The organism is Amycolatopsis sp. cmx-11-51 (genome assembly GCF_047608665.1).
Lineage (GTDB): Bacteria > Actinomycetota > Actinomycetes > Mycobacteriales > Pseudonocardiaceae > Amycolatopsis.
The window spans coordinates 57672-114460 of sequence record NZ_JADNQO010000001.1; the positions used below are offsets into that span (position 1 = coordinate 57672).

Sequence of the window (56789 nt, forward strand, 5' to 3'; positions counted from 1 at the left end):
CATTACGCGGCCCACCGCCCGGGTACACGAAGATCGGCTCGTAGTCGCGATCGATCCGCGGGTCGACGGTGATGCCGTTGCCCGCGGCCCACGGGCCCCACGAGTGAATGAAGGTCGGCTTGACCTTGTCGAACACGTAGTCGCGCAGCCCCGGCATGTCGCCGTTCTTGACGAAGTCCGCGACGTCCGCCTCGACCAGCCCGGCCATGTCGACCAGGTGCAGGCGGCTGGTCATCGACGAGCCACCGAGGTCGGGCAGCAGCAAGGACGCCTGCTGCAGGCCGAGGATGTCGGCGATGGTGTTGAAACCGCGGCCGAAGCGGTCGGCGATGAGGCACGCGGGCACTGTCGGAACCTCTTGGAACTTCTCCGACGACGACGCGAAGCCCATCCCGGACGGGATCGCGGCCGCGACCAGCACGAGCACCACGACGGCCCGCAGGACCGCGCGCGAACGGCGCAGCAGTTCGCCCGCGGCCAGCGTTCCCGCCAGCGCGGCGAGGATCCAGATCGGGGTGGCGAAGCGGTGCTGGCCCATCCAGTCCGGGACCATCACGCCGTAAGCGATGATCCCCAGCGCCAGCGGCGTGAGCAACGCGACCAGCGCACGCCGCCATTCCGCGCGGACGAGCGCGTAACCGACGGTCAGCGCCAACAGGATCGTCCCGGCGACACCGGCGTAGCCGACCAGCTCGAACGGCTGCTTCAGCGCCGAAAGGCCGGGAAGTCCCTGCCCCTTCGCGATGGACGGGTTCGCCAGCAGCCTGCCGAACTCCGCGATCCGCCAGGCGAGGTACGCGCCGAACGGGATCGCGAACGCGACCACGGAGACCACGATGAACTTGACGCTCTGCCCCAGCAGCGGCTTCCGCAGCTGGAACAGGACGACGAGCGGGTACGCGCCGCCGTAGATCAGGCCTTCGGGCCGGGTCAGCGCGGCGAACGCGACGAGCACCCCGGACCAGATGGCGATCTTCGCGGTGAGCACGGTGTTCTTGCGCACGGCCACGAACAGCAGCACCGCGAGCCAGGCGACGGCCATCCCGAACAGGGAGTTCTCCAGACCGGAGATGGTCCAGATGACGAACGACGGGATCGCGGCGAGAGTCAGCCCGACGACCAGCGTCGCCAGCCAGGCGAAGCGCGTGAAGACCTGCTTCGCGGCGACGTGGCAGGCAGCCAGCGTCCCGGCGGTGAACAAGAGCCCGAGCAGCTTCGGGAACAGGACGTAGTCGGGGAGGCCGAACAGCATGCCGCTGTCGAAGATCCCGACGAGCTTGCCGAGCGCCAGCAGCACCAGCCAGGTCGAGTTCGACCACCCCTCGACCGACGGCTGCCCCGGCTGCAGCACCGGGCCGAGTCCGTCGGCGAAGCTGCGCGCGTAGGAGAAGGTGATGGCCGCGTCGTCGACGATCCAGTGGCCGTAGAGGGTGGCGTGCCAGGCCAGCGCCGCGACACCGGCGAGCACCGCCAGGTACGGCGCGATCCGGGCGGCCGGGCCACGACGGGCCGACGTCTCCGCCGGGTCGGGCACGTCTTTTTCGGAAGCTTCGCTGAGTGCGCTCGCCGTCATGTCCCTGTCTTTGCCTTCTCGCTCACATGCCCGTCGCCGAAACTGTAGCCAATACCCCATCGGCCGTCCGCGACACGTCATATCCAGGCGTGATCCGCGACACATCCCCCGCGTCAGGACAGATGCGAGATGTCGTTCACCAAGCGGACCGAAGCGTTGCCGTCCGGGTAGAACTCGACGATCGACAGCGAGGCCAGGTCCAGGTGCAGGCGGAACAGCAGCGACGGCCCGGCGTCCAGGCCCATCCGCAGCAGCGCCTTGATCGGCGTGACGTGGCTGACCAGCACGAGTGTCCGCCCGCCGTACTTCGCGATCAGTTCGTCGCGGGCCTTGCGGACACGGCGGTGGACGCCGTCGAAGCTCTCGCCGCCCGGCGCCGCGATGGAGGTGTCCGAGAGCCAGCCGGTCTGGAATTCGGGGTCGCGGTCCATGGCCTCTTTGAAGGTGAGGCCTTCCCAGTCGCCGAAGTCGGTCTCGATCAGCCCGGGGTGCGTCTCGACCCGGCCGCCGAGCGCGTCCGCGATCGCCTGGGCGGTCTGCTGGGTGCGGATCAGCGGCGAAGCGATGATCGGTGCGGCCTCGCCGTCGACGACCAGGCCCTCCATCGAGCCGAGGCGTTTCGCGGCGGCGGCCGCCTGCTGCTTGCCGTGTTCGGTGAGCGGCACGTCGCCGCGACCGGAGTAACGCTTGTCGACCGACATCGCCGTCTGGCCGTGCCGCACGAGGAGCAGTTTGGTCGGTGTGCCGGTCGCGCCGGTCCAGCCGACCGGGCTGATCCTGTCCTGCTTCACGGTCTTCGGCGCTTCTGGCTTCTTCGCGGCCTGAGCGCCGTCCATCGCCTCGTTCGCGAGCCCGTCCGCGTGCGAGTTCTCCGCGCGCGGGATCCACTCGTAACGCACGCGGGAAAAGCGCGCCGCGAGTTCCTTGGCCTCGGCGTTCAGCGGCCGCATCGACGGGTGCTTGACCTTCCAGCGCCCGGACATCTGCTCCACCACGAGCTTCGAGTCCATCCGGACGTCCACTGTGGACGCTCCGAGCTCGGCGGCCGCGGTGAGCCCGGCGATCAGACCGGAATACTCGGCGACGTTGTTGGTCGCGATGCCGACGTAGGCCTTGCGCTCGGCGAGCACCTCACCGGTGACCGCGTCCTTGACGACCGCGCCGTAGCCGGCGGGCCCGGGGTTGCCCCGCGAGCCGCCGTCGGCCTCGATCAGCACGTGGTCGGTCACAGGCCGGACTCCAGCGTGCGCACCAGGATGGCGCCGCAGTTCTCGCACTGGATGACGTTGTTCTCGGGTGCGGCCTTGATCTCGGCGATCTCGCGGCGGTCGATGTCGAGCTGGCAGGCGCCGCAGCGGCGGGCCCGCAACAACGCCGCGCCGATGCCCTTGTGCGCGCGGATCCGCTCGTAGAGCTTCAGCAGGTCGTCCGGGAAACGCGGAAGGAGCTTGGCGCGGTCTTCGTCGCGGCGTGCCTTCGTGGTGTCGAAGTCGGTGAAGTTCTCGTCGCGGCGGCGGACGGCTTCGGCGACCTCGTTTTCGGCCTTCGCGACTTCGGCGCTGGTGCGCTGGGCGTCGAGGTCGAGCGCCTCGCGGCGTTCCATCAGTTCGAGCAGGTCGTCCTCTAGCGCGGACTGACGCCGGTTGAGGCTGTTCAGCTCGTGCTCGATGTCGGTCATCTGCTTCGCCGCGACGGAACCGGATTCGAGGAGCTTGCGGTCGCGGTCGCCGCGGGCGCGCACCGACTCGATCTCCTTTTCCTGGCGGGCGATCTCGCGATCGAGGTCGGACGCCGCGGTCTGGACCGAGACCAGCGCGTCACGTCGATCGCGCACCGTCTTCTCGCCCGCGTCGATCTCGGCGATTTCCGGCAGGGTGCGGCGGCGGTGGGCGGTACGCGAAAGCTCCGCGTCCACCTTCGCGAGTTCGAGCAGCTGGCGCTGGACGGCGGGGTCGGCCTTCACGGTGCTCCTTGTAGTTTTAGTGCTCGGTTCGGGTGGCCCGTAGCGTCCACGGGTCGGTGCACCGCGTGGAGATGTGAACGTCGACGTTACCCGCAAACGCGGCGCGGACGACGGCCGAGGCTTGCTCGCACCACGGCCACTCGCTCGCCCAGTGTGTGACGCCGACCAGCGCGGGGACTTCGGCGATCTCGGCGAGGTGTTCGCCGGCGGGATGATGCCGGAGATCGGCGGTGACATACGCGTCGACCCCGGCGGCGGTGGCACGCTCGAGATAACTGTCGCCGGAGCCTCCCGACACGGCGACACGGCGGATCAGGCGGGCCGGATCACCCGCGCCGTAGACGCCGGGTTCCGTGCGGGGCAAGGCATTCGCGACCCGTTCGACGAAGACGGAGAACGGTTCGGGCGCGGGCAGTTCGCCGATGCGGCCGATACCGGTGACGCCGTCCCCGCGGGGGTCGAGCGGGCCGAGGACGGTCATGCCGATGGCGTCGGCGAGTGCGTCGGAGACGCCGGGTGACGCGGAATCGGCGTTGGTGTGCGCGCAGTAGAGGGCGACGCCCGCGCGGATCATGCGGTGCACGAGGCGGCCCTTGGTGCTGTCGGCGGGGACGCCGTGGACGCCGCGCAGCAACAGCGGATGGTGCGCGACGATCAGCCCCGCGCCGTCGGCGATCGCCTCGCCGACGGTCTCGTCGACCGGATCGACGCAGAACAGCACCTTGTCCACGTTCTCGGCCGGGTCGCCGCAGACGAGTCCGACGGCGTCCCACGATTCGGCGAGTTCGGGCGGGTACGCCTGCTCGAGGGCGGCGATGACTTCGGCTAGCGCGGGCACCCGGCGATTTTCGCACGTAGCGTTTCCGGGCACGCGACTTCGGGTGTCGATCTTCGCCGTGGTCCTGCTCCTCGTGGGCCTGCCCGCGCCCGCTTCGGCGTCTTCGGGTTCCTGGACGCTGACCGAGCCGGCCGCCCAGCGCGTGCGGATCGCCGACAAGGTCGCGGCCGCGAAGTTCGGCACGCCGTCGCCGATCGACGACCCGGTGCGCGAACAGCAGATCCTCGACTCGGTGGCGGCGAAGGCGCCCGGTCTCGGCCTCGACTCCGGCGGCGTGGTGCGGTTCTTCCGCGACCAGATCGAGGCGAACAAGGTGTGCAGCGGGGCCTGTACGGGCGGTGGACCGCGCCCCCCGGTTCGCGGCCGCCCGGACGACCCGATCTGGCGACCAAGGTCCGGCCGGTGATCGACCGGCTCAACGCGGTCCTGCTCGCCGAACTCGCGGCGACCCGGGACGCGCGGGCGCGGCGATCCTGCGACGCGCGGCTCGCGGTCACGGTGCGGCTGGTCGACGCGCGGCGCGACCTGGGCCGGTTGCACTCGGTCGCGCTCGGGGAGGCCGTCGGGTCCGCTTGCTCCCGCCCCTGACCTCGAGGCGGAAGCAAGGGACCTTTGCTGTCACTCGGGGCGCTGACCTGCGAAAAGAGAGCAAGGGACCTTTGCTGTCGCCGGTGGCCGAGGGGGTGCCACGGCCGCGGAAGCAAGGGACCTTTGCTATCGCGCCCGGCTCACTCCAGCGCCTTCGCGTCCTTGTTGACCGCCCAGCGGCCGGCCGCGCGCATGACGCGGCCCGTCCACAACATGGCCCGATACGCCTTCGTCGAGTGATCGGGGAGGTCGGAGTAGTCGACCTGATAGGGCGCGACGGACGCGCTCGACCGGAGGTGCAACGGCATCCTGGTCATCGCCTCTTTCGGCGATCTCGCCTGGACGAAGTGGTGCTCGGAGAGGATCCGCCCGACCTCGTAGGGGTGCGGATGTTTGACGGTGATGCGGTACCAGCGGAGCCCGGTTGCCGGGGATTCCACGGTGGGTGTTGGGGCGCTCATACGCGACCTTCCTGCGTGTTTCTCTCCAGGAGGTCTACTCCCGCTTCGTCCCGGCTTTCCAGCTTCGCGCGCCCGGAAGCCGTTCGGAGCCGGTGAGCGGTCGATCTCCCCTGCCTTCACACTGATCGGGTGCTGCACATCGTCTTCGTCTGTTCCGGCAACATCTGCCGCTCGCCGATGGCCGAACTCGTCTTCCGCGCGAAGGTCGAGGAGGCCGGTCTCGATCACCTCGTGCAGGTGTCGAGCGCGGGCACCGGCGGCTGGCACGTCGGCGAGGCCGCCGACAAGCGGGCCCGCGCGAAGCTGGCCGAACACGGTTACCCGACCGGTCACGTCGCGGCCGAGGTCGATCGAGGTCATCTCGCCGCCGACCTGCTGCTCGCCGCGGACGACAGCCACTTCTCGTTCCTCCGGCGCAAGGTTTCGGATCCTTCGAAGGTCCGCCTGCTGCGCGAGTTCGACCCGTCCGCGCCCGAAGGCGCCGAGGTCCCCGACCCGTACTACGGTGAAGACGACGGTTTCGAGGACGTCCTCGGCATGATCGAGCGGTCCGTTCCCGGCCTGCTCGACTGGGTGCGCGCACACGCTTGAGGCGGACCGCTTACCGTGGTGGGGTGCGGTTGAAGTTCCTGCTGAAGCCCGGGTGGCTGGCGTTGACGTTGGTGGTGTTCACCTTCGCCGCCTGCTGCTTCACCCTGCTGGCACCGTGGCAGTTCTCCCGCGACACCGAACGCGAACACCAGAACGCGGCGTTGCGGGAGTCGTTCACCGGGCAGCCGAGGTCGCTGGACCAGCTGCTTCCCGGCGGAGCCGCCCCTGACCAGCGCACCGAATGGCATCTGGTCGCGATGAAGGGAACGTACCTTCCCGAAGGTGAGGTCGTGGCCCGTCTGCGCTCCGTACAGGGCGAAGCGGCCTACGAGGTACTGACGCCGTTCCGGACCGTCGAAGGCACGGTCGTGCTGGTGGACCGCGGTTACGTCCGGCTCGACGACAAATCGCGCGCGCTCCCTTTCGAACCGCCGCCCGCTGGGACCGTCGACATCATCACGCGGGCACGTCACGACGAGCGGGACGGGAAGAGCCGCGACGCTTTCGCCGACGAGTCGACCGGCGGGAAGCTGCAGAGCTACGTCGTCGATTCGCAGGTCGTCGCGCGGGCCGCGAAACTCGACATCCGGCCCGGCTATTTTCAGCTCGACGTTGAACAGCCCGGCGTGCTGGGTGCGCTGCCGCTGCCACAGACCGACTCGGGTCCGTTCTTCTCCTACGCGCTCCAGTGGATCGCGTTCGGGGCCATGGCGTTGATGGGCTGGCTGTACTTCACCGTCCGCGAGCTCAAACCGGGCGGCGTGCTGACCACCGAACGGCCGCAGCGGCGCAAGAGTGTCGCGGAGATGCTGGCCGAGGACGAACGCTCCGAAGTGGCCACCTGATCCGACGCGAAACTGGACCTTTTATAGGTCCACTCCGCGTGCTCATACTCGGACATGCTGATTCACCCGTGGGACGCCGCCCACGACGACGCGGACTGGAAGGCCTGGCTCTCCGGGCACGACTTCGGCCAGCTGATCGCCGGTGGTACGGGCCGTGACCTGCCGGTTGTCAATCCGGTGCACTTCGTCCACGACGGCGACCGAACGGTCCTGCTGCACCTCGCGCGCCCCAACCCGGTATGGCCACTGCTGGAGGAACACCCGCGGGCGCTGCTCGCGGTGACCGACGACCACACCTACATCCGATCCGGCTGGAACACCCCCGCCGACCCACCGCACGGCGTCCCGACGTCGTACTACGCGTCGGTGCAGCTCGAATGCGACGTCCGGCTGGTCGATGACGTCGAGGAGAAGGCGGCGCTCCTGGACCGGCAGCTCGCGCATTTCGAGCCCGGTTCGGGCCGGTTGGGAGTGAGCGCCACCGAGGTGCCGGACAAGCGGCTGCTGCCGGGGATCCGCGGCGTCGAGCTGACCGTGACGGGGGTGCGGGCGAAGTTCAAGTTCGGCGGGAACAAGCAGCCGGCCGACCGGTCGCGGATCGACGCCGAGCTGGAGCGGCGCGGCGGCCCGATGGACTCGCGGGCACGGGCGCAGCTGGCCCGGCGAGAGCGATAGCAAAGGTCCCTTGCTCTCTTCCCGCAGGTCAGCGGTGCGGGTGGTCGATCGGGGATGTCGCAGCCCAGGCCGAGACGGGCAGGCGCGGTCCGGGTGATAGCAAAGGTCCCTTGCTCCCCTGAAGGTCCGTGAAGGACTCCTTGAGGGACCCAGAGTCCCTTAAGGGGGCCTTCACGGACTTGCCACGCGGTTCAGCGCCGCCGCCGAAGCCCCACCAAGACCGCCAGCACCACCGAGCTGAGCGCGCCCAGCCACCCGACCACTCGCGACAGCTCCACGGCCCGCGTCACGTGCCCGGCGTCCGGGTTGCGGCCGATGCCGAGCACCGGCAGCTCCTCGACCCCGTGCGGGTACACCGTCCGCCCGCCGACCCGGATCTCCAGCGCCCCGGCGAACGCGGCTTCGACGCGGCCCGCGTTCGGGCTGGGGTGAGCGGTCGTGTCACGGCGCCAAGCGCGCCAAGCGCCGCCCGCCGAGCCGCCGACGACCGGTGCGGCGAGGACGGTCAGCCCGGCCGCGACCCGCGTGGGCACGAGATGGACGATTTCGTCCAGCCGGGCGACGAACCAGCGGTACCGCTCGGGACGGCCCCGGCCGAGACCACGCAGCAGGCTGATCGCGCGCGAGCCGAGCAGACCGGGTGCGCCGGCCAGCGCTCCCCACACCAGCGGGGCGATGACGACGTCCGCGGTGTTCTCGGCGAGCGTCTCCACCGAAGCACGCGAAAGGCCGATGACGCCGAGGTCGTCGGCGACCCGGGGGTCCAGTGTGGACAGTGTGCCGCGGGCGGTTTCGAGGTCGCCTTCCTCGAGATCGCGGGCGAGGGAGGTGCCGTGCGCGGCGAGGCCGGCGGCGCCGAGGACGGCCCAGGCGGTCACCGCGGTCGTGGTCGCCTGCAGGACAGGGCTACGCCGCCCGGCGCGTTCGACGAGCACGCCCGCCAGCACGGCGGAGCCCGCGAGACCGCCGGTCCACAGCACTCCGGCCACCGGATGTTCCGAGCGGACCTTCGCGTCCACCGCCGAGGCCGCCTTGGCGAACGCCGTCACCGGACGGCGCGATCGAGGGTTGCCGATCGCCCCGTCCGCGGCCACCCCCAACACCAAGCCGATCGCGCGTGCCGCGCTCACCGTCGCCCCCTGCGTGCAGTTCCCTCGAAAGACCTGCAGAGATTACTCGAAGAACATCCGTCCAACGCGACGGCCATCTCGTCCCGCGCCTGGATGACGATGTCCCGCATCGCGCGTTCGGCCCGGTCAGGGTCACCGGCGTCGATGGCGGCCGCGACTTCGACGTGCAGCGCGACGGCCTCGGGCTGCGGCTCCTCCGGCATCAGGCCATGCTCGGTCCGCCCGGCGAGCACTTCGGCGACGACCGCCGAAAGCTGCGCGAACATCGGATTCCGCGACGCGGTCAGGAGCAGCTCATGGAAAGCGACGTCGTGGCCGAGGAACGTCACGAGGTCCCGGCGGTGCGCCGTCTCCTCCAGCCGCTTCGCCAAAGCCCGGAGACGGCCGCCCTCTTCCGGCGTCGCCCGCAGCGCGGCGAACCGGGCCGCGCACGGTTCGACGCCGGAACGCAGTTCGGTCAGCGTGCGCAGCGCGGTCTTCCGCTCGGAGCCGTCGAGCTGCCAGCGAAGCAGCCTCGGGTCGTAGTGGTTCCACTCGCCCGGCTCGCGCACGATCATTCCGACCCGGCGTTTGCTGCTGGTCAGGCACATCGTCTCCAGTACGCGCACGACCTCGCGCGCCACCGTGCGGGACGCGCCGAACCGCTCCTGGAGCTCGTCGGACCGCAGCACCGAACCTGGCGGGATCTCCCCGTTCGCGATCGCGGAACCGAGCGCGTCGAGCATTTCGGCATGCCTGTCGTTGCCCACCTGGCGACCTTAACGTTCTGACTCGATTAAATAGTACTTCATGTTGCTTAAGTAGTACTTTTGAGCTGTACTCGTCCCGGCTACAACGACGTGGGAGGTACGGATGACCGTCATCGTGGTGATGGGTGTTTCCGGCTCGGGCAAGACGACCGTCGGCACCGAACTGGCCACCCGGCTCGGCGTCGGCTACGCCGAGGCGGACACGTTCCATCCGCGGGCGAACATCGACAAGATGAGTTCCGGCCACCCGCTCAACGACGAGGACCGGCAGCCGTGGCTCGAAGCCATCGCCGGCTGGATCCGGGACCACCAGGAGTCGGGTGGCGTCGTCACGTCCTCCGCCCTCAAGTACCGGTACCGCGACATTCTGCGCGGCGGCGGCGACGTCTGGTTCCTGCACCTGCACGGCGACCGCGCCCTGCTCGCGGACCGGATGAAGACGCGCTCCGGGCACTTCATGCCAGTGTCCCTGCTGGACTCGCAACTCGCTGACCTCGAACCGTTGCTGCCGGACGAGTTCGGCTACGTCGCCGACATCGCGAAATCGCCGGAACAGATCGTCGAAACCACCCTTTCCGCCTTCGAGGACCGTTGATGACCACTACTCTCGCCGCCTCTTGGACCGGGCACGACACCCGCCTCATCGGCGCGACGGTGCTCGCCATCGCCGTGATCGTCGCCGGAATCACCAAGGCGAAACTGCATCCGTTCCTGGCCCTCATCCTCGGTTCCGGCGTGCTCGGGCTCGTCGGCGGAATGCCGGTGGACAAGCTGATCAAGAGCTTCAGCTCCGGCGTCGGCTCCACCGTCGCCTCGGTCGGCGTGCTGATCGCGCTCGGCGCGATGCTCGGCAAACTGCTCGCCGACTCCGGTGGCGCGGACCAGATCGTCGACACGATCCTGCGCAAGGCGAGCGACCGGACGCTGCCTTGGGCGATGGCACTGGTCGCCGTCCTCATCGGACTGCCGATGTTCTTCGAGATCGGCCTGGTCATGCTGATCCCGGTGATCCTGCTGGTCGCCAAGCGCACCGGGAAACCGTTGCTGCTGCTGGGCATTCCGGCGCTCGCCGGGCTTTCGGTGCTGCACGGCCTCGTCCCGCCGCACCCCGGCCCGCTCGCCGCCGCCGGCGCACTGAACGCGAACGTCGGCCTCACCCTCGCCTTCGGCCTGCTCGTCGCGATCCCGACGGTGATCATCGCCGGACCGCTGTTCGGCAGGCTGGCCGTCAAGATGGTCCCGGACGCCGTCGCGCCCGAGCGGCTCGTGCCGGAATCGTCCTCGGGAGACGGACGGCGCCCCGGCTTCCTCGCGACGTTGTCGACAGTATTGCTGCCGGTCGTGCTGATGATGGGCAAGGCGCTCGCGGACATCCTGCTGGAGAAGGAAAACCACGTCCGCCGCGTACTCGACTTCATCGGCGACCCGCTGGTCGCCTTGCTCGCCGCCGTCCTGCTCGGCATGATCACCCTTGGCAAGGCCGCGGGCTTCACGCGCGACAAGATGTCGTCCACCATCGGCGATTCGCTCCCGCCGATCGCCGGCATCCTGCTCATCGTCGGCGCGGGCGGCGGGTTCAAGCAGACCCTCGTCGACGCCGGGGTCGGCGACGTCATCACCGGCCTGGCGACCGGAGCGAACCTGTCGCCGCTGCTGCTGGGCTGGCTGGTCGCGGTCGCGATCCGCCTCGCCACCGGTTCCGCGACGGTCGCGACCGTGTCCGCGGCCGGCATCGTGGCACCGCTCGCGGCGACCATGGACCCCTCGCACAGCGCGCTGCTGGTGCTGGCGATCGGCGCCGGTTCGCTGTTCTTCTCGCACGTCAACGACGCCGGATTCTGGCTGGTCAAAGAGTACTTCGGGCTTTCGGTCGGGCAGACACTGAAGAGCTGGTCGATCATGGAGACGGTCATCTCCGTGGTCGCGATCGCACTGATCCTTCCCCTCGGCGCACTCTTCTAGCGGCCATCGGTTGACACGTGACCTTTTGGTCACCTATTCTTCCGGTGTGCCCGACGACGACCTGGTTTTCAAGGCCCTGGCGGATCCGACCCGCCGGTTCCTGCTCGACCAGCTGTTCGCGCGTGACGGCCGCACGCTGACCGAACTCGAGTCCGAAGTGGACATGAGCCGGTTCGGCGTGATGAAGCACTTGAAACTGCTGGAAGAAGCCGGACTTGTCGTCACGCGCAAGGAGGGCCGGGAGAAACGGCATTTCCTCAACCCGGTTCCGATCCGGCAGATCCACGACCGGTGGATCGACAAGTTCACCGAGCGCAACGTGACCGCGTTGCTCGACCTCAAAGCCGAACTCGAAACCGAGGAGCCACCGTCATGACCGACACCACCGTCGCCACGACCCAGGTCTACCGCGTCTACATCAAGGCCACCCCGGAGAAGATCTGGGACGCCATCACGAAGCCCGAGTGGTCGCAGAAGTACGGCTACACCGGCCTCGTCGACTACGACCTGCGTCCGGGCGGCAGGCACGCCACCCACCCCACGAAGGACTTCATCGACGCCGGGTTCACGAACGACCTGACCGACGGCGAGGTGCTGGAGGTCGACCCACCGCGCAAGCTGGTCATCACCTGGAAGCTGCTGATGGACCCGTCCTTCGACAAGGAGCCGTACACCAAGCTCACCTACGAGATCGAAGAGACGAAGACCGCGGGCACCCGGCTGACCGTCACCCACGACGTCACCGACGCGCCCACGACCGCCGCGCTGGTCAACGGCTCGCAGGAGGACATCGACGCCGGACCGGGCGAGAACGCCGGTGGCGGCTGGCCGTGGATCCTGTCGGACCTCAAGTCGCTGCTGGAGACCGACGAGCCGCTGGTCCCGGCCGCTTCCTGAGCTGAAGGGGACTTTCCCCGCGTCTCACGCGACGAAGGGGCCCTTCACCGCATCGCATGCGGTGAAGGGCCCTTTCAGCCTCATCAGCTCCGTTTGGTCGCCGCCTTGAGCGCGACCTTGGCCGAGTCCTCGGCACCGATCGTGTCCAGGGCGAACAACGCCGCGCCGACCACGGGAGCCACGTCGACCACCTGGATCGAAGCGTGCGGCGCCACCTTCAGGCACCGCCGCTCGATCTCCGCGATCACCCTCGCGCCGACCCCGGTCAGTACTCCCCCGCCGAGGATGACTTCGGGCGCTTCCCCGGTCAGTTCCAGCCGCCGCAGGATGACCGCGACCAGCACGGCGACCTCGTCGACGAACCGGTCGACCACGTCCTGCGCCACCTCGTCGCCGTCCGCCGCGACGGCGAACAGCAGCGGGCACAGGCCGTGGATCGAATCGGCGTGAAGGTCCTCGAAGTGCAGGCTCCGCACCACTTCCAGCACCGACGACGCCTGGAAATGCGCGGTGACCGCGGCCTGCAAGGCCGTGCTCGGACCCCGGCCGTCCTCGGCGCGGACGGCCCACCAGAGCGCTTCTTCACCAAGCCGGTAGCCGCCGCCCCAGTCGCCGGAAATCTTGCCCAGCGCCGGAAAACGGTGCTCACGACCGTCGGTGCTGATGCCGGCGCCGTTGATCCCGGCACCGCACACCACCGCCACCCCGCTCCCGTCGGAGCTGCCCGCGCGCAGCAGCGCGAGCGTGTCGTTGCCGACGATCAGCGTGTCGCTCCACCCGCGTGCGGCCAGCGCCGCGTGCAGGATCGCTTCCTCTTCGGGGAAATCCAACCCCGCGAGGTACGCAGACGTGTGTGTCGCGAAAGGACGCTCGTCGGGAAGCCCCGCCCCGCGAAGTGCCTCCAGGACCAGCTCCTCCAGCGCGCGGACGCTGGCGTCGACCCCGATGTTCTGCGGGGACGCGCCCGGCCCCCGCGACTGCCCGAGCACCCGTCCGTCCCGGGAGACGATCAGGACGTCGGTCTTGCTGTTACCACCGTCGATCGCGACGACGACGTCCCGTGAACCGGCCGTCATGCTCCGGCCCACGGCAGGAACTGGCGATTGATCCGCACCAGCGTGTCCGCGAGCTGGTCGGCCTTGACGTACTGGCCGACGAGCGGATGCGCGAGCAGCGCGTCGGCCACCCGGTCCCGGCCGCCCTTGATCGCCGCCTCCAGCGCGAGATGCTCGTACGCGGTCACGCCGGCGATGAGCCCGGCGAACCGCTGTTCCACCGGCGCCTGCGGGATCGGGCGAGGACCCTTACCGTCCACGAGGGACGGAACCTCGATGACGGCGTCGTCCGGCAGGAAGTCGAAAGTGCCTTCGTTGCGGACGTTGACGACGTGTTCCTCCGCGGGCCCACCTGAGGTGAGCGCGTGCACGAGCTGCACCGCGGCCTCGGAATAGTAGGCACCGCCCCGCTTTTCCAGCTGCTCCGGTTTGGTCACCACCTCCGGGTCGAGGTACACCTTGAGCAGCTCCTCTTCGACGTCGCTGACGACGTCCGCGCGCGGCCGCTCGGTGCGCTGCTTCATGACCTGCTCGTCGTGCCCGTAGTAGTACTTAAGGTAGTACGACGGCACGACGTTCATCCGCCGCATCCACTCGACCGGCGCGGTGACGTGCTCGCCGAGGAATTCCGCGTGCTCGGCAAGGAGTTCCGGCAACCGGTCCTCGCCGTTGACGAGCACTTTCCGTTCCCAGCTCAGGTGATTGAGTCCGGTGTGCACGAGTTTGACGTCGTCGACTCCGGCGCCGAGGAGATGGGCGAACGTGCGCTGGAGGTGGATCGCGACGTTGCACAGCCCGACGGCGCGGTGGCCCTCGTTCAGCAGCGCGCGGGTGACGATGCCGACGGGGTTGGTGAAGTTGACGATCCAGGTGTCGTCTCCGGCGATTTTCCGTACCCTGTCGGCGATGTCGAGCACCACCGGCACGGTGCGCAGCGCCTTCGCGAGGCCGCCCGCGCCCGTGGTCTCCTGCCCCACGCAACCGCAGGCGTGCGGGAACGTCTCGTCCCCGCGCCGCGCCCGCTGTCCACCGACCCGCAACTGGATCAGCACCGCCGACGCGCCCTCGACACCTTCTTCGAGATTGGCGGTGGTCCGCACCCGCGCCGGATGCCCGGCGTGGCTCAGCAACCGGTTGCTGAAGTCCCCGACCGCCTCCACCCGGTAGGCGTCCGGATCGATCAGCACGATCTCGTCGACGTCCAGAGTGGACCGCCGACCGGCGATCCCGTCGATCAGCTCGGGCGTGTAAGTGGACCCACCACCGACGACTGCCAGTTTCATCCCTTGACCCCTGTGAATGTGACGCCCTTGACGAAGGACTTCTGCGCGAATACGAACAGCACGATCACCGGCAGCATGATCAGCGCGGTGGCCGCCATGGTGAGGTTCCATTCCACGTGGTGCATCCCGCGGAAGGACGCGATCGCCAGCGAAAGCGGCCAGCTGTCGCGGGTCTCACCGGTGTAGAGCAGCGGACCGAAATAGTCGTTCCAGGTGAACAGGAAGCAGAACATCGCGGTGGCCGCGATCCCGGGCTTCGCCATCGGGATCAGCACCTTGGTCATCACCTGGAACTCGTTGCAGCCGTCGATCTTCGCCGCTTCGAGATAGTCCTTCGGAATGGTGAGGAAGAACTGGCGCAGCAGGAAGATCGAGAACGCGTCGAAGAAGAAGTACGGCACGATCAGCGGAATCAGTGTTCCGGTGAACCCGAGCCGCACCCACAGGTCGTACAGCGGCACGACGGTGACCTGCGGGGGCAGCATCATCGCGGCCACGGTCAGCATGAAGAACAGGTTCTGCCCGCGGAACTTCAGCTTCGAAAGCGCGTACGCCGCCGGGATCGCCGAAACGAGCGCCCCGAAGGTGGCCAACGTCGAATAGAGCATGCTGTTGCCGAAGTACTGCAACAGCGGGGCCTTTTCGAACACCTCGATGAAGTTCTCGAAGTGCCATTCCTTCGGCCAGAAGTTCGATGAAAGCGCCTGGTCGCTGGACATCACCGCGGTGAGGAACACGAACAGGATGGGCAGCATGAAGATCATGCCCATCGCGATCCCCACGCTGTGCGTCGCGATCCAGTACAGCTTCTTGTCCCATTGGCGCCGCACCCGCACCTTCGGCGGTTCGGACGCCGGGGCGGTGTGCCGGGGTTCGGCCAGTGTGGTCATCCGCCTTCCTCCTGGTGCTGGGACTTACGCAGCTGCCGGACCAGAATCCAGGTGAACCCGGCCGAAACGATGAACAGCAGGACCGCCATCGCCGCCGCGTAACCCATGTTGAAGTACCGGAAACCCTGGACGTACAACCAGACCGGATAGGTCAGCGTCGAGTTCTGTGGTGCGCCGATGAATCTCGTGTTGCCCGCGACGTCGGCCGCGCCCGCGGCCGCCGAACCCGCGACGATCGCCTGCGTGAAGAACTGCAAGGCGAAGATCATCGAGTTGACGACGCCGAACAGCAGCACCGGCGAGATCGACGGGAGCGTGACGTGCCAGAACCGGCGGACCGGTCCGGCGCCGTCGAGCTGAGCGGCTTCGTACTGTTCCTGCGGAACGTCGAGAAGCGCCGCCAGGATGATGATCATCAGCTCGCCCGACCCCCACATCACCAGCAGGGTCAGCGCGGGCTTCGACATCGTCGGGTCGTTGAACCACAGACCGCCGTCGATGCCGACCGCCCCCAGGAACGCGTTGACCGGGCCGTATTCCGGGTTGAACAGGAATACGAACGCCAGGGTCGCCGCGGCGGGCGGGGCCAGCGACGGCAGGTAGCAGAGCGTCCGCACCAGGCCGACGCCCGACTTGAGCCGGGAGATGATCGACGCCGTGCCGAGGGCGAACACCACGCGGCAGAACGTCAGGACGATCACCAGCCACAGCGTGTTGTACGCGGCGGTGCCGACCAGCGGCTCGCTGGTGAACATCCGGATGTAGTTGTCGAAGCCGACGAATTCCGGCGCGTTGATCAGGTCGTAGCGGGTGAACGAGTAGTACACCGTGGCGATCAGCGGGTAGCCGAAGAAGATCAGGAACCCGAGCATCGCCGGTGCGATGAAGTAGAAGACGGTGCGACGGCGGCGCGCTGCGTTCCCCTTCCGCGTCCGGGTGGACGCGGAAGGGGAGCCGACCACGTGCGAGTCCAGGGTCGATGTCATGCGATCAGCCGCCGGCGCGTTTCTGGGCCAGCTCGTCGTTGATCTGAGCGTCGACCTGCTTGAGCCCCGCGGCCATGTCGGGGATGTTGCCCGCCTGCCACTTCTCCGCGAAGTCGTTGACGGCCTTGAGGTGCGCGTCGCCGATCGGGGTCGACGGGTTCGGCAGCAGCTTCCCGCCGTTGTACAGGTCGAGGAACGTCTTGAACTCCGGCGTGACCTCGAGCTTCGGGTCGGTCAGCGCGGCCTTGGTGCTCGGCACGTTCTTGAGCCCGTTGGAGAGTTCGACCAGCGTCGAGGTGTCCAGCGTGACCTGCTTGATCAGTTCCCAAGCCGCGCCGGGGTTCTTGGCTCCCTTGGGGATCGCGATGATCGTGCCCGTGGTGAACGCGCCGCCGTAGCGGTCCGGCTTGCTGTCGAGCACCGGCGGGGCGGCGGTGCCGAACTTCAGTGCCGGCGCCTGGTCCTTGATGAACGCGGTGCGGTACTCACCGTCGATCATCATCGCGAGCTTGCCGCGCTGGAAACCGTGGTCCGCCGAGTACTCCTCGCCGAGGCCTGCCTTGAACTGCTCGACCTTGGCGTGGCCGCCGTAGAAGTCGACGAGCTGCTTCTGGAAGTCGAACATCGCCTTCCACTCGGCGCTGTCGGCCAGGTGGGACTGCCCGTCCGGGCCGAGGTAGGTGGCACCGAAGTTCGGGGCCCAGTACTGCGCGTAGTTGGCGTAGAACGGCATCGACGGCAGGAAGCCCGCGGTCTTGATCGAGCCGTCCGGGTTGAACTCGGTCAGCTTCTTGGTGGCCTCGAACAGTTCCGAGGTCGTCTTCGGCGGCGACGTGATGCCCTTCGCCGCGAACATGTCCTTGTTGTAGTAGAAGCCGTAGACGTCGGCGAGCAGCGGCATGGCGCAGCGCTTGCCCTGGAACTCGGTGTAGCTGCGGACCGCGTCGGGGATCTGCGTCAGGTCGATCTTGTCGCGTTCGATGTAGGGCTTGAGATCCTGGAAGCTGCCCGTGGAACACCACGCGCCGAGGTTGTCGGTGAAGAACGAGATCGCCACGTCCGGCGGGTTGCCACCGCGGATGGACTGGGTGATCTTGTCGTCGTCCTGCTGCCCTTCGTGCTTGATCTCGATGTTCGGGAATTTCGCCTTGAGCTTGTTGAGCCCGGCGGTGACCACGTTGTACTCGCGGTCGGTGAACTTGCTGTAGACGGTCAGCGTGAGCTTCGCGTCCGCGGCGGGTGCGGCCGCCGCGTCACCCGACCCACCGTTGGGGCCGCTTGCGGCGCCCGAACAAGCGGACACCAGTGCGGCGACGGTGACCGCGCCGAGCACTATCGAGCCGCGCCAACGGCGGCCACTTCTGGAAACCTGGGTCGTGGAACTCATGACCCTCCTCCTAGTTGGTTGGGGCGGGAGACGGTGGTTCTGTTCGTGAATCCGGGATCGCCACGATCGGATGGGGCTCTCCCGCCCCGGACCTGCGGGGCCCGAGGAGTGCAGGGGTGTTGACGCCGAAGACGTCCCTGCGGACGGTGGCGAGGGCGGATTGAAGAGCGCCCTCGCGCACCGCGTTGCCCTGCACCGACGCGACCCCGACGGGGGTGCGGGGCAGGACCAGTTCGTGCAGCCTCTTCGCGACCAGCGCGGCGAATTCGTCGCCACCGGCGCGGCTGGTGTCACCCGACAGCAGCACGAGTTCGGGGTCGACGACCGCGATCAGGTTGGCCGCGCCGCCCGCGACGCGGCGGGCGAGATCGTCGAGGAAACCTTCGTTGTCGTCTCGTCGCGCCTTGGCGACGGCGTCCGCGCCGGTCTCGGCCTCGATGCCGTGCGCGGCGGCCAGGGCGACGACCGCGGGCGACGCGACGATGTCGCCGAAACGATCCCCGGCGCGGGGCTTGGGGTTCGGGGTGGCGACGGAAACCGGGTCGGGCACACGCATCCAGTCGATCTCACCGCCACCGCCGGTCGCGCCGCGCAGCAACCGCCGCCCCACCACCACCGCGCCGCCGACGCCGTCGCTGAGCCAGATCATCACGAAGTCGTCCAGTCCGACGGCCTGGCCGACGGTCATTTCGACGATCGCGACGAGGTTGACGTCGTTCTCGATGGTGACCTCGACTCCGAGTTCCTGGCTGAGCCTGCTCGGCACGTCGAAGCCGAGCCAGCCGGGGATGTGCGGGGCCGACGAGAGCAGGCCGGTGCGCGGATCGAAGGCACCCTGCGCGCCGATGACGACGTGACGGAGGTCGGTGGCGGCGAGCCCGGCTTCACCGGCTACGTGGCTGAGGGCCGTGCCGAAGGTGCCGACGACGTCCGCGCCCTCGTGGACCGGCAGCGGGACCTGGTACTCCGCGAGCACCGCGCCCGTGACGTCGGCGACGACGAAATCGGCGACGTGCGGCGTGAGATCCACGGCCGCGACGTAAGCGACGCAGCCGTTGACCTGCCAGAGCTGCGCCCTCGGCCCGCGACCCCCACCGCGCACGCCCGCCTTGGTGACGATGTCGTCCTGTTCGAGGCGCGTGAGCAGCTGCGCCGTCGCTGGCTTCGACAGGCCGATCTCGACCTCGAGTTCGGAGCGCGTCAGCGGCCCCTCCCTCAGGAGGACCTCGATGGCCGCGCGATCGTTGATCTCGCGCAGCATTCGCGGACTACCGGCTCGCACTGGGGTTCGCTCCCGACTTCGTTAGGAAACTTTACAGACGGTTTCCGGGGACTGTAGTGAGCCGAACCACAGTCGTCAACGGGCCTGGGAAACGGGGAGGTAACGCTTCTTCGTCTCGCACAGCGGGTAGATGTACCGCTGCGGAGCGTGTCCACTGAGGGACAGGGGGCGGACCTGTGTCGTGAGTGGCGATCCGCGCAGGTCGTCGGCGAATTGCGAATGGGGCGTTGGGTAATCGTGTCGCTGTCACGAAATTACCCTCCAGTGTTATTCGTGCCAATTGACGATCGCACAAATTACGAACATCTGTTCGATGGTTTTAGGTAGATTGGGGGTGTGTCCGAGACCGAGGTTTCCGTGCTTCCCGAGCCGCCGCAGGAGTTGTGGCGTGCCGGGAAGCTGGAACTCGCCCATGGTGTGACCCACGCGTTGGAAGTCATGCGTGCCGCGTCTGCCGTTCTGGGCACCTATGTGGCGGAGATCGAGTCTAGTGGCGTGAACGACTTGTACGGGTATGGCAGTACCTGGTCGTGGCTGGCCGATACGGCGCGGATCTCCCGTGGTGACGCGGAAAAGATCGTCAACCGCACGCTGGTGCTGAACCCGACCCGCGCGCTGGACGGCACGGAAATCCGGCCTTCGCACCCACCACCGCGACGGCGGCTACGGAGGGCGTGCTCGGGGACGCCCAGGTGGATCAGATCGTCGCGTTCTTGAAGAAGATCCCGGTGGAGGTGTCACCGGAGAAGCGGGAGGGCGCGGAGAAGATCCTTACCGATCTCGCCCGCGAGGCCGGGCCCAGCGAAATCGCGAAGGCCGGTCACAACCTGCTCGCCCACCTGGACCCCGACGGCAACGAACCCAAAGACCCCGACCCGGCCGAGCCCCGCCGTGAACTCCAACGACCCGAATCACTCACGATCCCCGAGACCATCGGACGGGGTCAGTCGGTCCATCAAGCATCGACGGCTTGGCGTTCGATATCGATGTCCGCGCGGTCCGCGGCCGCCCGGCCCGCTTCCCAGCCGGCTCCGTTGCTGACCGTCGCGGAGCGCTGAACAGTGTGGCTGAACATCTTTTGGAAGGTCTCCTCGACCACCAGCGACCGGGCGGCCAGCACCGGGAGCAACCGCTTGTCTTCGACCGGGTCGTGTGCGCGTGAACTCGCCTCTTCGAGCCGCTCCCCGATACGAACGGCGTAGGACACCAGGAAGGACTGCCGGAACGACCGGGTCCGCGAGGTTCCGGACCGCGTGATCTGGCTGCCTTCGGCGACCATCGCGCGGGTGGCCTGTACCAGCAGCGAGGTGGTCAGCAATTCGGTGATCTCCAGGTCCATCGCCTCGCCGACCAAGGCGACGAATCCCAGTTTGGAGTAGAAGACCGATTTACTGCGGTTCGCCCTCGCGATCGCGGCGACCAGATGCGATTTGGCCTCGACATACGGCGTGTCCAGCCAGACCCTGACCGACGCCGCCGTCTGCTTCCGGTTCGCGTCGGCGTCGAGCAGGGCACGCTCGAAGGCGTACCGGTTCATCAACTCCTGCGCCTTGGCCGAAAAGGCCTCGGCTTCTTCGGGGTACTCCGTCGATTCCGCCTTGGCCAGCAGACCACGGACCTTGGCGAGCACCTTGTGGTCGACCCCGTTCGCCGAGGCGGACACTCGCGCCGAGGCCGAACCCGGCGGCGGCAGGATCTGCGGCAACTCGGGCAGCTTCAGCAGCGAAGCAAGCACCTTGACCGTGGCCCACAACGCCTCGGCGAGGTCGGCGCCGTGCCGATCGGCCCAGTGCAGCAGATGGGGCCGATCGCGCTCCCACCAGATTTCGCCGCCGAGATCGTGGACCTGTCCAGCCCACCGATCGTCCACAGTGGATGGAGCGTATTTCGCCAGATCGACGGCGATACAGTCCACCAGCAGAGCGACCACCGGCGCGCTTTCGTCCCGGCGGATGAACTCCCAGACGTCGGCGGGCGTCCAGCCCACCTTCCACGCCCTGCCGAGCAGCTCTGCCACCGCGATCCCGGCACCGCTGGCCACCGCCCTGGGCTCGGCCACCGGATCGGCTCCGGCGAGATCCGCCACCACGCGTTCGGGGAAATCGCCGGCACCCCCCCGGCCCATGGTCGGCTTGGTGGTCGAACGCGGCCTGTGTCAGCCCCTCGGCGATCATCTCCACGGTGAGCCGCCGCGGCGGGGGCACAGTGTATTCGTCGAACTCGCCGTCGTGCTTGGGCGCCGTGGGACCGCGCGCCGCCCGAGCGCGTTTCTTCGCCGCGCGCTTCTGACGGTTGTTCTTGCCCACTGAAACTCCTCGCTTATACCCCGGCCCAGGCCGCCAGCATGACGCGCGCGATCGACGAGTTCCCCGGCAGCACCAGCTGCCGCGCACCACCGGCGATCGGGGTCGGCACGGCGCCCGCGTTCCGCGACCGACTGTTCTCGAAAGCGGCCCGCACCTCCCCGCGCGAGACCCAGAACGCCTCCTCGATCTCGCCCTCCGCGGGCACGATCGTCGAAGAGATGTCGGCCCGCGCGGTGAAACCGAGCATGATCGACCGCGGGAACGGCCACGGCTGGCTGCCGAGATAACGCACATCGCGCACGTCGACACCGACCTCTTCGCGGATCTCCCGCTCGACACAGCCTTCGAGCGACTCCCCCGCCTCGACGAATCCGGCGAGGATCGAGTACCGGTTTTCCGGCCAGATCGGCTGCCGGGCCAGCAGGACGTGTTCGCCGTTGACACCGGCGACGTCGTGCACCAGGCAGATCACGGCGGGGTCGGTGCGCGGGTACTCCTCCCGGCCGCAGCCGGTGCACATGCTCGCCCAGCCCAGCTGGACCAGCTCGGTCGGGCTCCCGCAGCGCGTGCAGAACTTCGCCTGGTGCCGCCAGTTCCGCAGCCCCTGCGCGGTGGTGAACAGCCCGGCCGACGCGTCGTCGAGCAGGTCACCGTAGCCGCGCAGGTCGACCCAGATCTCGCCTTCGTGGCGCGGAACCGCTTCGACGACACCCCAGCTTCCCGCCATCTCGACGGTCTCGGTCTCCCCCGCGGGGCGGCCGGGCAGCGACCAGAAGTCGGTGCCCCGCCACTCCCCCAGGAAGACCGCGTCGGCGGGCGGCTCGGCGCCGAAGTCCTGCGTCTTGCGGGTCGCGAGCGTGCCGGAACCCTCCACCACCGGGGTCCGCGCGTGCTCGTCGAGCAGTACGACGTGCGCGTCCGGCCAACGCTCGGCGAGCCTGTCCGGGTTGGTGCGCAAGGATTCCTGACGGTCCGCCGTGGAGCGCGAAAGCGTCGGGAGCGCCCCCAACCCGAACGGTGTCTCCATCAGGCCGGCTCCCCGACGGTCACGTCTCCCAGCGCCTCCAGCTTCGGCGCGAGGACGTCGGCGTCACCGACGACGACCCCGGTGAACCGCTTGGGCGCGAAGAACTCCAGCGCGGCATCCGCCACTTCTTCGGCGGTGACCGCGGCGAGCCGCGCCGGGTGCTCGGCGAGCCATTCGACGCCCAGCCCGGTCGCGGCGAGCGCGGCCAGCTGCGCGGCGAGGCCGCCCTGCGACGACGCCGCCGTGACCAGCGAACCGATCGCGTACTGCCGGACCGACTCGACCTCGTCGGCGGTCGGCGGCACGAGACCGAGCCTCGCCAGCTCGTACCGCGTCTCCATGAGGGCGGCCGCGGTCGCGTCGGTCGCGGTGTCCGCGTCGACGTTCACCACCGCGGTCTGGTCGGTGAACTCGAATCCCGAGTGCGCGCTGTAGGTGTAACCCTTGTCCTCACGGATGTTTTCGACCAGTCGCGACGAGAAGTACCCGCCGTACGCGAGGTTCGCCAGCTGCAGCGCGGCGTAGCGCGGGTCCGTCCGCGACACGGTCTGCGCGGACAGCCGGATCTGCGACTGCACGGCACCGGCCCGCGGCACCAGCAGGACGTTGCCGCCGGCGAGGTCGGGCAGTGCGGGCAGGCGGACGGCGGACCGGTCCGAAGCCCAGCCACCGAGCGCCTTCTCCAGGTCACCGATGACGGCCCGCGGGTCGATGTCGCCGACGAGCACCAGCACGGATCCCCTCGGCAGCACCGAAGCCTGGTGCAGTGCGCGAACCTGTTCCGGCGTCACGACGGCGACGTCTTCGGCCCGCGGGACTTCCCGCACCGCGGGGTGATTGCCGTAGCGGTGCTTCTGCAGCGCCTCGCGGGCGATCGTCCTCGGCTGCGTACGGGAGACCGCGATCCGCTCGATCAGCCGCTCACGTTCCCGCTCGACCTCGACGCCGTTGTACGACGCGCCGGTGAGCGCGTCGGCGAGGACGTCGAGCATCGTCGGCAGACCGTCGGCCAGCGAGGTGCCGGTGATGGCCAGCCGCTCCGGGTCGACACCGGACGCGATGTCGCCACCGATCAGGGCCAGGTCCGCGTCGATCTCGATACGGTCGCGGCGGGCGGTGCCGGTCAGCAGGGTCTCGGCCAGCACTTCGGCGGTCGCCGGGTGCAGCGCGTCGTCGCCGGCGAACGGGATCCACATCCGCAGCTCGACCAGCGGCACGGTGGCCTTGCGGACGGCGAGCACCCGCAGTCCGTTGCTCAGCGTGGTGTCCACCTGGGACAGCTCGGCGGCGGCGCGCTGCGTCCCCAGCGGCGGGACCGGACGCGGCCCGACGGCCGTGCGGCCGATCTCTTCGGCGGTGCGGTGCGGTGCGCTCACTGCTCGGTACCTTCCTGGTCTGAAGATCCACTGGCTCCACTGCCCGGGCGGACGACGAGTACGGCGCGCGAATCCGGCCGCAGCGCCTTCGCCGCCGCCGAAACGGCCTCCCCGGTGACCGCCGAGATCTTCTCGGCGAGCCGGTACACCAGCGACGCGTCGCCGTACAGCAGTTCGAACGAGCCGAGGGCGAGCGTCCGGGACACCAGCTTGTCGTGCTCGGAGTGCAGGCTCGCGGCCCAGCGCGCGGTGACCTTCTTGATCTCCTGGTCTCCCGGCGGCGTGGCCGCCAGCTTCTCCAGTTCCTCGTCCAGCGCCGCGAGGACCTGGTCGGTGCGCACGTCCGGCGGGTGGATCGCGGTGATGGTGAAGGTGTCCGGGTCGCGGGCCTCGAACGGGCCGAACAGCCCGGCACCGGCGCCGATGTCGACGACCAGCGGCTCGCGGTGCACCAGGCGCTGTTGCAGCCGGGAACCGTCGCCGTCGGTCAGCACGCCGGCGAGCACGAGGTTCGCCAGGTAGCCGTCGAGGTCGTTGATCGGGTCCGGCATCCGGTAGCCGACGCCGACCGCTGGCAGCGGGGCGTGCGGGTCCACCTGCTCGCCGCGCAGCTCACCATCGGGTGCGGGCTCGGCGAACGAGGGACGCTCGGGCGCGGGCCGGTGCGGCACGTCACTGAAGTGCTTCTCGATCAGCTCGCGGGCCTGTTCGACGGTGAAGTCGCCGGCGACGGTCAGCACCGCGTTCGCGGGCGAGTAGTAGGTGTCGAAGAAGGCCGCGCAGTCGTCAAGGGTGGCCTGCTCGAGATCCTCGAAACCGCCGTAACCGTTGTGCGCGTTGGGGAACGTGGAGTACAGCACCGGCGGGAGGGTGATCCACGGGAACCCGCCGTACGGCCGGTTCAGCACGTTGAGGCGGATCTCCTCCTTCACCACGTCGATCTGGTTGGCCAGGTTCTCCTGCGTCAGTTTCGGCGCCCGCATCCTGTCCGCTTCGAGGAACAGGGCACGCTCGAGCGCCGCGGCGGGGAGGACCTCGAAGTAGTCCGTGTAGTCCGGATGGGTGGAGCCGTTGAAGCTGCCACCACTCGACTGGACGTGCCGGAAGTGCGCGAGCTTCTCCAGGCTCTCGCTCCCTTGGAACATCAAATGCTCGAAGAGGTGCGCGAAACCGGTGCGCCCTTCGGGCTCGGAACGGAAGCCCACGTCGTAGTGGACGCTGACACCCACCACCGGAGCGGTCGCGTCGGGCGCGAGCACCACGCGCAGACCGTTGTCGAGGGTGAATCGGACAAGCTCGGGATCGGCCATGCGCACCACCCTACGGGCTAAAGCGTGTCTCCCGAACTGAGGTTGGCAGGTTGGGTGAGGACACGCGCGCGCGTTTCTTGTCGGCCGGAGGCCTCGGTTTGCGGAGGTGGGCCGCTGATATGGCTGAGTGGGTGCTAGTACTCCAGGCGACGACCCTGGCGGGTCGCGGCGAAGGTTCCCACTAGCGCGGCCGTGAAGTCGCTCACCCGCGCGAGGCCGTCCTCTTCGGCGCCTTCCTTTCCGTACCAGTAGATCTTGGGCGGACCCTTCAGTCCGGCGAAACCGGCGACCCACTGTTCTTGTTCGCCGAGAGCGAGCGCGTAGGGCAGCGCCCGCGAAAGCAGCACCTCGCGTTCGAGCTTCGGGACGGCCGCCGGCTTGGTCGACAGCAGCGCGGCACGGACGCCGAGCAGCCGCCGGTGCAGCGCGACGCCGGCACCGGTGCGCACCGGCAGCCACCGGGCGGCGACGGTGAGTACCGCGCCCGCCGCGACGACGATCAGCCCGAATTGCGCGTAGCCGACGGTGAGCGCCAGCAGGACGGTGAGGAACAAACCGTAAAAGCAGATACGCGGGCCGACGCGGACGAGCCTGCCGGGCAGGCGCGAATACCAGCCGCGCTCGACAACGCTGTCGCGCACCTTGCCGCGCACCGCCTCGATCCCGATCCGGGCGGACTGGATCTCCGACAGCAGCACCGACTCGCGTTCGTCCGGCAGCAGTGCGTCGAACACGGCTCGTTCGAAAGTGGTGAGCTGCTCGTCCGGCGGGTTGCGGCGGACGAGCAGCCAGCCGGTCAGCTCGCCGGGCTCCTCACTCACCCACAGGTAGTTCCGGACCACGAGGTCGACGGCTGTCGCGGCGAGATCGACGGCGTCGGCGTGCCCCGAAAGGACCATTCCGACCTGTCCCGGAAGCACACCGTCAGGTGACGCGAACGCCGCCTTGTCATCCTTACCGGTGAGCAGCCGGACCGGGAGTGCGTCGCCCGGGTGCTTGTCCCGCCTTCGGAGCAAGCCCAGCGCCACGGCGGCCGCGACCAGCGCGAGCGCGAAGCCGCCCCAGGCCCAGCCGACCGGAGCGGTGAGCACGAACGCGCCGGCGAACGTCTTCGACGGCTCCAGCCGGGCGTTCGCCGGGACGGTGCCGTCGGGCAACTCGACCGAGATCTCCATCCGCTGTCCGGTCGCGAGGTTCTGCTGGCTGAACCGGGTCAACCCGGAATGCGCGATCTGAGCGACCCCGCAGTGCGCGCGCGAACCCTCGGGACCGGCGTGACAGGTGACCGCGTTCGGGATGGCCGGTGCCGCGAAGCTCGCGCGCACGAGTTCGAGGCGGGTGTCCCAGCCGCCCGCGATCCGCCAGCCGACCCGCGTCAGGCCGTCGGCTTCGGCGACCGCGCCGTCCACCGTGTACCGGACGATCGAGGTGCCGCCCTTGAGCCGGATGACGAATTCGTCTTCGGTCAGCTCGGAGTTGCCCGCGCCTTCGATGACGACGTCACGGACGCCGATGATCCGGTCGCGATCGCTTGGCGCGGCCGTCCGCAGCGGAATGCGACGGGTCATCGTCGCCTCACTCGGCACGGACACCGCCTCGACGACCGAGAGGGCACCGTCGCGTTCCAGCTTGAGCGAGATCTCCGCGCTGTTGGGGAGCGTCGGTAGCGGAGCCTCACCCTGGGCTCCCGCCGGTGCCGCGCCCAGCACCAGCAGGAGGACCACCACGAGCACGGGGAACATCACGTCAGGCGGGGACCGGCTCAGGGCGGATCGAGCGCAGGTGCCCGGATTCGGCGAGCAGACCGTCCAAAGCGGACAGGAACGACGGCAGGTGCGCGGCGAACCGGCGCAGATCCCGATCGCCTTCGAGCCCGCCGAACCAGTACAGTCCGGCCGAACCGTCCGCCGACGGGTCGAGCGCTTCGAACGTCCGGAGCCAGTGTTCGGTGTCGCCGAGGACGATGGCGTACGGCAGCGACCGGGAGAACACCATTTCCCGGTCCGCCGGAGGAATCTCGGCGACCTTGACCGTGTGCAGGTACTCGAGCAGCCCGCGTACCTGGCCGACCAGGCGCCTGCCGCGCGAAGTCCGCGGCGGCACCCAGGAGGCGCCCAGCAGCACGGCGACCCCGGCGAGCGCGACCGCGACACCGAGCAGCGCGTGCCCGGCGGTGAACGTCAGGACCGCGGTGCCCACGAGTCCGAGCGCGACCAGGCCGATGCCCGCCAAGGTGAGCTTGCTCTTGCCCTTGTCGGGGCGACGCGAGAACCAGCCCTTGCGCACGACGTCGGCGTACATCGCCTCGCCCGCCACTCGGAGATCGACGGAGCCGCGGCCGCGCAGTTCCGACAGCAGCACGGAATCGGTGCCCTCGGGAAGGATCGCGGTGCAGATCTCGCGCTCGAAGGCGACGAGGTGCTCGTCCGGCGCGTTACGGCGGGCGATCTGCCAGTCGACGGTGCCCGCGCCGCGGACCTCGGCGATCCACAGGTAGTTGCGGACCGCGAGGTCGACCACCGTGCCGCTGACGTCCACGACGTCGACCGTCTCGTCGACGACCGTGCCGACCTGGCCGGGCAGGACGCCGTCGGGAGAGGCGAAGGAGACGCGACCACCGTCGCGCATGAGGACGTCGACCGGACCGGTGCCCGCCGTGAGCGCGCCCTTGTCGCGACGGCGCGACAACCAGACGGCCAGCGCGCCGAGAAGAAGGAACAGTGCCAGTGCGCCGAAACCGATCCCGGTGAGCGTGGTGAGGGCGAACGCACCGCCGACCGAGGCGATCCGCTCGAACCGCGCGTTCGCCGGGACGGTGCCCGCCGGGAGCTGGACGGCGAGGTCGACCCGCTCACCCGCCGCGAGCTTGTCCTGCTCGATGCGGACGACGCCGCTGTGGTCGGTCTCCGCGAGCGAACACTGCCTGTCCGAACCGAGCGGCCCGGCGAAACAGTCCACGGTGGGCATTTCGCGCGTCGGCGCGCTGAACGAAGCGGACACCCTGGACAGTTCGCCGCTCCAGCCGCTCGCGACCTGCCAGCGCACTTGCTGCGCGCCGTTGACGTCGGCGACCGCTCCGTCCACTTTGTACTTGAGGGTGGACGCGCCGCCGTCGAAGGTGGCGACCAGCTGCTCGCCGTTCGACTCGGTCTTGCCCGCGCCCTCGACGGAGACGTCACGGACCCCGTAGACGCGGTCCTGCTCCTCACCGGCGGGAACCTTCAACGGAAGCCTGCGTACCAGATGCTGTCCACCCGGGACGGTCACCTGCTCGGTGATCGACACCGAGCCGTCGCGTTCCACCTTCACCGCGACGTTCGCGGACGCGCCGGTCGGCGGCTGGAGCAGGCCGAGCTGGCCGCGCGCGCCGATCGGTGGCGGCTTCGGCAATTGTGGCGCGTTCGTCAGCGAAGGGCCCGCTTCGGGCGCCTCCGGAACGTTCGAATCCGTCGGCGGGGCCATCAAGGCCGTACTCGCCGCGACGGCCGCGACCGCCGCCCCCCATTTCGTCAACACAGCCACACACTCTAGGGCAGCCGATCTATGCTGACCGCCGAAACGCCGAATCCGCTACCTGGGTGAACGGCGTTGCCGACCGCATGGGGGATCCACTCGATGAACCAGCAGCCGCCCGGCCCGCCTGATCCGCGGCGCCGGCCGACTCCGCCACCGCGACCGCCGCAGGGCGGCCGTCCGCTCCCACCACCGGGCACGCGGCCACTGCCGCCGCGCGGTGGTCCGCCGATGCCACCGCCGAACCGGCCGGTCCACGGTGGACGCCCGGTTCCCGGCCGTCCACCGGTCTCACGGCCGACCCCGATGCCGGCCCCGCCGCCGCCGTTCCGGCCGGGTCCGCCGAGCGGCGGGATGCCGCTGCCCCCGCCGGGCGCGGCTCCGCTGCCGCCGCCGCGGATCGGCGCGCCGGTCCCGTTCCAGCCCGCCGCCGTCGGGCCGCCGCAGCTTCCCTACGGCCCGCGTTTCGCTCAGCCCGCGTTCACGCCCTACGGGGGATATCACGCCAAGAAGTCGAACGGCGGTGTCATCGCGGCCGTCGCGATCGTGGCCGTGATGGCGGTGATGGGCGGGCTGATCATGGTGATCGCCATCGCGAACAGCGGCTCGCGGCACGTCGCGGACGCCGGATACTCGAGCTATTCGACGAACCCGACGACGTCCTCTTCGGACTACACGACGACGACAACCTCCAGTGAGACGTCGACGACCGCCACTCGCTCGCGCGATTCGACCGCATCGCGCGAGACGTCGACCGGCTCGACCCGTGGGACCTCGGCGAGCCGGGCACCGTCCGGTCCGCAACCGCAGCACAAGCTGGCGGACAACCCGCTGTGGCTCAGTTCCAACGTCGGCCTGCCGAACCAGGCGTGCAACCTCTCGCGCTGGGCGAGCAACCCGAACGCGTCTTCGGCGTTCTTCGAAAGCGCGCGGCCCTGCCTGGACAGTGTTTGGCAGCAGGTCATGAGCTACACGAAACTGCCGTTCCGGGTCCCGACCGTGAAGTACCCGTCCGGCAAGAACTGGTCGAGCCCGTGCGGTGACGCCAGCGGCGGCACGGTGGCGGCGTTCTACTGCTCGCAGAACGAGACGCTGTACATGCCGTACGAAGGCCTTCAGCCCAACCAGTACGGCAACCGGCCCGGGGTCTACCTCGCGGTCTTCGCCCATGAGTACGCGCACCACGTCCAGGCGCTTTCCGGTATCTCGAAGGCCTATTGGGACGCACGGTACGAAGCGGGCACCGACTCGGCGGCGGGCCTGGAGATGTCGCGGCGGAACGAACTTTCGGCGCAATGTCTGTCCGGGACTTTCCTGGGCTCGACGGTGGGCCGCGGCGGCTCGGTCGATCAGGCGATGTACCGGGACGCGTGGGGGTCGCAGGACCGCGGCGACCACAACGGCGGTCCGCGCGACCACGGCTCCGACGCGCACGCGATCTCGTGGTGGCAGCACGGTGCGCAGAAGAACCGGATAGCGCAGTGCAACACGTGGGCGGCGAAGGCCTCGGACGTCTCCTGAAACCGCAACTAGAGGACTAATTGCCTTGCGGGGGGGGCGCCCCGACCTGAAGTCCGTGAAGGACTCCTTGAGGGACTCTGGGTCCCTCAAGGAGTCCTTCACGGACCTGCGATTCGCCCCTGCACCATTAATTGCGGCGGTCGCTGGTCAGCCTGGTGGCGCGAAGGGGTTCTCCGCCAGCGGTTCCGCCGGGGTCTCCGGCGCCGGCTGCGTCACCGGAACCGGTGCGGTCACCGGCGCGACCGGCTGCGCGTATTGCGGCGGGTACCGAGGCTGCGGCGGCGGCGCGTACTGGGGCCGCAGCTTCACCTGATCCCGCCGCCGTCGCTCGGCCAGCACCGCCGACAGGTACGCCCAGGACGGCACCCCGGGCGGCATCGGTGCCCCGATCGCCGCCGCGACCTGCTGCGCGAGCCCGTACCCGAGGGCTTCGACCGCTTCGGGGCGAAGCTCGCTCGTGCGGCTCAAATACTGACGGACGGCGAGGGCGAGGTCGTTCGGCAGCCGGGTCAGGTCCAGCTGCGAAGCCCAGTACGCCAGCTGCGGCGGCATCCCGACGTAAGGAGTCCGGGAGGCGGGCATGCGTTCCCGGATCACCAGGGTTCCGGCGAGGTAGTCGCCGACGCGGCGGCCGTTGGTGGACAGCAGCGACGTGACCACCGCCACGACACCGAGCAGGCCCAGCGCCCAGAAGTCGATGAAGAACCCCGCGAGCCCGCGGACCAGCGCGTGCCGGAACCGGACCGGTCCGCCGTCGGTGCGGACCACGCGCAGGCCGAGCGCCATTTTCCCGAGCGTCCGGCCCCGGCTCAGCGTCTCGAAGATCACCGGGTAGCCGACCATGATCAGCACGAGGGTCACCAGGAACAGGGTCAGCGCCAGCGCTTCGTCACCGAACGCGGCGATCTGGCTCAGTATCAGCATCGCGACGAACAGCGTGATCAGCTGGAGAGCGACGTCGAGCATCATGGCGAGCCCGCGGCTGGCCAGTTTCGCCGCGCGCACGTCCAGGACGACGGCCTCGCCGGTGACGAGTTCGGACTCTTGTTCCACCTGGCAAGCGTAGTGACGAATAGGCTGGGCCACCAAGGACGATCGCCGGGAGGGCTCCGAGTTGGACGTGGACGTGTTCGTCGCCGCGCACCAAGCCGAATGGAATCGGCTGCGTGACCTCGTCGGCCGCGCCGGGAAACTCAGCGGCCCGGACGCCGACGAGCTGGTGACGCTGTACCAGCGTGTCGCGACGCACCTTTCGATCATCCGCTCGGTCGCGCCCGACCCCGTGCTCGTCGCGCAGCTGTCCGGCCTGGTCGCGAAGGCCCGGTCGGCCGTCACCGGTTCGCACAGCCCCGCCTGGCGCGAGGTCGGCCTGTTCTTCACCAGGCGGTTCCCCGCGGCGCTGTACCTGAGCAGGCGCTGGTGGCTGACGTCGGCGGCGGCGTCGATCGCGGTGATGGCGATCGCGGCGGTGTGGATCGCCGGTGACCCGCAGGTGCTCGCGTCGCTGGCCTCGCCGGAGGAATTCAAGGACCTGACGGCGCCGGGCGGGAAGTACGAGACGTACTACTCGTCCGACCCCGCGGGTTCCTTCGCCGCGCGCGTCTGGACCAACAACGCGTGGGTGGCGGCGACCTGCCTGTTCCTCGGCGTGGTGCTGGGTGTCCCGGTGATCTACGCGCTCTGGGCGAACTCGCTGAACCTCGCGATCGGCGCGGCGCTGATGTCGTCGGCGGGGCGGCTCGACGTGTTCTTCGGCCTGATCCTGCCGCACGGCCTGCTGGAGCTGACCGCGGTGTTCGTCGCGGCCGGGACCGGGCTGAAGCTCGGCTGGACGGTCATCGACCCTGGCCGCCGCTCCCGGACGGCGGCGCTCGGCGAACAGGGCCGATCGGTCGTGGTGATGGCGCTGGGGCTGACCGTGGTGCTGCTGATCTCCGGCGTCATCGAGGGTTTCGTGACGCCGTCGGGCCTGCCGACCTGGGCGCGGATCGGGATCGGCGTAGTCGCCGAAGTCGCCTTCTTGCTCTACGTGTTCGTAGTCGGGCGTAAGGCCGCGAAGGCGGGCGAAGTGGGCGACGTGGACTGGCGGTACGCCGGAGATGCTCGTCCAGAAGCGGGCTGACCTGCGAAAAGAGAGCAAGGGACCTTTGCTATCGCCTCCGTGGGAAGGGCCGGGCTGTGTGGAAATAGGGACGTCGAGTGTCTCTATTTCCACACAGCTCAGCCCTTCCCGCGCCTGATTCGAGGCCGCTTGACCTGCGGAGAGGAGGCAAGGGTTCCTCCTGGTGATCGAGTCAGCAGGAGGTCGGAACCGCTATCGGGAATTCGGCATCACAGCCGGCCGGCGGCCTTCAGCGCGAGATACCGGTCGGCCAGCCGCGGCGGCAGGTCTTCGGGAACGGCGTCGACGACCTCGACCCCGTGCCGCGCCAGCCGCGCGGTGACCTGGCGCCGTTCCGCCAGCACCCGCTCGGCCGCGGCCGCGTCGTAGACGGCTTCCGCGTCGCCACGGCCCGCCGCCATCTCGGCGACCCGCGGGTCCGCCACCGAAGCGAGCACCAGCTGGTGCCGCGAGGTCAGCTTGGACAGCACCGGGAACAGGCCTTCTTCCAGCGGTGCCGCGTCCAGTCCGGTCAGCAGGACGACCAGCGCGCGCCGCCGGGTCCGCCGCAGCACCTCCGCGACCATCCCGCGCGCGTCGGTCTCGATGAGCGACGGCTCCAGCGGTGCCATCGCGTTCACCAAGGAGGGCAGCAAATCCGTCGATCCCTGGACGGCCGCGTGCACCTGACGGTCATAAGCCAGAAGGTCGACGTGATCACCCGCCCGCGCCGCCAGCACGGCCAGCAGCAGCGCCGCGTCCATCGCCGCGTCGAGCCGCGGCGCGTCACCGACCCGGCCCGCCGAAACGCGGCCCGTGTCGAGCACCAGCACCACGTGCCGGTCGCGTTCGGGCCGCCAGGTCCGCACCATGACGTCGGACGCGCGGGCCGAGGCACGCCAGTCGATCGATCGGACGTCATCGCCGATCACGTACTCGCGCAAGGAGTCGAATTCCGTGCCCTGGCCCCGGATCAGCACCGCGTTGCGGCCGTCGAGCTGCTGCAAGCGTGCCAGCCGGGACGGCAGATGCTTGCGGCTGTGGAACGGCGGCAGCACCCGCACGGTCCACGGCACTTCATGCGATCCCTGCCGCGCCGCGAGACCCAGCGGCCCGGTCGACCGGACGGTGACCCTGGACGCCCGACGGTCACCACGCCGGGTCGGCAGGAGCCGGGTGGTCACGACCCGGCGTTCGCCCGCGGGCAAGGACAAGCGGTGCCGGTCGTCCGCGACGGCGCTGGGCGGCCAGGCGTCACGGAGCCAAGCACGCACTGGACGGCCACCGGGATTGGCCACGGTCAGCGTGATTTCGCACGCCTCACCCAGCCGCACGGACGTCGCGCCGGACCGCGCGAACCGCAGCCGCCGCACACTCCCGGCGAGCAGGAGATCCAGTATCACCAACAGAAGCAGCACCGCGGCGGCCAGCCCGATCCCGGCCCACGAGGGCAGCAGCAAGCCGACAACCGGCGCCGCGAGGAGCGCCAGCAGCCCGAGCCGCCCGGTGACGGCCATCAGCGTGGAACGGGCACGGACGCGAGGACGCGGTCCAGCACACCGTCGGCGGTCACGCCTTCGAGTTCGGCCTCGGGCCGCAGATCGAGCCGGTGCCGCAAAGACGGTCGTGCCAACGCCTTGACGTCGTCCGGGGTGGCGTAGTCGCGGCCCGCGAGCCACGCCCACGCCCGCGTCGCGGCCAGCAGCGCGGTCGCGCCACGCGGCGAGACACCGATGCGCACGGACGGCAGCGCCCGCGTCGCCCGGCAGACGTCGACGATGTAGGCGAGCACCTCGGGCCGCACGGTGACCCCGGAGACGGCGCGCCGCGCCGCGTCGAGTTCGACGATCCCGGCGACCGGTTTGATCCCCGCCGCGGCCAGGTTCCGCGGGTCGAAACCCTGCGCGTGCCGGGAAAGAATGCCGAATTCGTCCTCACGGGACGGTGTCGGCATGGTCAGCTTCAGCAGGAACCGGTCCAGTTGCGCCTCAGGAAGCGGGTACGTGCCTTCGTATTCGACCGGGTTCTGCGTCGCGATGACGATGAACGGATCGGGCAGCGGCCGGGTCTTGCCGTCGCTGGAGACCTGACGCTCCTCCATCGCCTCCAGCAGTGACGACTGCGTCTTCGGCGGGGTGCGGTTGATCTCGTCCGCCAGCAACAGGTTCGTGAACACCGGGCCCTCACGGAAGGAGAACTCGCCGCTGTGCGCGTCGTAGACGATCGAGCCGGTGATGTCACCCGGCATGAGGTCCGGCGTGAACTGCACCCGGGTCGTTTCCAGATCCAGCGACGCGGCCAAGGCCCGCACCAGCAAGGTCTTCGCCACACCCGGTACGCCTTCGAGCAGCACGTGTCCCCGGCACAGCAACGCGATGATGAGCCCGGTGACGGCCGCGTCGTTGCCAACGACGGCCTTCCCGACCTCGGCACGCAGGGCGATCAGCGCCGCCCGCGCTTCGGCCGCACTGTCCACACCGGACTCACCGGTCTGTTCGGTACTCAAGACCGTTCCACCTCTCGTTCCACGACATCGAGTCCGTCCGCCAGCCGCACCAACGCGGTGTCATCGGCGGGCGGGTCCCCATACAGCAGCGCGCCGATCTCGGCCGGTGCCCGGCCGGACCGTGCGGCGACGGATTCCACCAGTGCCGCCGGTTCGGCGTCACGGGGCAGCCCCAGCAACGACCGAAGCCGCGCACGGGCCGCCTCACGCAAGGTCTCCCCGGCGTGCGCGGCGGCCTTCGCCTTGCGATACAACCGAGCCCGTCCCTCGGTGGCCTCGGCCGCGCGCACCACGACCGGGATCGGCTCGGTCACCACCGGCCCCAACCGGCGGGAACGCCACAACGCCAGCAGGACCACCGCGACCCCGGCCTGCAACGCGGCGTACGACCAGCCCGACGGGATCAGTTCGGACAGCGGCTTCTTCTCGTTCTCCAGCGACGGATCGGCAGGCGTCGGCAGGTACCAGACCAGCCGCTCGTGCTTGCCGAGCAGCCGCGTCGTCAGTGCCGCGTTGCCCTCGTCGGCCAGCCATTCATTGGACAGCGGTTCGGGGGAGCCGAGTACGGTGACCGTCCCTTGTGGACCGGGCACCTCGAGGTACGAGCCGCCGTAGCATTCCTGCGCCCTCGGCTGCGTGGCCGCGTACTTCTGGCCGCCCAAGGTCGCGCTCCCGGCCGCGACGGGATCCGCCGCCGGACAGTCGGGTTGGCGGGTCTCCACTTCGAGCTGACCGTTCACCCGCACACCGGGAAGCATCTCGTCGACCGTGCTCGCGCTCGGCTGCACCAGCACGATGCGCGGAGAGATACGCCGGAATTCCGTGAACGCGCTCTTGGGCACATAGCCGGGCTGGGTGATCAGGACGGTCGCGCCCTCCGCGAAGTCCTTGGCCTCGGCCGCCGTGTGCACCGGGATGATCTTGACGCCTTCCCGTTCCAGCAAGGTCGCCAGCGCACGGCTGCCGCCGGGCTCGTACGAACCCGGTTCGAGCGCGCCGGTGGTCTGCTCCCCGCGGAAAAGCACGAGCAGGGTCCCGGTCAGCACGATCAGGAGGACGACCGCGAGCGGGAACCGCACCCCGCGCCAGATCCGGCGGGCGTCGGGCGAAACTGAGGTCATCCGGCCGCCAGGGCGACGGGCCTCGCACGGCGGCACCGTTCGTCCAAATCGGACAGTGATCGGTAACCCGCCTCGACGGCCGGGATCCCTCCATAGTGGACGTCGTCGAACAACCGGGCACCGGCGCGCAGGGCGTCGGCGACATCCGGGAGCAACCGTCCGGCTTCGATGGCGGCCTCGTCGGCGGTCCGGCCGGACTTCTCGTCCAGCAGCGCCCGCTCCTCCAACGACCGCACCACGGCGCGGAAGATCTCACGGACGGCTTCGTCGAAGTCGCCTCGCGACGCGGCTTCCCCGGCTGCCTTCCGGTAGTCACCGGAAGCCTTGCGCTGTCCGGCGAACACGGCCCTGCCACCCTTGGCCGCCGTCGCCAAGGGGCCGGACCGCAGCCGGATCACCACCACCAGCACGATCAGCACGACGACGAGCAGCACGACCGCGAAGACCCCGCCGGGTACGGCGCCGTTGACAGTGTCGAGGAAGCGCAGCACCCGTTCGACCAGCCAGGTGAAGGTGTCGGACAACCAACCAGGTCTCGCGGCCGCGTAAGTCGGATCCGAGAGTTCCTCGGTCGCGCGCAGCCGGGCGGTGTCCCGGTCGATGTCGACCGGGATCTCGGTGAAAAAGCGCGTCACCATGCCTGCGGCGGAGGCGGCGTCGCGATCCCGGCCGCGCGGGCCAGCTCGATGTCCATGCCTTCGCGGCGCATCCGCTGGTCGATGTAGAGGATCACGGTGACCAGCGCGGTGAACGGCCCGACGATGGTCTGCGCGATCACCGTGCCCACCGACTGCAGGATCAGGTCACCGGTCGAGGGGATGTACATCTGGTCCAGGTTGCCGAAGATCGACATGAACGCGCTGAAGCTGAACGGCAGCGTGATGATCGACGCCAGCAACGACGAGATCACGTAGGCCAGCAGCAGGATCCCGAAAACCCGCCAGAACATCCCCGAGACCAGCTTCACCGAGCGGCGGAACGCCTCCATCACGGTGCCGCGTTCGAGGATGAACGCCGGACTCGCCAGTGCCCAGAAGGTGTAGGGGATGATCGCGGGCAGCAGGCAGAAGATCGCCCCGACCAGGATCGCCAGCGTGTAGAGCACGGTCAGCCCGAGCAGCGGCAACAGCCGCGGCGTCGCCTCCTTCAAGGCCTCCTTGAAGGTGACCGGCTTGCCCAGTACGGCCTTGCCCATCAGGACGGTGAGGAATCCGGTGAGGAGGGTCGTCCCGAGCAGGGTGGCGACGAGGGTGATGGACGACGACGCCAGTGTCCCGCCCAGCAGGCCGAGCATCTGGTTCATCAGTTCCTGATCGGTGGCCGCCGGGCCGAGATCGCGGACCTGCTCGAGGTCGCCGGTGGTGTCGACCAGCAGCAGCCCGGCCAGGTTGAGGGCCGCGGTGAGCACGGCGGTCACCGCGGCGGCGCCGAAGACCATCCGCCAGTGCCTGCGCATGGCCGTGACCGCGCCGTCGAGGATGTCGGTCAGGTTCAGCGGGCGCAGTGGGATGACCCCGGGCCTGCCGAGACCGACCTTCCAGTTCGGATACTGCTGTGGCGGCGCCTGATAGGACGGCAGTGGCGGCGGCGGTGTCACCCCAGAGGGGGACTGCCACTGCTGCTCCGGCGCCGGTGGCGGCCGCACTTCACCCTGCGGCGGCGTCGGTGCGTCCGCCTGCGGCTTCGGCGTCTCGGTACCTTCCGGCCCGGACGGTCCGCCGGTCTCCCTCATGCGACAGCCCCTTACCCGTTCGCGTTGCTTGCGCACACTCTTCCAGAGGGTCCGACACCCGACCAGAGCTGGGGGGACGACACTGATGGGTGACCGCTCGGCTCCCGCTGGATACCCTCTGCAGCCGAGCAGTGGGAGGGAATGCCGTTAGCTCGTTATGCTGAACTATCGGGCCGGGTACCCCCGGTTCGCCCCTAGAACCACCGGGACCGACTTGATGACGCAACCGCCCCACGGCCAGTGGCCGCCACGCGGCGCCGTCCAGCCACCGCCGGTGCACGGCCAGCCCCCTGCCCAGTGGCATCACGGTGCGCCGCCCCAGTTTCCACCGCCGCCGCCACCACGCCGGTCCGTCGGCGCGATCGTCGGCATCTGCCTCGGCGCGGTCGCCGTACTGGCCCTCGGCCTTGTCGCGATCGTTTCACTCAATCGTGGCGACAAAGAGCACGTAGCGAACGCGGGCTACCAGACCCTGCCGAACCCGACTTCCCCGGCGGCCCTGCCGCCGAGCGGGTCGTCGTCACCCTCGTCCTCGCCGGACCCGTTCCCGACGACGTCGTCCAGGGCGCCTTCGTCGCCGACCGGGCCGCAGAAGGTCCTCAAGCTCGGTGACCACCCGATACTCCAGGATCCCAACGCCGGGCTGCAGAACCGCGTCTGCTCGCTGCCGCAGTGGCAGAGCAGCCAGCAGGCCGCCGAGGCGTTCTTCACCGCGGCGGGCAAGTGCCTCGACGACGCGTGGGGCCCTTTCCTCGGGGCCTACCGCCTGCCGTTCACCCCGCCCGCCCTGCACTTCCCCACCGGCGCCAGCTTCGAGACCGAATGCGGCACAATCCAGGTGGGCATCGCGACGGCGGCGTACTACTGCGAGAACAACCTCTACGTGCCGTTCCGGGGTCTGCAGACCGACCAGTACGGCAACAACCCCGGCGTCTACCTCGCCCTCTTCGCGCACGAGTACGGGCATCACGTGCAGGAGGTCGCCGGGTTGATGGACGCGGCCTGGCAGAAGATCTACGAGGCAGGCCAGAACAGCCCTACCGGACTGGAGATGTCGCGGCGCAAGGAACTGCAGGCGCAGTGCTTCTCCGGGATGTTCCTCGGCGCGCACGTCGACCAGGGCGGCACGGTCAGCCGGGACATGTACAACAAGGCCTGGAACGACCAGGAGACCCGGGGCGACAACACCTCACGCAGCCAGGACCACGGGACGAACGCGCATTACGCGTCCTGGTGGCGGGCGGGCGCGAGCAACAACCGGGTCGCCGACTGCAATACCTTCTCCGCTCCGGCCAGCGCCGTCTCCTGACCCACCCCACCCCACCCGCGTTTCGTCCTCTAGTTGCGGTACTTGCACGTGCAACTACCGCAACTAGAGGACGAAACGCGGTGGGTGGGGGTCAGGCCGTCGCCAGCCGACGCGGACCGCGCAGCACCAGGTAGACGTACATCCCGCCGGCGAAGCAGCTGAACACCAGCAGAGCCAGACCGACCGGCCGCCGCGCGTCTTTGGCCCCAGCCGCCGCGTCGGCCGCGTGCACCGAGACAGCGTTCCCGGAAGCACCATCGGGGACGACGACCTCGAGCCGCTCCCCCTTGCCGTGCCCGCAGCCGTTGAGCGCACCCTCCATCGGCTTGCCGCCGAACTCGAACTTGACGGTCTCGGCGGTCCCGCCCGCCACGCACGGCGTGGGCTGGATGACCTCGGCCTGGACGGTCGTCCCCTTGGCGTCGTTCGAGATGCCGAACAGCCCCGGCCCGGCGAACCAGGCCAGGAAGATCACCAGCAGGCCGGCACCGGCAGCCACCGCCAGGGAGTTCCATCCCGGGCTGAGCCCTCTGGCGGGGTCCGATCGCTTGCGCACGAACGCCATGCTTCCAGAACCCGGCGGCAAAACACAGCGAGCCCTCCGGTCGGAGGAGGGTGATACCAGCGGCAGAACACCGGAGCCCATTTGTCCGGGGGCTGCTGATACCAAAGGTCCCTTGCTACCGCTCGATCGTCTCCGCGGCTGTCACCTTGCGGATGTACAGCAGCCTGTCGCCCGGCTCGATCGCGTCCGCCTGCGGAGCGTCCACGCGGTACAGGACGCCGTCGCGGACGACACCCAGCACGATGTCCGACAGATGCCGCGGTGAACCGCCCTCTTCCGACGGCTCCACCGGGCGTTCGGCGATCGCGAGGCCGGACTCGGGGGTGAGCAGATCCTCGACCATGTCGACCACCAGCGGCGTCGACGTCGCCATGCCGAGCAGACGCCCGGCGGTCTCGCTCGACACCACGACCTGGTTCGCGCCCGACTGCTTGAGCAGGTGGACGTTCTCCGCTTCCCGCACCGAGGCCACGATGTGCGCCTTCGGTGCCAGCTCGCGAGCGGTCAGCGTGACCAGCACGGCGGTGTCGTCCCGGTTCGGGGCGACGACGACGGCCTTGGCCCGCTGCACACCGGCGACCCGCAGCACGTCGGCACGGGTGGCCGAACCGTGCACGGTCACCAGACCGAGCGAAGTGGCCGCTTCGAGGGCCTGCTGGTCGGTATCGACGACGACGATGTGGTCGGGTTCGGTGTTCTCGTCCCCGAGCAGCGCGTTGACCGCCGACCGGCCCTTCGTGCCGAATCCGACGACGACCGTGTGGTCACGCACCTTCGTCCTCCACTTTTGGATCTTGAAAGCCTGGCGGGAGCGCTCGGTGAGCACTTCGAGTGTGGTACCGACCAGGACGATGAGGAAAAGCACCCGCAGCGGGGTGATCACCAGGACGTTGACCAGGCGCGCCGACGACGTCGCGGGCGCGATGTCACCGTAGCCCGTGGTCGACAGCGACACTGTCGCGTAGTAGAGGCTGTCGAGAAAACTGAGCCCGTCGCCGTTGGCGTCGCGATAGCCGTCCCGGTCGAGGTAGACGATCAGCACGGTCGCCAGCAGGGCGAGCATCGCGCCGATGATCCGCTTAAGGATCGACCGCAGCGGGCTGACCGTCAGTTCCGGCATCCGGATCACGCCGACGAGCTCATGGTCCGGGCGGTCGCTCAGCCTGACCGGGAAACGCTTGAGAACCCTCATGCACAGGCTCCGGCCTGGTCCGCGTCACTCACGGTCGGGAGGATAGCCGACGAACCTTACGTTCAGCGCGGTATGCGAAGCTCAGGGGCATGTCCTCGGATTCCAAGCCGTCCCAGCGGCCCGCATACTTCCTCGCCGGCCTGCTCGGTGCGGCCGGTGTCCTGCACTTCGTCCAGCCGAAACCCTTCGACGCGATCATCCCGAAGCAGCTCCCCGGCTCGCCGCGGGCATGGACCTACGGCTCGGGGGTCGCCGAGCTGGGGGTCGCCGCCGCGGTCGCCGCTCCGAAGACGCGACGGCTCGGCGGGCTGACGGCCGCGCTGCTGTTCGTCGTGGTCCTGCCGGGGAACGTGAAGATGGCCCTCGACGCCGACCGCCGGAAGGCCCCGAAGCACTGGCGAGCGGCTTTCTGGGCCCGCGTCCCGCTCCAGATCCCGCTGGTCACCTGGGCCCTGAAGGTGCGCGACCGCGCCTGACCCCCGCCGCGTTTCGTCCTCTAGTTGCGGTAGTTGCGCGTGCAACTACCGCAACTAGAGGACGAAACGCTAGAGCGTCGGGACCCTGCGTAGGAGGTCTCGCAGGCCTTCGGCGTCCAGCAGATCCGCCGGGCGGACGGTCTTGTCGTGCTTCACGTAGTGGAACGCCGCCCGCACCTTCTCCACCGGGATCTTTCTCAAGGCCGCCCACGCCAGCCGGTATGCCGCCAGCTGTACGGCCAGCGGCGCGAGCCGGTCCTTCTCCGGGACGGCGCCGGTCTTCCAGTCGACGACGGTCCAGCCGCCGTCAGGATCGGCGAACACCGCGTCCATCCGCCCTCGCAGCGTCACGCCCACGATGTCGGCCGAGAACGGGACCTCGACGGCGTGCGGCACCCGGTTCGCCCACTCGCTCTTCTCGAACGCCGTCTGCAGCGCCTCCAGCTCGGAATCGGGCGCCTCGTCGACGTCCGCCGCGCCCGGCAGATCGTCGATCTCCAGCAGCTGCTCACCACCGAACCGCTGCTCCAGCCAACCGTGGAACGCCGTCCCCCGGCGCGCGTAAGTATTGGGACGCACCGGCAGCGGCCGTCGCAGCCGTTTGGCCAGCGCGGCCGGATCGGCCGACAGCTCCACCAGCTGACTCACCGAAAGATGCGGCGGCAGCACGACCTGCTGGACCCGGTTCCGCGCCCGCGCGCGTTCTTCCAGCAGCACCTTGGTGTCGGAGATCCAGCCGTCCGGATCGTCCTCTTCCTCAGTGTCCTCCGCGTCTTCGGTATCTTCCATGGCACCGAGCACCAGATCGACGCCGTTGGTGACGCCCTCGCGCCGCGGCCACAGCGGATCGACCGGCCACCGCGCCTTGCGTGAATCGGCGACCAGCGGGTTCTCCCCGTCGGCCTCGGGCTCGTCGGCCCAGTGCTCGATCCGGCCGACCGAGTTCGCCCGCATCACCTCGCCGATTTCGAGCAGGAACTCCGAAGGTCCCTTCGGCCGCGCGCTGCTCTCGTTCCACCAGTGCCCGGAAACCAGCATGGTGTGCTCAGAGCGGGTCAGCGCGACGTAGCAGAGCCGCCGCTCCTCATCCGCCTCTCGCGCCACGAATCCTTCTTCGTGCAGTTCCAGCGCTTCCTGGACTTCCTTGCGGTCGAAGCCTTCGGACACCCGCAGCTCCGGCAGGTCCTCCGAGTCGCCGCGCAGCGCGGCCGGAAGCGAGGTCGACGTCCGCAGCCACGACGACGACCGCCGCCTCCCCGGGAAGACCTCCTTGACCAGGTGCGGAACCGCGACGATGCGCCATTCCAGCCCCTTGGCCGAGTGCACGGTCAGTACCTGGACCCGGTCCGGGACGACCTCGACCTCGCCGGGGGTGAGCCCGTCCTCCGCGTGCGCGGCGGTGTTCAGATAGTCCACAAAGGACAGCAGGGTTGCCGTCGGCGAGGTCTCGGCGAAGTCCGTGACGACGTCGGCGAAAGCGTCCAGGTGCGCACGTCCGGCGGGCCCGGGACGGGCCAGCGATTCGACGTCGAGCAGCATGGTGCGTTCCACGTCGGCGACGAGTTCGGGCAGCGACTGGTCGAGGCGGCGGCGCAACGCCGAAAGCTCGCCACCCACTCGCCGGATCCGCCGGTACCCCTCGGGCGAATACCGTTCCGCGGTACCGGGGTCGTCGATCGCGTCGGCGAGCCCGGCCTGTTCGACCCGTTCGGTCACCAGCACCGGTTCGTCCACAGCGGACCTTTCCGAAGGCGGCACCGGCGAGGAGAGTTCGCCCGCCCGCCGCCACAACGCCGCGAGGTCGGCCGCCGCGATCCGCCAGCGCGCCCCGGTCAGCAAGCGCGCGGCCGCGCTGCCCGCGAGCGGATCGGCGAGCACCCGCAACGTGCTGACCAGGTCCGCGACCTCGGGTTCGTCGAGCAGACCACCGAGGCCGACGACCTCCACCGGAAGCCCCCGGGCCCGCATTTCGGCCGCGATCGGCGCCATGTCGGCGCGGCGGCGCACCAGCACCGCGGCGGTTGGCGGCTTTCCGGTCTCCTCCACGGTTTCGAACCAGCGTTTCGCCACCGCGTCGGCCACCCACTCGCGTTCGGCGCGGATGTCCGGCAGCAGCGCGGAGGCGATGTCGGCTGTTCCCGCGCCTTCCAGCGCACGCAACCTCGCGACACCGAGGCCGCGCTCCCGTAATGGTTCCGAGATCGCGTTCGCGAGCTCCAGCACCTCGGGTGGGTTGCGGAAACTGGTCAGCAGCCCGAACTCCAGTGCCGGGACGAGCCGTTCGCCGTTGTCGCGCGGGAAGTCCGTGGTGAACCGCGGCAGGTTCGCCGCACTGGCGCCGCGCCAGCCGTAGATGGCCTGCGCCGGGTCACCCACCGCCGTCACCGGCATCGGCGGATGTTCGACGCCGCCGAACAGCGATCGAAGCAGGATCCGCTGGGCGTGCCCGGTGTCCTGATATTCGTCGAGGAGCACCGCGCCGTACCGCTCACGTTCCCCCGCGACCACCGCCGGATAGCTGTCGGCGAGCTGCGCGGCCAGCGACATCTGGTCGGCGAAGTCGAGCGCGCCCTCGGCCCGCTTCCGCGCGTGGTATGCCTCGACCAGCGGCAAGAGCGCGAGCCGGAACCGTTGCGCCGTCATGACTTCGGCCAGTTTCTGCGGCAGCGCCGCACGCTGCCCCTTGGCTCGCGGCGCGTTTTCGATGACCTCGCACAACCACGACGTGTACTGCGCCAGCCGTTCGGTCTCGACCAGATGCTCGCCGAGTTCCCCGGCCAGCGCCAGCAACTGCGCGGTCACCGTGGAGGGCACGCGATCGGTGTCGAGGTCATTGTCCCAAGTGGACACCACGCGATGCGAGAACTGCCACGAAGACGTCTCCGAAAGCAGCCGGACTCCCGGCTGGACCGGCAAACGCAGGCCGTGTTCGGACAGCAGCCGCCCGGCGTACGCGTGATAGGTGAGCACGGTCGGTTCCCCGGCGGTCACCGTCATGCGGAGGTCGCCGGTCGGGTCGATCCTGTCGAGCAGCCCCGATCCGACGAGGCGGCGCAGCCGGGTGCGGACGCGTTCGCCGAGCTGGCGGGCGGCTTTACGGGTGAAGGTCAGGCCGAGGACACGTTCCGGCGGCACGACACTGTTGGCCACCAGCCACACCACGCGTGCGGCCATCGTCTCGGTCTTGCCCGCACCGGCACCCGCGACCACCAGCGACGGCTCGATGGGGGCGGCGATGACCTCGGCCTGCTCGTCGGTCGGGCTGTGCAGGCCGAGCGCGCGGGCGATCTCGGCCGGTTCGACCTGACGGCGCTGGAGTTCGGAGATCAAGGACCGGTCACCTGCCTGCCCTCGGGCCGCAGCGGACAGCAACCCCTCGCCGGACAACGATCACAGTCCGGGTTCTCGGTGACCCCGTACTCCGGGCCTGCGGCCGATCCGGCCGCCGAACGCACCAGCTCGAGCCATTGCTTGCCGCCGTCGGAGTCAAGCGGCGCCTGCTCACGCTGGGTGGATCCGGTCTTGTTGTTGGACTTCGCGACGTAGACCAGCCGCGCACCACCGGGTTTCGAACCGCCCTCGACCGCGCCGAGCAGTACGGCCAGCTGGTACGCGGCCAGCTGCGGATGCTGTTCGGCGTCGGAGGCGGAGATCGGGACCTTGCCGGTCTTGATGTCGATGACGACCTGGCGGCCGTCCTTGTCCATTTCCACGCGGTCGACGCGGCCGCGCAAGAGCACGCGGAGGTCGCCTTCGCCGACGGGCAGCTCGACTTCGATGTCCTGCTCGACCCCGGCCTCGATCAGTTCCTTGCGGCTGGATTCCAGCCAGGAGACGAAGTTGCGCAGCATCTGCTCGACCCGCGACCGCTCGCGGCGCGAGAACCACGGCGCCCCCGCGTCGACCCGCACCCACGCCTCGTCGAGGGCCGCGCGGATCTGCTCGTCGCTGCTGCCGCCCGCGACCGCCTGCGCGAGCCCGTGCACCAGGGTTCCGGTGACGGCCGCGAGTTGCGCCGGGTCACTGCCGCCGTGGCGTTCGATCAGCCATCGCAGCGGGCATTTGACCAGAACCTCCACAGTGGACGGTGAGATGCGGATGAGATCCCCCGCCCCGTGCACGGGTTCGCTGGTGGAGGGTTCCAGTAGCCCGTACCAGGTGCCCGGATGCGCGCCCGGCACCCCGGCGGCCGCCAGTTTGGCGAGCTGCCGCGCCGCTCGCTGCCGCCGCTCGGGCACGCTCGTCTCGTCGCAGACGACCTCGCGCAGTTCGCCGACGAGTTCGGCGAGCACCAGCGAACGGCCCGCGGACTTCATCCGCGAGTCGAGGCCGCCGTCGTCCGCGCCGTTCTCCTCCAGGTCGTCGATGAACCGCGAGGGCTGCTCGTCCTCCCCCGCGACCGCGCTGACCAGCAACGTCTTCCGCGCACGGCTCGCGGCGAGGTAGAACAGCCGCCGTTCCTCGGCGAGGATCGGCGCGGTGGCGGACACCTTTTCGTCGTCGACACCGGACATGAGGTCGACCAGCCGCTCGACGCCGAGCACGGAACCGCGCAACCGCAGGTCCGGCCAACTGCCCTCCTGGACACCGGCGATCGCCACGACCGTCCACTGGCGTCCGGCGGACGCGTGCGCGGTGAGCAGCGAGACGCCCTCGCTCTTCAGTGCCGCGGGGGCCAGCGTGTCACCGGCGATGTTCTGCGAAGACAGGTAATCCGCGAACGAGGCGACACTCGCCCTCGGCAACCTGTCGACATAGCGACCGGCAGCGTCGAAGAGCGCGACGATCGCGTCGAGATCCCGATCCGCCTGTGAGCCCAGGGAACCACCGCGATCGACCAAACGCAGGAAGCGCTGCTCCAGAGCGCTGGCCTGCCACAGCTCCCACAGCACCTGCTCGACGCCGTCACCGCGCACGACGGCCTGGTGCGCCGCGTGGAGCAGGCCGCCGATCCGGCGCATCGGCAGCGCCTCCGCCTCCGCCAGGCCGGTGAGAACGTCGTTGGTGCGCAAGGCTTCCACCAGCAGTTCGTCGCTGGACCGCTGTCCACCGCCGGCGAGTTCCAGCCTGCGTAAACCGCGACGCAGCCGCCGCAGGGCGAGCGGATCCGCGCCACCCAGCGGTGAGGACAACAACATCTCGGCGAGGTCGACGTCGAGCAGTTCCGGGTCGGCGGCGAGCCGCAGCATCGCGAGCAACGGCCGGACGGCGGGTTGTTTCGCCAGCGGCAGTTCCTCGGTGGCCGAACCGATCGGCACCCCGGCGGCCCGCAGAGCACGTTGCAGGACAAGGAAAGTACGGGCAGGCGACCGGACGAGTACCGCCATCTCCGACCACGGGACGCCGTCGACGAGATGCGCGCGGCGGAGCTGGTCGGCGATCCAGCTCGCCTCGGACGCCGGTGTCGGCATCAGTCGGACGCGGACGGCGCCGCCCTCGGCGTCCGGCGCGTCGACGAGCTTGCGCTGCGGCGACGAACCCGGCAGCACCGAGCCGAGTTTCGTGACGGCCGTGCGGATCACCGGGGCGAGCCGGTGCGCGGTGGTCAGCAGGACCGTGCGCTCGCCGTCGTCATCCGAGTCGGCGAACAACCGGGGATCCGCGCCGCGGAAGGAGAACACGGACTGATCCGGGTCACCCGCGACGACGAACTCGTCGGCCGCGTGCCCGATGAGCCTGATGAGCCGCGTCTGCAGCGGGTCGAGGTGCTGGGCGTCGTCGACGAACAGGTGGCGGATCCGCCGCTGCTCGCGTTCGCGCAGTTCGGGGTCGTCCTCCAGCGCCAGCAGCGCGGAAGTGACGAGTTCCGCCGCGTCCAGCGCCGGGGCGCTCGCCACGCCCAGCGCGTTGCCGCCCGCACCCTGCAGCAACGTGACCTCTTCGTACTGGCTCCAGAAACGCCCGGCCGCGATCCACTCGTCACGGCCGCGGCGCCTGCCGAGTTCGGCGAGGTCCTCCGGGCCGAGCCCGCGTTCGGCGGCGCGCAGCAGGAGGTCTCGCAGTTCCTCGGCGAAACCGGGCACGTTCAGCGCGGGCCGCAGCTGTTCCGGCCAGTCGAGCGCCCCCGCTTCGAGGTCGCCCGCGAGCAGGTCTCGGACGACGACGTCCTGCTCCGCTCCGGCCAGCAGGCGCGGCGGCGGGAGTTCGTCGGCCTGGGCCTCCATCCGCAACAGCGCGTACGCGTACGAGTGCACAGTGCGCACCAGCGGCTCGCGGATCGTGCGGGGCAGCGGATCTTCTTCCGGATCGGTGGTGAGCCGGTGGGTGATGTCGGCGCGGAGGACCTCGGCGGCCTTGCGAGAGGTGGTCAGGATGAGGACGCTCTCCGGGTCCGCGCCTTCGGCGATGCGCCGCGACGCCGCCGACGCCAGCAAAGCCGTCTTGCCCGTGCCCGGGCCGCCGAGGACCCGGCGGAAGCCGTCCGGGGCGGCCAGCAGACGGCGGGCGCCGGAATCCCACTGGAACTCCCGTGTGCCGGTGACCGGCGTGCGGACCAGCCGCGCGTCGGTTCCTGCCGCTGTTCGCCGCCCGTTCACGCCCACGATGGAACCACGCCCCGCCGACACAACCTCGCAGCGGCACGGCAAAGTGGTCCCATGGATGACGAACTGCACGAGCGGGTGCGCGAGGTCATCGCGAGTGTGCCCGCCGGCTCGGTCGCGACTTATGGGGATATAGCGTCGGTTTCGGGAGCGCCGTCACCACGGCTGATCGGCCGGGTCCTCGGCGAGGACGGCCACGACCTCCCTTGGCACCGCATTCTGCGCGCCGATGGGACACCGGCTCCACATCTGGTCCACGAGCAGTTGGAGAAACTGCGCGCCGAGGGGGTCCTTGCCGACGGCCAGCGCGTCGACCTGCGAAAATATCGGTGGCAGCGTGATCCCGATGACGACGCCGGCTTGGGCGGCCTGTTTGAGGTTAGCCTCGCCTAATGAGCTACATCGAGGCGAAGGTGACCGGTGTCCGGCGGCTCACCCCGCACATGACCAGGGTGACCTTCTCGGGGGCGTCACTGGAGGACCAGGCGCCCGACCAGTACCTGAAGGTGTTCTTCCCGCAGCCCGGGCAGACGGAACCCGTTCTGCCCGCGCCACTGGGCGGCGACGAGGTGTACTCCTGGTACAAGACCTACCTCGCGATGCCCGACGACGTCCGCCCGCCGATGCGCACCTACACCGTGCGCGCGCTGCGTCCGGCGATGCAGGAGGTCGACATCGACTTCGTGCTGCACGGCGACGAGGGCCCCGCTTCGGCGTGGGCTTCGAGCGCTTCGGAAGGAGACCGGGTCGCCCTCATGGGGCCGCACGGGCTCTACGACGTGCCCGAAGGTACGACCTGGCAGCTGCTGATCGGCGACGAGACCGCGATCCCGGCGATCGGCGCGATCGTCGAGGCCCTGCCCGCCGGGACACGGGCGCTGGTCTACGTCGAGATCGGCGACCGCGAGGACCGGCAGGTCTTCGAAACGCGGGGGACGGTGGAGCTGCACTGGGTGGTGCGCGGCTCCGGCGGCATCGGCGAGGCTGTCTTGGACGCCGTCCGCAAGGTGGACCTGCCGGGCGGGACGCCTTACGCGTGGATTTCGGGCGAGGCGAACATGGTGAAACTGGCGCGGCGGCACCTCGTGCGGGAGCGCGGGGTGGACAAGCGAGCGATCTGCTTCACCGGGTACTGGCGGCGGGGAATGAGCGAAGAGGCCGCTGGGCGTGAGGCGATGCGGGCCGAGGAGGACTAAGTCTTCTCCTCCGTCTCCTCAAGTACACGATGGCCCCCTTCTTGCGCCCAGGTACAGAAAGGGGCCTCACACTCACCCCTGTGAAGGGTGAGGCACCTGGGGCCACCGTGGCGACCGAGAAGTCCGTGAAGGCCACCTTGAGAGACCCTGGGTCCCTTAGGGAGGCCTTCACGGACTACAGCGACCAACCCCAGCGCCCCAAAGCCCTCAGTGCGGAACCCAAAGCGTTACCCGAGTCCCCCGCCCCGGATGCGAATCGATCGTCCCCCGCCCACCGACCTCCGCCAGCCGCGCCATGATCGACTGGCTGATCCCGAACCCCGGCGGCCGGTCCAGCATGCTGAATCCGGTCCCCTGATCCCGCGCGATGACCGCGATGCCGCCTTCGCGCTCCTCGACGCGAAGCACGACCTGCTTGGTCCCGGCGTGCTTCACGGTGTTTCGGAGCGCTTCGCGGACGGCGTCGCGGATGGCGGTCCGGCGCGCGTGTGAGAGGCGGTAGTCCTCTTCGGTCTCGGCGGCGACGAGTTGGGTGCGGAGGCCGTCTCGCGCCATTTCGGTGGCGACCTCGGCGAGGTCCGCCGCGAGACCGCGGGCCGAAGGCGCGTCCGGGCCGGACAGTTCGCGCCGTAGTTCGGCGGCCTGCGCACGGGCCGCGGCCCGCATCTCGGCGAGCCTTCGCACGGCGGCCGAATCGTCGTCGGGCGCCTCCATGCCCATCGCTTCCAAAGTTTGCAGCACGGAGTCGTGCATGACCCGCTGAGTCCGCAGCCGTTCGGCGCGCTGCCCGCGACGCATCCCGATCCCCAGCGCGAACCTGGTCCCGACGCCGAGCAGGATCAGGATCCCCGCCGTGGTCACCATCGCGACGACCAGCGCGACCATGCATCCCACCGACCGGCTCACCGCGAGCGAGTGGTCGATCGGGAGCCCGCCGATCCAGGTCAGGAACGCCCGGAACGGGAAAGCCGCGATCAGCAACAGGAACGCGGCGGGCAGTCCGAACGACAGCGTCCACAACGCCACCGTCCCGACCAGCCACGTCCACGCGACGTCGATGGCGAACGGCTGGATCTCGGCGGGCGCGGTCGCGGCCACGACCGTCGTGAGCACCATGCCCATCGCGAGATCCGCGTACATCAGCCGCCCGGACGTCTTCGCCCGGATCCCGCGGCCCCGCACCACCCACCAGATGGCGAAGACGTTGAGCAGCACCGCCAGTATCGTCGTACTCAGCACCGGGACGATCCCGGCCGACCCGTTCGCGACCAGGAAACCGATGTACACCTTGGGAAACGCGGCCACACGGTAGAAGATCGGGCCGAGTGCGGAGTAGCGGATCGCGCGCATCAGCAGTAAGTCCGCCGAGTCTTCGCGATAACGCCAGTCGGGAACAGAATCGGGATCGGGTGCTTCGTCGGCCGGGCTCGCGCCCAGAACCGAAGACCCTTTGCGCAACATAGTTCGCACGAAGGTGACCGACTCGGACATCCTCCGCCCTCCCGTGCGTTCGCTGTCGAGCCTGGCAAAGGGGACCACACTCGTCAAGACGGCCGAATGCGCAGTTCCGCGACGAGAAGTTTCACCAGAGCGCCGAGCCTTTGCCGTTCGGGCTGGACAGTCGGTACTCCGGCGGCTTCCAACGGCGCCGCGGTCACCGGTCCGACGCACGCGCACAGCACCGGACCTCGCAGTGCGGCAAGGAGTTCCTCGCGACGCGGTCCCGCCAGCACGAGAAGGTTCGCCGCCGCCGGAGCGGAAGTGAACGCCAGGGCGCGCACCCGCCCGGCAAGCACACTTTCGACGAGATCGTGCACAGGTTCGACGTTCGCAGGCGAAAGCCAGCGATACGGCTGAGCCTGGACGACGTCCGCGCCGGAATTCCGCAGTAACCCGGTGAGTTCGGGCAGCAGGGTGCCGTGCAACTGGACGGCGACCCGTGCCCCGCCGACCCCGGCGTCACGCAAGCCCTCGAACAGTTCGGCGTTGCTCTCCTCCGGTGCGGAGAATTCCTCACGCAGCCCCTCGCCGCGCACCGCGCCTGCCGCTTTCGGCCCGCGCACGAAGATCCGTGACGCCGCCAGTCGTTCCAGCAGCGGTTCGCGCAGCCCCCAGCCTTCGGCCGCGGAAAGCCAGCCGCGGAACCCGGCGCCGGTGGTGACCGCGGTGAATCCGACCGGTTCGGCCAGCACCGCGTCCGTCGCAGCCCGTAGTTCGGCGTCGTCGGGCAGCGGGACGATGCGGATGGTCGGCGCGTGCAGCACGGTCGCGCCGTGCCGCGTCAGCGCGGCGATGAAGTCGTCGGCCCGCCGCTCCGCGGTGATCCCGATCGTGATGCCGCTGAGGTCAGCCATAACGCGCGCCCATCTTCCTGATCTCCTCCGCCAGCCGCTCGCGCAGCTCCGGCGGTTCGAGCACTTCGAGGTTCCCGCCGAACCGCAGCAGTTCCCCGACGGCCTGCTCCCCCGGCTCGACGGTCAGTTCCATCGTCAGCCAGTCGTCCTCGTCCGGCCCGGCGCCGCCTTCGACGGCTTCCCGCAACGCTCGCACGCCGACCGCGCCCAGATAGAACGGTAGGAGTACGCGGGCGAACTCGTTCAGCCGGACCACCGCCACGCGCGAGTACATCCGCTTCTCGAACTGCTCCGACCACTCCTGCCAGTAGCGCGCGAGGTCGAAGTCGGACGGCCGCTCGAAGGGCTCGCCGAGATCTTCGAGCTCCTCGATCCGGGAGACGCGGTAAGTCCGGTCGGTCCCGTCGCACCGCGCCGCGAGGTACCAGTTGCCCGCCTTGAGGATCAGGCCCAGCGGGTCGAGGACGCGATCGACCTTCTTCTGGCCCCAGCGTTCGTACCGGACCTTGATCCGCCGCGCGTGCCACACCGCGTCGGCCAGTTCGGACAGTCGCGGCAGGCTCTCGATCCCGCGGTGCCAGCCGGGGACGTCCAGATAGAACCGGTCGGAGACCTTGCTCGCCCCCGCGCGCAGCTCCGCGGGCATGGCCGCGTGCAGTTTGAGCTGCGCGGCGGCGAGAACGGTGCCCAGCCCGAGTTCGGCTGCCGCGCCCGGCAGACCGGCCAGCGAAAGCGATTGCGCCTCCTCCTCGGTCAGCCCGGTCAGCCGCGTGCGATAGCCGTCGACCAGCTGGTATCCGCCCGTGCGGCCGCGGTCGGCGTACACCGGCACGCCTGCCGCCGACAACGCCTCGACGTCCCGATAGACCGTCCGGACCGACACCTCCAGCTCGGCCGCCAGCTCCTCGGCCGTCATCCGGCCACGGTTCTGCAGCAGGAGGAGGACCGACAGGAGTCTGCTCGCGCGCATGAATCCAGTATCCCCGAAAAACCTGACATGATCTGACAGGTATGACTGACAGGGTGAGTCCCATGAACACCTTCGCCATGAAGAACTGGGACGAAAGCATTGTCAGTGGTACCGAGGGCGGCCCGCGCGTCGCCTACGCCCATGCCACGTTCGCCTACAGCGGGGTGATCGACGGCGAATCGGTCGTCGACTACCTGCTGTACTACGCGGGTGAGGGCTCCGACGGCGACGGCACGACGGCCCCAGGGTTCGAACGCATCGAGGGCAGTGTGGACGGGCGCAAAGGAAGCTTCGTGATCAAGCACGACACCGGTTTCGACGCCCAGGGCGTCTCGTCGGCGTTCACGGTGGTCGAGGGCTCCGGAACGGGTGGACTCGCCGGGATCACCGGGTCCGGTACCACCACGGGCGTCGTCGGCGAGCCGACGATGTCGTACACGCTCGAATACTCGCTCTAGGGAGGACAAGTGCTCGAGGTCGATCGCGAACAGGTGCTGGCGTACCGGATCGCGGCGCACGGACTGCACCGCGAGGAGACGGACGCGGCCGCGGTGCCCGTATTCGACCTCGGCCTGCAGGATTCCGTGCGCGACACCGCCCTGCTGGGTCTCGCCGCCCGTCTCGACGGCGACGTGACGCCCGGCGTCTGGGACGACGAGCGCTTCGTGCTCGCGTGGACGCATCGCGGCGCACCGCATTTCCACCGCCGCGCGGAGCTGGACGGGATCCGGGCGGCGCTCGTCCCACTCGACGAGAAGGACGCGATGGCCCGGATCCTCTGGCAGCGCAAGCAGGTCGAGGACGCCGGAATGCCCGCGATGGACGCTCTGTTCACCGCCGCGAAGGCGATCCGCGAGGTCGTCACCGGTGTGCGGACCAAGGGCACGGTGAGCGGCGCGGTCACGAAACTTATCCCCGACGGCCTCTCGTACGCCTGCCGCGGCTGCGGTGTCGTGCACATCTACGAGCAGTTGATGCGGGTCGCGACGATCCACGCCGGTGTCCGCCTCGAAGTGGGTGCGACCCCGGCGACGTTGGCGCCGTGGGAACTGGCCCCATTCAAGAAGGGAGGCGCGCTGAAGACCTCGCCGGACGCCAAGGCCGCCACTCGCGTGGTCGAGGGCTACCTGCGGATCAACGGTCCGGCCGCCCCGGGCGACGCCGCCGCGTACGTCGGGACGACCCGCACCGGCGTCGACGCGATGTGGCCCGACGGCCTGGTCGAGGTCCGCGTCGACGGCAGGAAGGCGTTTCTGCCGGAAGACCGGGTTCCGCTGCTGGAGAACCCGCCGGAGCCGGACGTGGTCCGTCTGCTGCCGCCGCTGGACCCGTTCGTCCAGGCGCGGGACCGTGCCGTGCTGGTACCGGACAAGGCCAGGCAGAAGGAGGTTTGGAAGATCCTCGGCAACCCCGGTGTGGTGCTGGCCGACGGCGAGATCGCCGGGGTCTGGCGGGCCAAGGCGAGCGGTAAGAAGCGGCTCGACTTCACCGTCACCTCGTTCGACGCCCTCCGCCCGGCTGTGCGAAAAGAGGCCGAAGCGGAGGCCGCCCGTGTCACGGCCGCACGGGAGTTCCCCGATTTCCGCCTCACCTTCTCGTGACCTACCCCCGCGTTTCGTCCTCTAGTTGCGGTAGTTCGCGTTGCCAACTACCGCAACTGGAGGACGAAACGCGGGGTCACGGGTCGACGGCCAGGCGGTAGCCTCGTTTCACCACCGTCTGGACGAGTTTCGGGGCCCCCAAAGAGCTCCGCAGGCGGCCGATGGCGGTCTCGACGGCGTGCTCCTCGCCGCCATCGGGCAACGCGGAGATCAGTTCCCGCCGGGAGAAGACCCGGCCCGGCGACTCCGCCAGCGCCCGCAGCAAGGCCATCGGCGCGGGTGCGATGTCGCACCACTGCCCGTCCACCAGCGCCGCCTGGCCGCGCAGTTCGATGCTCCGCCCGGCCGCGTCCAACCGCGGCGAGCGGGCTTCGAGCGCGTCGGACACCGTCCGCGCCAGCGCCCCGATACGTGACCGCGCCGGCTGGACCGTCGGGATCCCGAGCGCGGCGAGCGGCCCCGCGGTGATCGGCCCGACACAGGCCGCCACGACTCGTTTCTCCAATGCCCGCACGATTCCCGGCAGCCGCCCGGTCCGCTTCGCCACCGCCAGCAGTGACGCGACAGCCGGCGCGCTGGTGAACGGCAACGCGTCCACCGAGCCGTCGAGCACCGCGTCCAGCAGCCGGTCCAGCGGTCCGGGATCGGCCGGGCCGACCCAGCGGTACACCGGCACCTCGATCACCTCGGCACCCGCGGCGCGAAGACGGTCCACAAAGTACGGAAGTGGTTCACCGTGCAACTGCACGGCGATCCGCTGACCGTCCACACCGGAATCGAGCAGATGTCGCAGCACCTCGGCGTTGCTCTCCGACGCGGGCGAGTACGCTTCCGAGAGCCCGGCCGAGCGGATCGCGCCCTTGGCCTTCGGGCCCCGCGCGAGCAGTGACGACTCCCCCAGCCGGTCCAGCAGTTCTTCCCCCAGCCCCCAGCCTTCGGCCGCCTCGGTCCAACCCCGGAAGCCGATCCCGGTCGTCGCGACGACGACGTCGACCCGCTCTTCCAGCAGGCGCATGGTGGCCGACCGTAGTTCGGTGTCGTCGGCGAGCGGCACGATCCGGATGGCCGGGCCGTACCGCACGGTCGCACCTTTACGCACGAACAGCGCGCCGAGCTCGTCAGCCCGTCGCGCCGCCGTGATCCCGATGACGAATCCCGCCAAGGGAGGGACGTCTGTCACGGTGAATCCTCCACCTCCACCACACCCCCGGTGACCCGGACCCGATACGCCTCGACCGAGACACTTTCGGCGTCGAGACAGTCACCGGACCGCAAATCGAATCGTTCCTTGTACACCGGTGAAGCCACCACCGGGACACCGCCCGCGTCGCCGACGATTCCCCGCGAAAGCACCGCGGCGCCGCTGATCGGGTCCATATTGGACAGTGCGTACCATCGGCCGCCGGGCAGCCGGAAAATCGCCACCTGCACGCCGTCGTCGAGCAGGGCGGCGACGCCGGACCATTCGGGGACCGCGCCCGCCGCGCAGACGGCGGTCCAGGTGCGCTCGATCGAGGTCGTCACTGTTTCACCTCCGGGATGCCCAGCAGCACGGGCACCTTCTGGTCGCGTTCGGTGCGGAACGAGATCGTCGGGTCCGGTGTGCCCGGCGCGTTGACGAACGAGCTGAACTTCGCCAGCTTCTCCGGATCCTCCAGCACTCCGCGCCATTCGTCGGCGTAGTCGCCGACGTGCTTGGCCATCGCCGCGTCGAGGTCTTCGCAGATGCCGAGCTTGTCGTCGACGATGACCGCGCGCAGGTGGTCGAGCCCGCCGTCCATCTCCTCGACCCACGGCGCGGTGCGCTGCAATCGGTCGGCCGTGCGGACGTAGAACATCAGGAACCGGTCGATCGTGCGGATCAGCGTCTTGGTGTCCACTTCGGACAGCAAAAGGTCCGCGTGCCTCGGGGTCGCGCCGCCGTTCCCGCCGACGTAAAGGTTCCAGCCTTTGTCGGTCGCGATGATGCCGAAGTCCTTGCTGCGAGCCTCCGCGCACTCCCGCGCACAGCCCGACACCGCGGACTTCAGCTTGTGCGGCGAGCGAAGCCCTCGATACCGCAGTTCCAGTTCGATGGCGAGGCCGACACTGTCCTGGACACCGTACCGGCACCATGTCGAACCGACGCAGGACTTGACCGTACGCAACGACTTCCCGTACGCGTGCCCAGACTCGAACCCGGCGTCGACGAGCCGCCGCCAGATCAGCGGGAGCTGGTCCACGGTGGCGCCGAACAGATCGACCCGCTGTCCACCGGTGATCTTGGTGTACAGCCCGAAGTCCATCGCCACCTGCGCGATCACCATCAGCTTCTCGGGCGTGATCTCGCCACCCGGGATCCGCGGGACCACCGAGTAGGTGCCGTTGCGCTGCAGGTTCGCCAGGAACTTGTCGTTGGTGTCCTGCAGGGTCGCCTGCTCACCGGCGAGGATGTGCCCGTTACCCAGCGTGGCCAGAATCGACGCGATCGCCGGTTTGCAGAGAGCGCACCCGGTTCCGCTTCCGTACCGGTCGATCATCTCGCTGAAGGTACTGATCCGCGTGGCCTGCAGGATCTGGAACAACTCCGCGCGCGACTGCGAAAAGTGCTCGCACAACGCCTTCGACTGCTCGACACCGCAAGCCGTCAGCAGCCTGCCCAGCAGCGGGACACACGATCCGCACGCCGTTCCCGCCCGCGTGCAGCCCTTGATCTTGGCGACCGAATCGCAACCGTCTTCGGTGATCGCGTGCGTGATCGCGCCCTTGGAGACCGCGTTGCAGGAACAGATCTGCGCGGCGTCGGGCAGCGCGTCGACACCGACCGCGGCGCCACCACCGGCCGGGGCGAGGATCGCGCCCGGTTCGGCGGGCAACGGCCTGCCGACCATCGCGCGCAACGTGTTGAACTCGCTAGCGTCGCCGACGAGAACGCCG

General features: G+C 69.4%; 54 protein-coding genes (2 of these 54 cut by a window edge). 19 read left to right on the forward strand and 35 right to left on the reverse strand.

The window, feature by feature from the left end; genetic code table 11:
- The 4 genes from ACM6LU_RS00220 to ACM6LU_RS00235 all read right to left on the reverse strand — a co-directional run.
- Window positions 1-1573: the 5' portion of a hypothetical protein gene (locus ACM6LU_RS00220; protein WP_414935527.1), read on the reverse strand. Its footprint begins 164 nt before the window's first position; the window shows 1573 of its 1737 coding nt (coding positions 1-1573); it begins with the start codon at window positions 1571-1573; the stop codon falls past the left edge of the window.
- Between the two features lie 113 nt (window positions 1574-1686).
- Window positions 1687-2802, reverse strand: coding sequence for a bifunctional RNase H/acid phosphatase (locus ACM6LU_RS00225; protein ID WP_414935529.1), 1116 nt, complete (start codon window positions 2800-2802; stop codon window positions 1687-1689).
- A complete protein-coding gene (locus ACM6LU_RS00230) occupies window positions 2799-3536 on the reverse strand; it encodes a zinc ribbon domain-containing protein (protein WP_414935530.1) in 738 nt (245 codons plus the stop codon). The genes ACM6LU_RS00225 and ACM6LU_RS00230 overlap by 4 nt, the downstream gene beginning before the upstream one ends.
- A gap of 16 nt (window positions 3537-3552) precedes the next feature.
- A complete protein-coding gene (locus tag ACM6LU_RS00235; protein WP_414935531.1) occupies window positions 3553-4374 on the reverse strand; it encodes a Nif3-like dinuclear metal center hexameric protein in 822 nt (273 codons plus the stop codon).
- Between the two features lie 43 nt (window positions 4375-4417).
- Here ACM6LU_RS00235 and ACM6LU_RS00240 point away from each other — a divergent pair, with 43 nt between their 5' ends.
- Window positions 4418-4780: a chorismate mutase gene (locus ACM6LU_RS00240; RefSeq protein ID WP_414935532.1), complete on the forward strand. Its 363-nt coding sequence runs from the start codon at window positions 4418-4420 to the stop codon at window positions 4778-4780.
- Complete coding sequence (locus ACM6LU_RS00245; protein WP_414935533.1) at window positions 4777-4962, forward strand: hypothetical protein; 186 nt, start codon at window positions 4777-4779, stop codon at window positions 4960-4962. Before ACM6LU_RS00240 ends, ACM6LU_RS00245 begins: the two co-directional genes overlap by 4 nt.
- Window positions 4963-5102: 140 nt before the next feature.
- Here ACM6LU_RS00245 and ACM6LU_RS00250 read toward each other — a convergent pair whose 3' ends face one another.
- Window positions 5103-5423, reverse strand: coding sequence for a hypothetical protein (locus ACM6LU_RS00250; protein ID WP_414935534.1), 321 nt, complete (start codon window positions 5421-5423; stop codon window positions 5103-5105).
- 129 nt (window positions 5424-5552) lie between these two features.
- On the opposite strand from ACM6LU_RS00250, the gene ACM6LU_RS00255 reads away from it, so the two are divergent.
- The 3 genes from ACM6LU_RS00255 to ACM6LU_RS00265 are packed head-to-tail and all read left to right on the forward strand — an operon-like array spanning window position 5553 to window position 7534.
- Window positions 5553-6014, forward strand: coding sequence for a low molecular weight protein-tyrosine-phosphatase (locus ACM6LU_RS00255; protein ID WP_414935535.1), 462 nt, complete (start codon window positions 5553-5555; stop codon window positions 6012-6014).
- A gap of 23 nt (window positions 6015-6037) precedes the next feature.
- The gene (locus ACM6LU_RS00260) at window positions 6038-6859 is read left to right on the forward strand and encodes an SURF1 family protein (RefSeq protein ID WP_414935536.1); all 822 of its coding nucleotides are present in this window, start codon (window positions 6038-6040) and stop codon (window positions 6857-6859) included.
- Between the two features lie 54 nt (window positions 6860-6913).
- On the forward strand, window positions 6914-7534 hold the full coding sequence (locus ACM6LU_RS00265; RefSeq protein WP_414935537.1) for an FMN-binding negative transcriptional regulator: 621 nt from the start codon (window positions 6914-6916) through the stop codon (window positions 7532-7534).
- Window positions 7535-7725: 191 nt separating this feature from the next.
- Here the strand turns inward: ACM6LU_RS00265 and ACM6LU_RS00270 are convergent, their stop codons facing one another.
- Together ACM6LU_RS00270 and ACM6LU_RS00275 are read right to left on the reverse strand one after the other, a co-directional pair.
- A complete protein-coding gene (locus tag ACM6LU_RS00270) occupies window positions 7726-8664 on the reverse strand; it encodes a cobalamin biosynthesis protein (protein WP_414935538.1) in 939 nt (312 codons plus the stop codon).
- Entirely contained in the window at window positions 8661-9389 is a 729-nt protein-coding gene (locus ACM6LU_RS00275; RefSeq protein ID WP_414937036.1) for a FadR/GntR family transcriptional regulator, read from the reverse strand. Before ACM6LU_RS00275 ends, ACM6LU_RS00270 begins: the two co-directional genes overlap by 4 nt.
- A gap of 127 nt (window positions 9390-9516) precedes the next feature.
- Here ACM6LU_RS00275 and ACM6LU_RS00280 point away from each other — a divergent pair, with 127 nt between their 5' ends.
- Genes ACM6LU_RS00280 through ACM6LU_RS00295 form a run of 4 tightly spaced genes read left to right on the forward strand, consistent with a single transcriptional unit; the run spans window position 9517 to window position 12272 of the window.
- Window positions 9517-10008 (forward strand): gluconokinase, encoded by a 492-nt coding sequence (locus ACM6LU_RS00280; RefSeq protein WP_414935539.1) that lies wholly within the window; start codon window positions 9517-9519, stop codon window positions 10006-10008.
- Window positions 10008-11375 carry a gluconate:H+ symporter gene (locus ACM6LU_RS00285; RefSeq protein ID WP_414935540.1) on the forward strand — a complete coding sequence of 456 codons (1368 nt, stop codon included), beginning with the start codon at window positions 10008-10010 and terminating at the stop codon, window positions 11373-11375. Before ACM6LU_RS00280 ends, ACM6LU_RS00285 begins: the two co-directional genes overlap by 1 nt.
- 46 nt (window positions 11376-11421) lie before the next feature.
- Window positions 11422-11751, forward strand: coding sequence for an ArsR/SmtB family transcription factor (locus tag ACM6LU_RS00290; RefSeq protein ID WP_414935541.1), 330 nt, complete (start codon window positions 11422-11424; stop codon window positions 11749-11751).
- On the forward strand, window positions 11748-12272 hold the full coding sequence (locus tag ACM6LU_RS00295) for an SRPBCC domain-containing protein (protein WP_414935542.1): 525 nt from the start codon (window positions 11748-11750) through the stop codon (window positions 12270-12272). Before ACM6LU_RS00290 ends, ACM6LU_RS00295 begins: the two co-directional genes overlap by 4 nt.
- Window positions 12273-12355: 83 nt before the next feature.
- Here ACM6LU_RS00295 and ACM6LU_RS00300 read toward each other — a convergent pair whose 3' ends face one another.
- From ACM6LU_RS00300 to ACM6LU_RS00325, 6 genes are all read right to left on the reverse strand, one after another.
- Window positions 12356-13360, reverse strand: a complete 1005-nt coding sequence (locus ACM6LU_RS00300) for an N-acetylglucosamine kinase (protein WP_414935543.1) — start codon at window positions 13358-13360, stop codon at window positions 12356-12358.
- Window positions 13345-14610, reverse strand: coding sequence for a 6-phospho-beta-glucosidase (locus ACM6LU_RS00305; protein ID WP_414935544.1), 1266 nt, complete (start codon window positions 14608-14610; stop codon window positions 13345-13347). The genes ACM6LU_RS00300 and ACM6LU_RS00305 overlap by 16 nt, the downstream gene beginning before the upstream one ends.
- Complete coding sequence (locus ACM6LU_RS00310; protein WP_414935545.1) at window positions 14607-15500, reverse strand: carbohydrate ABC transporter permease; 894 nt, start codon at window positions 15498-15500, stop codon at window positions 14607-14609. The genes ACM6LU_RS00305 and ACM6LU_RS00310 overlap by 4 nt, the downstream gene beginning before the upstream one ends.
- Window positions 15497-16486 carry a carbohydrate ABC transporter permease gene (locus ACM6LU_RS00315; RefSeq protein WP_414935546.1) on the reverse strand — a complete coding sequence of 330 codons (990 nt, stop codon included), beginning with the start codon at window positions 16484-16486 and terminating at the stop codon, window positions 15497-15499. Before ACM6LU_RS00315 ends, ACM6LU_RS00310 begins: the two co-directional genes overlap by 4 nt.
- A 4-nt stretch (window positions 16487-16490) precedes the next feature.
- Window positions 16491-17819, reverse strand: a complete 1329-nt coding sequence (locus tag ACM6LU_RS00320) for an extracellular solute-binding protein (protein WP_414937037.1) — start codon at window positions 17817-17819, stop codon at window positions 16491-16493.
- A gap of 64 nt (window positions 17820-17883) precedes the next feature.
- The gene (locus ACM6LU_RS00325) at window positions 17884-19134 is read right to left on the reverse strand and encodes an ROK family protein (protein WP_414935547.1); all 1251 of its coding nucleotides are present in this window, start codon (window positions 19132-19134) and stop codon (window positions 17884-17886) included.
- Window positions 19135-19491: 357 nt separating this feature from the next.
- Between ACM6LU_RS00325 and ACM6LU_RS00330 the strand changes: the two genes are divergently transcribed.
- Together ACM6LU_RS00330 and ACM6LU_RS00335 are read left to right on the forward strand one after the other, a co-directional pair.
- Entirely contained in the window at window positions 19492-19872 is a 381-nt protein-coding gene (locus tag ACM6LU_RS00330; protein ID WP_414935548.1) for a hypothetical protein, read from the forward strand.
- Window positions 19848-20213 (forward strand): DUF222 domain-containing protein, encoded by a 366-nt coding sequence (locus ACM6LU_RS00335; protein WP_414935549.1) that lies wholly within the window; start codon window positions 19848-19850, stop codon window positions 20211-20213. The genes ACM6LU_RS00330 and ACM6LU_RS00335 overlap by 25 nt, the downstream gene beginning before the upstream one ends.
- On the opposite strand, the gene ACM6LU_RS00340 is transcribed toward ACM6LU_RS00335, so the two are convergent.
- The 6 genes from ACM6LU_RS00340 to ACM6LU_RS00365 form a co-directional block, all read right to left on the reverse strand.
- On the reverse strand, window positions 20111-21280 hold the full coding sequence (locus ACM6LU_RS00340; protein WP_414935550.1) for a DUF2786 domain-containing protein: 1170 nt from the start codon (window positions 21278-21280) through the stop codon (window positions 20111-20113). The genes ACM6LU_RS00335 and ACM6LU_RS00340 overlap by 103 nt on opposite strands.
- 194 nt (window positions 21281-21474) lie before the next feature.
- Window positions 21475-22488: an NAD(+) diphosphatase gene (gene nudC / locus ACM6LU_RS00345; RefSeq protein ID WP_414935551.1), complete on the reverse strand. Its 1014-nt coding sequence runs from the start codon at window positions 22486-22488 to the stop codon at window positions 21475-21477.
- A complete protein-coding gene (locus tag ACM6LU_RS00350; RefSeq protein WP_414935552.1) occupies window positions 22488-23864 on the reverse strand; it encodes a M16 family metallopeptidase in 1377 nt (458 codons plus the stop codon). Before ACM6LU_RS00350 ends, nudC begins: the two co-directional genes overlap by 1 nt.
- Complete coding sequence (locus tag ACM6LU_RS00355; RefSeq protein WP_414935553.1) at window positions 23861-25174, reverse strand: M16 family metallopeptidase; 1314 nt, start codon at window positions 25172-25174, stop codon at window positions 23861-23863. The genes ACM6LU_RS00350 and ACM6LU_RS00355 overlap by 4 nt, the downstream gene beginning before the upstream one ends.
- A gap of 134 nt (window positions 25175-25308) precedes the next feature.
- Window positions 25309-26916, reverse strand: a complete 1608-nt coding sequence (locus tag ACM6LU_RS00360; protein WP_414935554.1) for a DUF2207 family protein — start codon at window positions 26914-26916, stop codon at window positions 25309-25311.
- A gap of 4 nt (window positions 26917-26920) precedes the next feature.
- Window positions 26921-28690: a DUF2207 family protein gene (locus ACM6LU_RS00365; protein WP_414935555.1), complete on the reverse strand. Its 1770-nt coding sequence runs from the start codon at window positions 28688-28690 to the stop codon at window positions 26921-26923.
- A gap of 228 nt (window positions 28691-28918) precedes the next feature.
- Between ACM6LU_RS00365 and ACM6LU_RS00370 the strand changes: the two genes are divergently transcribed.
- Window positions 28919-30208, forward strand: coding sequence for a neutral zinc metallopeptidase (locus ACM6LU_RS00370; RefSeq protein WP_414937038.1), 1290 nt, complete (start codon window positions 28919-28921; stop codon window positions 30206-30208).
- Window positions 30209-30355: 147 nt separating this feature from the next.
- On the opposite strand, the gene ACM6LU_RS00375 is transcribed toward ACM6LU_RS00370, so the two are convergent.
- Entirely contained in the window at window positions 30356-31261 is a 906-nt protein-coding gene (locus ACM6LU_RS00375; RefSeq protein WP_414935556.1) for an RDD family protein, read from the reverse strand.
- A 61-nt stretch (window positions 31262-31322) separates the two neighbouring features.
- Between ACM6LU_RS00375 and ACM6LU_RS00380 the strand changes: the two genes are divergently transcribed.
- Window positions 31323-32330, forward strand: a complete 1008-nt coding sequence (locus tag ACM6LU_RS00380; protein ID WP_414935557.1) for a stage II sporulation protein M — start codon at window positions 31323-31325, stop codon at window positions 32328-32330.
- Between the two features lie 209 nt (window positions 32331-32539).
- On the opposite strand, the gene ACM6LU_RS00385 is transcribed toward ACM6LU_RS00380, so the two are convergent.
- The 5 genes from ACM6LU_RS00385 to ACM6LU_RS00405 are packed head-to-tail and all read right to left on the reverse strand — an operon-like array spanning window position 32540 to window position 37668.
- Window positions 32540-33826, reverse strand: a complete 1287-nt coding sequence (locus ACM6LU_RS00385; RefSeq protein ID WP_414935558.1) for a DUF58 domain-containing protein — start codon at window positions 33824-33826, stop codon at window positions 32540-32542.
- A complete protein-coding gene (locus ACM6LU_RS00390) occupies window positions 33826-34815 on the reverse strand; it encodes an AAA family ATPase (RefSeq protein ID WP_414935559.1) in 990 nt (329 codons plus the stop codon). Before ACM6LU_RS00390 ends, ACM6LU_RS00385 begins: the two co-directional genes overlap by 1 nt.
- Window positions 34812-35936: a DUF4350 domain-containing protein gene (locus ACM6LU_RS00395; protein WP_414935560.1), complete on the reverse strand. Its 1125-nt coding sequence runs from the start codon at window positions 35934-35936 to the stop codon at window positions 34812-34814. The genes ACM6LU_RS00390 and ACM6LU_RS00395 overlap by 4 nt, the downstream gene beginning before the upstream one ends.
- Window positions 35933-36574 (reverse strand): DUF4129 domain-containing protein, encoded by a 642-nt coding sequence (locus ACM6LU_RS00400; protein ID WP_414935561.1) that lies wholly within the window; start codon window positions 36572-36574, stop codon window positions 35933-35935. Before ACM6LU_RS00400 ends, ACM6LU_RS00395 begins: the two co-directional genes overlap by 4 nt.
- Window positions 36568-37668, reverse strand: coding sequence for a hypothetical protein (locus ACM6LU_RS00405; protein ID WP_414935562.1), 1101 nt, complete (start codon window positions 37666-37668; stop codon window positions 36568-36570). Before ACM6LU_RS00405 ends, ACM6LU_RS00400 begins: the two co-directional genes overlap by 7 nt.
- A gap of 217 nt (window positions 37669-37885) precedes the next feature.
- Between ACM6LU_RS00405 and ACM6LU_RS00410 the strand changes: the two genes are divergently transcribed.
- Window positions 37886-38977: a neutral zinc metallopeptidase gene (locus ACM6LU_RS00410; protein WP_414935563.1), complete on the forward strand. Its 1092-nt coding sequence runs from the start codon at window positions 37886-37888 to the stop codon at window positions 38975-38977.
- A 91-nt stretch (window positions 38978-39068) separates the two neighbouring features.
- On the opposite strand, the gene ACM6LU_RS00415 is transcribed toward ACM6LU_RS00410, so the two are convergent.
- Together ACM6LU_RS00415 and ACM6LU_RS00420 are read right to left on the reverse strand one after the other, a co-directional pair.
- On the reverse strand, window positions 39069-39476 hold the full coding sequence (locus tag ACM6LU_RS00415; protein ID WP_414937039.1) for a hypothetical protein: 408 nt from the start codon (window positions 39474-39476) through the stop codon (window positions 39069-39071).
- A gap of 181 nt (window positions 39477-39657) precedes the next feature.
- Window positions 39658-40734: a potassium channel family protein gene (locus tag ACM6LU_RS00420; protein ID WP_414935564.1), complete on the reverse strand. Its 1077-nt coding sequence runs from the start codon at window positions 40732-40734 to the stop codon at window positions 39658-39660.
- Between the two features lie 89 nt (window positions 40735-40823).
- Here ACM6LU_RS00420 and ACM6LU_RS00425 point away from each other — a divergent pair, with 89 nt between their 5' ends.
- On the forward strand, window positions 40824-41210 hold the full coding sequence (locus ACM6LU_RS00425; RefSeq protein WP_414935565.1) for a hypothetical protein: 387 nt from the start codon (window positions 40824-40826) through the stop codon (window positions 41208-41210).
- Window positions 41211-41279: 69 nt separating this feature from the next.
- On the opposite strand, the gene ACM6LU_RS00430 is transcribed toward ACM6LU_RS00425, so the two are convergent.
- A complete protein-coding gene (locus ACM6LU_RS00430) occupies window positions 41280-44540 on the reverse strand; it encodes an ATP-dependent helicase (protein ID WP_414935566.1) in 3261 nt (1086 codons plus the stop codon).
- Window positions 44537-47752: an ATP-dependent helicase gene (locus tag ACM6LU_RS00435; protein ID WP_414935567.1), complete on the reverse strand. Its 3216-nt coding sequence runs from the start codon at window positions 47750-47752 to the stop codon at window positions 44537-44539. The genes ACM6LU_RS00430 and ACM6LU_RS00435 overlap by 4 nt, the downstream gene beginning before the upstream one ends.
- A 54-nt stretch (window positions 47753-47806) precedes the next feature.
- Between ACM6LU_RS00435 and ACM6LU_RS00440 the strand changes: the two genes are divergently transcribed.
- Window positions 47807-48145, forward strand: coding sequence for an MGMT family protein (locus tag ACM6LU_RS00440; RefSeq protein WP_414935568.1), 339 nt, complete (start codon window positions 47807-47809; stop codon window positions 48143-48145).
- Window positions 48145-48948: a siderophore-interacting protein gene (locus ACM6LU_RS00445; protein WP_414935569.1), complete on the forward strand. Its 804-nt coding sequence runs from the start codon at window positions 48145-48147 to the stop codon at window positions 48946-48948. Before ACM6LU_RS00440 ends, ACM6LU_RS00445 begins: the two co-directional genes overlap by 1 nt.
- 207 nt (window positions 48949-49155) lie before the next feature.
- On the opposite strand, the gene ACM6LU_RS00450 is transcribed toward ACM6LU_RS00445, so the two are convergent.
- From ACM6LU_RS00450 to ACM6LU_RS00460, 3 genes are read right to left on the reverse strand one after another with little or no spacing between them, the layout of a single operon-like run.
- Window positions 49156-50439, reverse strand: coding sequence for a sensor histidine kinase (locus tag ACM6LU_RS00450; protein ID WP_414935570.1), 1284 nt, complete (start codon window positions 50437-50439; stop codon window positions 49156-49158).
- A 53-nt stretch (window positions 50440-50492) separates the two neighbouring features.
- A complete protein-coding gene (locus tag ACM6LU_RS00455) occupies window positions 50493-51302 on the reverse strand; it encodes a uroporphyrinogen-III synthase (protein ID WP_414935571.1) in 810 nt (269 codons plus the stop codon).
- Complete coding sequence (locus ACM6LU_RS00460) at window positions 51295-52272, reverse strand: helix-turn-helix transcriptional regulator (RefSeq protein ID WP_414935572.1); 978 nt, start codon at window positions 52270-52272, stop codon at window positions 51295-51297. Before ACM6LU_RS00460 ends, ACM6LU_RS00455 begins: the two co-directional genes overlap by 8 nt.
- 62 nt (window positions 52273-52334) lie before the next feature.
- On the opposite strand from ACM6LU_RS00460, the gene ACM6LU_RS00465 reads away from it, so the two are divergent.
- The gene (locus ACM6LU_RS00465) at window positions 52335-52730 is read left to right on the forward strand and encodes a DUF3224 domain-containing protein (RefSeq protein ID WP_414935573.1); all 396 of its coding nucleotides are present in this window, start codon (window positions 52335-52337) and stop codon (window positions 52728-52730) included.
- 9 nt (window positions 52731-52739) lie between these two features.
- Window positions 52740-53873 carry a DNA glycosylase AlkZ-like family protein gene (locus tag ACM6LU_RS00470; RefSeq protein WP_414935574.1) on the forward strand — a complete coding sequence of 378 codons (1134 nt, stop codon included), beginning with the start codon at window positions 52740-52742 and terminating at the stop codon, window positions 53871-53873.
- A gap of 76 nt (window positions 53874-53949) precedes the next feature.
- Here ACM6LU_RS00470 and ACM6LU_RS00475 read toward each other — a convergent pair whose 3' ends face one another.
- The 3 genes in view from ACM6LU_RS00475 to nirB are tightly spaced (each overlapping or abutting the next) and all read right to left on the reverse strand, a layout consistent with a single transcriptional unit that may run on beyond the window.
- A complete protein-coding gene (locus tag ACM6LU_RS00475) occupies window positions 53950-55053 on the reverse strand; it encodes a uroporphyrinogen-III synthase (RefSeq protein ID WP_414935575.1) in 1104 nt (367 codons plus the stop codon).
- Window positions 55050-55397 (reverse strand): nitrite reductase small subunit NirD, encoded by a 348-nt coding sequence (gene nirD / locus ACM6LU_RS00480; RefSeq protein WP_414935576.1) that lies wholly within the window; start codon window positions 55395-55397, stop codon window positions 55050-55052. Before nirD ends, ACM6LU_RS00475 begins: the two co-directional genes overlap by 4 nt.
- Window positions 55394-56789 carry the 3' portion of a nitrite reductase large subunit NirB gene (nirB, locus tag ACM6LU_RS00485; RefSeq protein ID WP_414935577.1) on the reverse strand. 1109 nt of this gene lie beyond the right edge of the window, so only the last 1396 of its 2505 coding nucleotides appear in the window; its start codon lies beyond the right edge, outside the window — the gene reads right to left on this strand; the stop codon is at window positions 55394-55396. Before nirB ends, nirD begins: the two co-directional genes overlap by 4 nt.

Coding starts and splice junctions, on each gene's coding strand:
- ACM6LU_RS00250 (WP_414935534.1), bottom strand. CDS start 5,423: ATGAGCGCCCCAACACCCACCGTGGAATCCCCGGCAACCGGGCTCCGC.
- ACM6LU_RS00265 (WP_414935537.1), top strand. CDS start 6,914: ATGCTGATTCACCCGTGGGACGCCGCCCACGACGACGCGGACTGGAAG.
- ACM6LU_RS00275 (WP_414937036.1), bottom strand. CDS start 9,389: ATGCTCGACGCGCTCGGTTCCGCGATCGCGAACGGGGAGATCCCGCCA.
- ACM6LU_RS00280 (WP_414935539.1), top strand. CDS start 9,517: ATGACCGTCATCGTGGTGATGGGTGTTTCCGGCTCGGGCAAGACGACC.
- ACM6LU_RS00285 (WP_414935540.1), top strand. CDS start 10,008: ATGACCACTACTCTCGCCGCCTCTTGGACCGGGCACGACACCCGCCTC.
- ACM6LU_RS00295 (WP_414935542.1), top strand. CDS start 11,748: ATGACCGACACCACCGTCGCCACGACCCAGGTCTACCGCGTCTACATC.
- ACM6LU_RS00305 (WP_414935544.1), bottom strand. CDS start 14,610: ATGAAACTGGCAGTCGTCGGTGGTGGGTCCACTTACACGCCCGAGCTG.
- ACM6LU_RS00310 (WP_414935545.1), bottom strand. CDS start 15,500: ATGACCACACTGGCCGAACCCCGGCACACCGCCCCGGCGTCCGAACCG.
- ACM6LU_RS00315 (WP_414935546.1), bottom strand. CDS start 16,486: ATGACATCGACCCTGGACTCGCACGTGGTCGGCTCCCCTTCCGCGTCC.
- ACM6LU_RS00325 (WP_414935547.1), bottom strand. CDS start 19,134: ATGCTGCGCGAGATCAACGATCGCGCGGCCATCGAGGTCCTCCTGAGG.
- ACM6LU_RS00340 (WP_414935550.1), bottom strand. CDS start 21,280: ATGGGCCGGGGGGGTGCCGGCGATTTCCCCGAACGCGTGGTGGCGGAT.
- nudC (WP_414935551.1), bottom strand. CDS start 22,488: ATGGAGACACCGTTCGGGTTGGGGGCGCTCCCGACGCTTTCGCGCTCC.
- ACM6LU_RS00355 (WP_414935553.1), bottom strand. CDS start 25,174: ATGGCCGATCCCGAGCTTGTCCGATTCACCCTCGACAACGGTCTGCGC.
- ACM6LU_RS00360 (WP_414935554.1), bottom strand. CDS start 26,916: ATGTTCCCCGTGCTCGTGGTGGTCCTCCTGCTGGTGCTGGGCGCGGCA.
- ACM6LU_RS00370 (WP_414937038.1), top strand. CDS start 28,919: ATGCCACCGCCGAACCGGCCGGTCCACGGTGGACGCCCGGTTCCCGGC.
- ACM6LU_RS00385 (WP_414935558.1), bottom strand. CDS start 33,826: ATGGCCGTCACCGGGCGGCTCGGGCTGCTGGCGCTCCTCGCGGCGCCG.
- ACM6LU_RS00395 (WP_414935560.1), bottom strand. CDS start 35,936: ATGACCTCAGTTTCGCCCGACGCCCGCCGGATCTGGCGCGGGGTGCGG.
- ACM6LU_RS00400 (WP_414935561.1), bottom strand. CDS start 36,574: ATGGTGACGCGCTTTTTCACCGAGATCCCGGTCGACATCGACCGGGAC.
- ACM6LU_RS00405 (WP_414935562.1), bottom strand. CDS start 37,668: ATGAGGGAGACCGGCGGACCGTCCGGGCCGGAAGGTACCGAGACGCCG.
- ACM6LU_RS00410 (WP_414935563.1), top strand. CDS start 37,886: ATGACGCAACCGCCCCACGGCCAGTGGCCGCCACGCGGCGCCGTCCAG.
- ACM6LU_RS00420 (WP_414935564.1), bottom strand. CDS start 40,734: ATGAGGGTTCTCAAGCGTTTCCCGGTCAGGCTGAGCGACCGCCCGGAC.
- ACM6LU_RS00425 (WP_414935565.1), top strand. CDS start 40,824: ATGTCCTCGGATTCCAAGCCGTCCCAGCGGCCCGCATACTTCCTCGCC.
- ACM6LU_RS00440 (WP_414935568.1), top strand. CDS start 47,807: ATGGATGACGAACTGCACGAGCGGGTGCGCGAGGTCATCGCGAGTGTG.
- ACM6LU_RS00445 (WP_414935569.1), top strand. CDS start 48,145: ATGAGCTACATCGAGGCGAAGGTGACCGGTGTCCGGCGGCTCACCCCG.
- ACM6LU_RS00450 (WP_414935570.1), bottom strand. CDS start 50,439: ATGTCCGAGTCGGTCACCTTCGTGCGAACTATGTTGCGCAAAGGGTCT.
- ACM6LU_RS00455 (WP_414935571.1), bottom strand. CDS start 51,302: ATGGCTGACCTCAGCGGCATCACGATCGGGATCACCGCGGAGCGGCGG.
- ACM6LU_RS00460 (WP_414935572.1), bottom strand. CDS start 52,272: ATGCGCGCGAGCAGACTCCTGTCGGTCCTCCTCCTGCTGCAGAACCGT.
- ACM6LU_RS00465 (WP_414935573.1), top strand. CDS start 52,335: ATGAACACCTTCGCCATGAAGAACTGGGACGAAAGCATTGTCAGTGGT.